58 protein-coding genes (2 of these 58 running past the window's edge) are annotated in these 57,671 nt (G+C 38.9%); 50 read left to right on the top strand and 8 right to left on the bottom strand.

The features are described from left to right. Together FAX86_RS02775 and FAX86_RS02770 are read left to right on the top strand one after the other, a co-directional pair. On the top strand, nucleotides 1-4,158 hold the 3' portion of the coding sequence (locus FAX86_RS02775) for a SpvB/TcaC N-terminal domain-containing protein (RefSeq protein ID WP_144391807.1). 1,893 nt of this gene lie to the left of the window's left edge; only the last 4,158 of its 6,051 coding nucleotides appear in the window; its start codon lies beyond the left edge, outside the window; the stop codon is at nucleotides 4,156-4,158. Between the two features lie 712 nt (nucleotides 4,159-4,870). Beyond that, entirely contained in the window at nucleotides 4,871-5,116 is a 246-nt protein-coding gene (locus FAX86_RS02770) for a hypothetical protein (protein ID WP_144391806.1), read from the top strand. A gap of 330 nt (nucleotides 5,117-5,446) precedes the next feature. On the opposite strand, the gene FAX86_RS02765 is transcribed toward FAX86_RS02770, so the two are convergent. From FAX86_RS02765 to FAX86_RS02755, 3 genes are all read right to left on the bottom strand, one after another. Next, nucleotides 5,447-6,367, bottom strand: a complete 921-nt coding sequence (locus FAX86_RS02765) for a sigma-70 family RNA polymerase sigma factor (protein ID WP_144391805.1) — start codon at nucleotides 6,365-6,367, stop codon at nucleotides 5,447-5,449. A 3-nt stretch (nucleotides 6,368-6,370) separates the two neighbouring features. Beyond that, nucleotides 6,371-7,150: an SDR family NAD(P)-dependent oxidoreductase gene (locus FAX86_RS02760; RefSeq protein WP_144391804.1), complete on the bottom strand. Its 780-nt coding sequence runs from the start codon at nucleotides 7,148-7,150 to the stop codon at nucleotides 6,371-6,373. A 449-nt stretch (nucleotides 7,151-7,599) separates the two neighbouring features. Then, entirely contained in the window at nucleotides 7,600-7,830 is a 231-nt protein-coding gene (locus tag FAX86_RS02755) for a hypothetical protein (protein ID WP_144391803.1), read from the bottom strand. 418 nt (nucleotides 7,831-8,248) lie between these two features. On the opposite strand from FAX86_RS02755, the gene FAX86_RS22130 reads away from it, so the two are divergent. From FAX86_RS22130 to FAX86_RS02730, 7 genes are all read left to right on the top strand, one after another. Beyond that, nucleotides 8,249-8,422: a hypothetical protein gene (locus FAX86_RS22130; protein ID WP_164503435.1), complete on the top strand. Its 174-nt coding sequence runs from the start codon at nucleotides 8,249-8,251 to the stop codon at nucleotides 8,420-8,422. Between the two features lie 28 nt (nucleotides 8,423-8,450). Continuing rightward, nucleotides 8,451-9,002: a hypothetical protein gene (locus FAX86_RS02750; RefSeq protein ID WP_144391802.1), complete on the top strand. Its 552-nt coding sequence runs from the start codon at nucleotides 8,451-8,453 to the stop codon at nucleotides 9,000-9,002. 471 nt (nucleotides 9,003-9,473) lie between these two features. Next, nucleotides 9,474-9,650, top strand: coding sequence for a hypothetical protein (locus FAX86_RS22420; RefSeq protein WP_205859090.1), 177 nt, complete (start codon nucleotides 9,474-9,476; stop codon nucleotides 9,648-9,650). 107 nt (nucleotides 9,651-9,757) lie between these two features. Beyond that, nucleotides 9,758-10,432: a hypothetical protein gene (locus tag FAX86_RS02745; RefSeq protein ID WP_144391801.1), complete on the top strand. Its 675-nt coding sequence runs from the start codon at nucleotides 9,758-9,760 to the stop codon at nucleotides 10,430-10,432. A gap of 446 nt (nucleotides 10,433-10,878) precedes the next feature. Next, the gene (locus FAX86_RS02740) at nucleotides 10,879-11,307 is read left to right on the top strand and encodes a DUF7832 domain-containing protein (protein WP_144391800.1); all 429 of its coding nucleotides are present in this window, start codon (nucleotides 10,879-10,881) and stop codon (nucleotides 11,305-11,307) included. A 716-nt stretch (nucleotides 11,308-12,023) separates the two neighbouring features. Beyond that, the gene (locus tag FAX86_RS02735) at nucleotides 12,024-12,374 is read left to right on the top strand and encodes a hypothetical protein (RefSeq protein ID WP_144391799.1); all 351 of its coding nucleotides are present in this window, start codon (nucleotides 12,024-12,026) and stop codon (nucleotides 12,372-12,374) included. 82 nt (nucleotides 12,375-12,456) lie between these two features. Then, entirely contained in the window at nucleotides 12,457-12,762 is a 306-nt protein-coding gene (locus FAX86_RS02730; protein WP_144391798.1) for a hypothetical protein, read from the top strand. 185 nt (nucleotides 12,763-12,947) lie between these two features. On the opposite strand, the gene FAX86_RS22125 is transcribed toward FAX86_RS02730, so the two are convergent. Next, nucleotides 12,948-13,115 (bottom strand): hypothetical protein, encoded by a 168-nt coding sequence (locus tag FAX86_RS22125; RefSeq protein ID WP_164503434.1) that lies wholly within the window; start codon nucleotides 13,113-13,115, stop codon nucleotides 12,948-12,950. A gap of 141 nt (nucleotides 13,116-13,256) precedes the next feature. On the opposite strand from FAX86_RS22125, the gene FAX86_RS02725 reads away from it, so the two are divergent. The 21 genes from FAX86_RS02725 to FAX86_RS02635 all read left to right on the top strand — a co-directional run bounded on the left by FAX86_RS02725 (nucleotide 13,257) and on the right by FAX86_RS02635 (nucleotide 25,025). Continuing rightward, the gene (locus FAX86_RS02725; RefSeq protein ID WP_144391797.1) at nucleotides 13,257-13,532 is read left to right on the top strand and encodes a hypothetical protein; all 276 of its coding nucleotides are present in this window, start codon (nucleotides 13,257-13,259) and stop codon (nucleotides 13,530-13,532) included. A 417-nt stretch (nucleotides 13,533-13,949) separates the two neighbouring features. Then, a complete protein-coding gene (locus FAX86_RS02720; RefSeq protein ID WP_144391796.1) occupies nucleotides 13,950-14,153 on the top strand; it encodes a hypothetical protein in 204 nt (67 codons plus the stop codon). 92 nt (nucleotides 14,154-14,245) lie between these two features. Further along, nucleotides 14,246-14,536 carry a hypothetical protein gene (locus FAX86_RS02715; RefSeq protein WP_144391795.1) on the top strand — a complete coding sequence of 97 codons (291 nt, stop codon included), beginning with the start codon at nucleotides 14,246-14,248 and terminating at the stop codon, nucleotides 14,534-14,536. Nucleotides 14,537-14,631: 95 nt separating this feature from the next. Beyond that, nucleotides 14,632-14,868, top strand: coding sequence for a DUF7661 family protein (locus tag FAX86_RS22845; protein WP_425467767.1), 237 nt, complete (start codon nucleotides 14,632-14,634; stop codon nucleotides 14,866-14,868). A 20-nt stretch (nucleotides 14,869-14,888) separates the two neighbouring features. Further along, complete coding sequence (locus FAX86_RS02710; RefSeq protein WP_144391794.1) at nucleotides 14,889-15,200, top strand: hypothetical protein; 312 nt, start codon at nucleotides 14,889-14,891, stop codon at nucleotides 15,198-15,200. A gap of 205 nt (nucleotides 15,201-15,405) precedes the next feature. After that, the gene (locus FAX86_RS02705; RefSeq protein WP_144391793.1) at nucleotides 15,406-15,684 is read left to right on the top strand and encodes a hypothetical protein; all 279 of its coding nucleotides are present in this window, start codon (nucleotides 15,406-15,408) and stop codon (nucleotides 15,682-15,684) included. 91 nt (nucleotides 15,685-15,775) lie between these two features. Further along, nucleotides 15,776-16,144: a hypothetical protein gene (locus FAX86_RS02700; RefSeq protein WP_144391792.1), complete on the top strand. Its 369-nt coding sequence runs from the start codon at nucleotides 15,776-15,778 to the stop codon at nucleotides 16,142-16,144. Between the two features lie 306 nt (nucleotides 16,145-16,450). Next, nucleotides 16,451-16,612 carry a hypothetical protein gene (locus FAX86_RS02695; RefSeq protein ID WP_164503432.1) on the top strand — a complete coding sequence of 54 codons (162 nt, stop codon included), beginning with the start codon at nucleotides 16,451-16,453 and terminating at the stop codon, nucleotides 16,610-16,612. Between the two features lie 91 nt (nucleotides 16,613-16,703). Continuing rightward, the gene (locus FAX86_RS02690) at nucleotides 16,704-17,069 is read left to right on the top strand and encodes a hypothetical protein (RefSeq protein ID WP_144391790.1); all 366 of its coding nucleotides are present in this window, start codon (nucleotides 16,704-16,706) and stop codon (nucleotides 17,067-17,069) included. A 125-nt stretch (nucleotides 17,070-17,194) separates the two neighbouring features. Then, the gene (locus FAX86_RS02685) at nucleotides 17,195-17,581 is read left to right on the top strand and encodes a hypothetical protein (protein ID WP_144391789.1); all 387 of its coding nucleotides are present in this window, start codon (nucleotides 17,195-17,197) and stop codon (nucleotides 17,579-17,581) included. Nucleotides 17,582-17,660: 79 nt separating this feature from the next. Next, nucleotides 17,661-17,891 carry a glycine zipper domain-containing protein gene (locus FAX86_RS02680; RefSeq protein WP_144391788.1) on the top strand — a complete coding sequence of 77 codons (231 nt, stop codon included), beginning with the start codon at nucleotides 17,661-17,663 and terminating at the stop codon, nucleotides 17,889-17,891. Nucleotides 17,892-18,109: 218 nt separating this feature from the next. Beyond that, complete coding sequence (locus FAX86_RS02675; RefSeq protein WP_144391787.1) at nucleotides 18,110-18,499, top strand: DUF3806 domain-containing protein; 390 nt, start codon at nucleotides 18,110-18,112, stop codon at nucleotides 18,497-18,499. A 42-nt stretch (nucleotides 18,500-18,541) separates the two neighbouring features. Then, the gene (locus FAX86_RS02670) at nucleotides 18,542-18,874 is read left to right on the top strand and encodes an HU family DNA-binding protein (RefSeq protein WP_144391786.1); all 333 of its coding nucleotides are present in this window, start codon (nucleotides 18,542-18,544) and stop codon (nucleotides 18,872-18,874) included. A gap of 64 nt (nucleotides 18,875-18,938) precedes the next feature. Beyond that, nucleotides 18,939-19,376 (top strand): hypothetical protein, encoded by a 438-nt coding sequence (locus tag FAX86_RS02665; protein ID WP_144391785.1) that lies wholly within the window; start codon nucleotides 18,939-18,941, stop codon nucleotides 19,374-19,376. Nucleotides 19,377-19,545: 169 nt separating this feature from the next. Further along, complete coding sequence (locus FAX86_RS02660) at nucleotides 19,546-19,893, top strand: toxin-antitoxin system YwqK family antitoxin (RefSeq protein ID WP_144391784.1); 348 nt, start codon at nucleotides 19,546-19,548, stop codon at nucleotides 19,891-19,893. 414 nt (nucleotides 19,894-20,307) lie between these two features. Beyond that, on the top strand, nucleotides 20,308-22,365 hold the full coding sequence (locus FAX86_RS02655; RefSeq protein ID WP_246128488.1) for a cation-translocating P-type ATPase: 2,058 nt from the start codon (nucleotides 20,308-20,310) through the stop codon (nucleotides 22,363-22,365). A 54-nt stretch (nucleotides 22,366-22,419) separates the two neighbouring features. Then, nucleotides 22,420-22,998: a cation transporting ATPase C-terminal domain-containing protein gene (locus FAX86_RS22585; RefSeq protein WP_246128487.1), complete on the top strand. Its 579-nt coding sequence runs from the start codon at nucleotides 22,420-22,422 to the stop codon at nucleotides 22,996-22,998. Between the two features lie 386 nt (nucleotides 22,999-23,384). After that, nucleotides 23,385-23,816 carry a hypothetical protein gene (locus FAX86_RS02650; protein WP_144391783.1) on the top strand — a complete coding sequence of 144 codons (432 nt, stop codon included), beginning with the start codon at nucleotides 23,385-23,387 and terminating at the stop codon, nucleotides 23,814-23,816. A gap of 45 nt (nucleotides 23,817-23,861) precedes the next feature. Then, the gene (locus FAX86_RS02645) at nucleotides 23,862-24,242 is read left to right on the top strand and encodes a hypothetical protein (protein WP_144391782.1); all 381 of its coding nucleotides are present in this window, start codon (nucleotides 23,862-23,864) and stop codon (nucleotides 24,240-24,242) included. 94 nt (nucleotides 24,243-24,336) lie between these two features. Then, nucleotides 24,337-24,675, top strand: a complete 339-nt coding sequence (locus FAX86_RS02640) for a hypothetical protein (RefSeq protein ID WP_144391781.1) — start codon at nucleotides 24,337-24,339, stop codon at nucleotides 24,673-24,675. A gap of 104 nt (nucleotides 24,676-24,779) precedes the next feature. Beyond that, nucleotides 24,780-25,025, top strand: a complete 246-nt coding sequence (locus tag FAX86_RS02635) for a hypothetical protein (RefSeq protein WP_144391780.1) — start codon at nucleotides 24,780-24,782, stop codon at nucleotides 25,023-25,025. A 229-nt stretch (nucleotides 25,026-25,254) separates the two neighbouring features. Here FAX86_RS02635 and FAX86_RS02630 read toward each other — a convergent pair whose 3' ends face one another. Together FAX86_RS02630 and FAX86_RS02625 are read right to left on the bottom strand one after the other, a co-directional pair. After that, complete coding sequence (locus FAX86_RS02630; protein ID WP_144391779.1) at nucleotides 25,255-25,782, bottom strand: hypothetical protein; 528 nt, start codon at nucleotides 25,780-25,782, stop codon at nucleotides 25,255-25,257. Nucleotides 25,783-26,037: 255 nt separating this feature from the next. Further along, nucleotides 26,038-28,110, bottom strand: coding sequence for a [FeFe] hydrogenase, group A (locus FAX86_RS02625; protein WP_144391778.1), 2,073 nt, complete (start codon nucleotides 28,108-28,110; stop codon nucleotides 26,038-26,040). Between the two features lie 261 nt (nucleotides 28,111-28,371). Between FAX86_RS02625 and FAX86_RS02620 the strand changes: the two genes are divergently transcribed. The 5 genes from FAX86_RS02620 to FAX86_RS02600 all read left to right on the top strand — a co-directional run bounded on the left by FAX86_RS02620 (nucleotide 28,372) and on the right by FAX86_RS02600 (nucleotide 36,019). Beyond that, nucleotides 28,372-29,730: a hypothetical protein gene (locus FAX86_RS02620; RefSeq protein ID WP_144391777.1), complete on the top strand. Its 1,359-nt coding sequence runs from the start codon at nucleotides 28,372-28,374 to the stop codon at nucleotides 29,728-29,730. 60 nt (nucleotides 29,731-29,790) lie between these two features. Continuing rightward, the gene (locus FAX86_RS02615; RefSeq protein ID WP_144391776.1) at nucleotides 29,791-30,372 is read left to right on the top strand and encodes a hypothetical protein; all 582 of its coding nucleotides are present in this window, start codon (nucleotides 29,791-29,793) and stop codon (nucleotides 30,370-30,372) included. Between the two features lie 355 nt (nucleotides 30,373-30,727). Beyond that, on the top strand, nucleotides 30,728-33,511 hold the full coding sequence (locus FAX86_RS02610) for a fascin domain-containing protein (protein WP_144391775.1): 2,784 nt from the start codon (nucleotides 30,728-30,730) through the stop codon (nucleotides 33,509-33,511). Nucleotides 33,512-33,832: 321 nt separating this feature from the next. After that, nucleotides 33,833-35,038 (top strand): helix-turn-helix domain-containing protein, encoded by a 1,206-nt coding sequence (locus tag FAX86_RS22115; protein ID WP_164503431.1) that lies wholly within the window; start codon nucleotides 33,833-33,835, stop codon nucleotides 35,036-35,038. A gap of 330 nt (nucleotides 35,039-35,368) precedes the next feature. Further along, nucleotides 35,369-36,019 (top strand): response regulator transcription factor, encoded by a 651-nt coding sequence (locus FAX86_RS02600; RefSeq protein ID WP_144391774.1) that lies wholly within the window; start codon nucleotides 35,369-35,371, stop codon nucleotides 36,017-36,019. A 162-nt stretch (nucleotides 36,020-36,181) separates the two neighbouring features. On the opposite strand, the gene FAX86_RS02595 is transcribed toward FAX86_RS02600, so the two are convergent. Beyond that, complete coding sequence (locus tag FAX86_RS02595) at nucleotides 36,182-37,285, bottom strand: hypothetical protein (RefSeq protein WP_144391773.1); 1,104 nt, start codon at nucleotides 37,283-37,285, stop codon at nucleotides 36,182-36,184. A gap of 241 nt (nucleotides 37,286-37,526) precedes the next feature. On the opposite strand from FAX86_RS02595, the gene FAX86_RS02590 reads away from it, so the two are divergent. From FAX86_RS02590 to FAX86_RS02530, 13 genes are all read left to right on the top strand, one after another. Beyond that, nucleotides 37,527-39,143 carry a hypothetical protein gene (locus FAX86_RS02590; protein ID WP_144391772.1) on the top strand — a complete coding sequence of 539 codons (1,617 nt, stop codon included), beginning with the start codon at nucleotides 37,527-37,529 and terminating at the stop codon, nucleotides 39,141-39,143. Between the two features lie 414 nt (nucleotides 39,144-39,557). Then, nucleotides 39,558-40,382, top strand: a complete 825-nt coding sequence (locus FAX86_RS02585; protein ID WP_144391771.1) for an ABC transporter permease — start codon at nucleotides 39,558-39,560, stop codon at nucleotides 40,380-40,382. After that, nucleotides 40,382-41,269, top strand: coding sequence for an ABC transporter ATP-binding protein (locus FAX86_RS02580; RefSeq protein WP_144391770.1), 888 nt, complete (start codon nucleotides 40,382-40,384; stop codon nucleotides 41,267-41,269). The genes FAX86_RS02585 and FAX86_RS02580 overlap by 1 nt, the downstream gene beginning before the upstream one ends. 20 nt (nucleotides 41,270-41,289) lie before the next feature. Further along, a complete protein-coding gene (locus tag FAX86_RS02575; protein WP_144391769.1) occupies nucleotides 41,290-42,993 on the top strand; it encodes an ABC transporter substrate-binding protein in 1,704 nt (567 codons plus the stop codon). 12 nt (nucleotides 42,994-43,005) lie between these two features. Continuing rightward, nucleotides 43,006-43,791 carry a vWA domain-containing protein gene (locus FAX86_RS02570; RefSeq protein WP_144391768.1) on the top strand — a complete coding sequence of 262 codons (786 nt, stop codon included), beginning with the start codon at nucleotides 43,006-43,008 and terminating at the stop codon, nucleotides 43,789-43,791. Nucleotides 43,792-43,801: 10 nt separating this feature from the next. Continuing rightward, the gene (locus tag FAX86_RS02565) at nucleotides 43,802-45,349 is read left to right on the top strand and encodes a phosphate ABC transporter substrate-binding/OmpA family protein (RefSeq protein WP_144391767.1); all 1,548 of its coding nucleotides are present in this window, start codon (nucleotides 43,802-43,804) and stop codon (nucleotides 45,347-45,349) included. A 2-nt stretch (nucleotides 45,350-45,351) separates the two neighbouring features. Continuing rightward, nucleotides 45,352-46,137: a hypothetical protein gene (locus tag FAX86_RS02560; RefSeq protein WP_144391766.1), complete on the top strand. Its 786-nt coding sequence runs from the start codon at nucleotides 45,352-45,354 to the stop codon at nucleotides 46,135-46,137. 12 nt (nucleotides 46,138-46,149) lie between these two features. Continuing rightward, a complete protein-coding gene (locus FAX86_RS02555) occupies nucleotides 46,150-47,367 on the top strand; it encodes a toxic anion resistance protein (RefSeq protein ID WP_144391765.1) in 1,218 nt (405 codons plus the stop codon). Nucleotides 47,368-47,381: 14 nt separating this feature from the next. After that, complete coding sequence (locus FAX86_RS02550) at nucleotides 47,382-48,416, top strand: putative urea ABC transporter substrate-binding protein (protein WP_144391764.1); 1,035 nt, start codon at nucleotides 47,382-47,384, stop codon at nucleotides 48,414-48,416. A 470-nt stretch (nucleotides 48,417-48,886) separates the two neighbouring features. Continuing rightward, entirely contained in the window at nucleotides 48,887-49,912 is a 1,026-nt protein-coding gene (locus tag FAX86_RS02545) for an alpha/beta hydrolase (RefSeq protein WP_144391763.1), read from the top strand. Between the two features lie 425 nt (nucleotides 49,913-50,337). Beyond that, on the top strand, nucleotides 50,338-51,120 hold the full coding sequence (locus tag FAX86_RS02540; protein WP_144391762.1) for a helix-turn-helix domain-containing protein: 783 nt from the start codon (nucleotides 50,338-50,340) through the stop codon (nucleotides 51,118-51,120). 520 nt (nucleotides 51,121-51,640) lie between these two features. Next, complete coding sequence (locus FAX86_RS02535) at nucleotides 51,641-51,898, top strand: hypothetical protein (RefSeq protein WP_144391761.1); 258 nt, start codon at nucleotides 51,641-51,643, stop codon at nucleotides 51,896-51,898. Nucleotides 51,899-52,437: 539 nt separating this feature from the next. Beyond that, nucleotides 52,438-54,000: a hypothetical protein gene (locus FAX86_RS02530; RefSeq protein WP_144391760.1), complete on the top strand. Its 1,563-nt coding sequence runs from the start codon at nucleotides 52,438-52,440 to the stop codon at nucleotides 53,998-54,000. 131 nt (nucleotides 54,001-54,131) lie between these two features. Here FAX86_RS02530 and FAX86_RS02525 read toward each other — a convergent pair whose 3' ends face one another. After that, on the bottom strand, nucleotides 54,132-56,537 hold the full coding sequence (locus tag FAX86_RS02525; RefSeq protein WP_144391759.1) for a tetratricopeptide repeat protein: 2,406 nt from the start codon (nucleotides 56,535-56,537) through the stop codon (nucleotides 54,132-54,134). A 345-nt stretch (nucleotides 56,538-56,882) separates the two neighbouring features. On the opposite strand from FAX86_RS02525, the gene FAX86_RS22725 reads away from it, so the two are divergent. Continuing rightward, the gene (locus FAX86_RS22725; RefSeq protein ID WP_281286379.1) at nucleotides 56,883-57,011 is read left to right on the top strand and encodes a hypothetical protein; all 129 of its coding nucleotides are present in this window, start codon (nucleotides 56,883-56,885) and stop codon (nucleotides 57,009-57,011) included. Nucleotides 57,012-57,280: 269 nt separating this feature from the next. Continuing rightward, nucleotides 57,281-57,671, top strand: partial view of a GapS1 family protein gene (gene gapS1, locus FAX86_RS02520; RefSeq protein ID WP_144391758.1) — the start only. Its footprint extends 1,133 nt past the window's final position; the window shows 391 of its 1,524 coding nt (coding positions 1-391); the start codon lies at nucleotides 57,281-57,283; its stop codon lies beyond the right edge, outside the window.

The raw sequence follows: 57,671 nt of genomic DNA, 5'->3' as shown, positions 1-57,671 counted from the left end.
GCTTTATTTTCAGAGAGGCAACTTATCGTCTCTCCTTTAAATCAACGTTACCCCACCGCCAAACTTGTCGATATTAACGGAAACGGTTCGCAAGATATTGTTTGGTATGAACTTGATCGTTATGGCTCTTCCTTTGCGTTCGCTGATTTATCTCCTGAAACACAACCTTATCAAATTCAAAGTATTAACAACGGTATCGGGAAAACAATTAGTTTTGAATACGCATCCGTTGTAAGTGAAATGTTGCGTGATGCGAATGCCGGTAATGAATGGCAGCATAAAGTACCTTTTGGAATGCAAGTCGTTAAAGCCGTTCAGAGCCATGATGCGATTGGCAATATCACAGAGCGTACAGAGTACCATTATACTAATGGCCTTTATCATGTGGGAGAAAAGACATTTTGGGGGTTTGAGAAAAGCACGGAGCTTTTGATAGGTGATTCTTTAAATGAAACGCAAGTAATTAAATCGAGTTACTTGCTAGGGAAAGAACAGACGTCGCTTAAAGGTAAAGCGATTAGTGTTGAGTTTTTAGATGGGGAAAATCGTCTCTTTAAACGTGTGAAAACGGTGTGGGAGTCAGCTGAGGTTGAAGAGTCAAGTGAGCATGAAGAGAGAACCATTGAACAGGCACAAGCTCGTTCTGTAGAAAGTCAGCATTTTGAAGGAAAAGGTGAAAGTGAACGCTTAACGGTACGTACTGAATACGAATACGATAGTTTTGGAAATATCACAAAGATATTCGAGTTGGGTTGTCTCGAATATTTAAAGAATGAGGCTTGTCATAGCGACCAACGTATAACAGAAACGACCTTCAGTGCTTCGTATCCGGCGGCACGCGATGCTTGGATTTTAGATCGTGTTGTTTCGACGTCGGTCAGTGATGATGAGCAATCTGTTTATAAGAAAGAGCACTATTTTTATGACGATGAGTCTTTTAGTGGAAGTAACTTAGGTGTCTTCAGTTCCGGTAATTTAACAATGATTCATGCTTGGGTTAATCCCAACTCAAGCGATGAGGTAATTGCTGCATCTAGATTCAAGTACGACGACTATGGCAATGTTTCGGATGTTTACGATCCTTTGTGGGGAAAAGAAGCGGGGCATCATACACAGTTAGGTTACGACTCAACGTATCATAGTTTTTTAACATCGCGAACCCTAAATACAGGAGAGCTTTTACTTACCGAAAGCGCTGAAGTCGATCCTTTATGGGGTGCTATCACATGGCATGAAGATTTTAATGGTCAACGACAATCTTTTTTGTACGACGACTTAGGTCGACTATCCTCCATCATCCGAGTCGGAGATTCAGAAGCGCTTCCTTCATCTCGTTACTCCTATCAGTTACAAGCATTACAAAATGATAATGAACTTGTTAATTATATTGAAACAAAGAAGAAGTCGAGTGACGATGGCGACTACATAGTGAGTCGTAGTTACTTCGATGGATTCGGTCGCTTACTGCAAACGCGGTCGGAGGGAGCGAAACCTGAGCAAGTTATTGTTAACGAACATTTTAGGTTTAATCGTCGGGGATTCGTTGATAAAACTTACCTGCCATATTTTAGTCGTGGATTTGAATTTATTAAGGAAAGCGATGCTCCTACAGTGACGCATCGTTACGATTCCTTAGGTCGTTTGATGGCGAACCGGCATCCTTCGACCTCCGATTTACCGGAAGGTGCATTAGAGTCTTTTGAATATTCTCCATTAACCAAGATCATGAAAGACGAAGAGCAAACACGGCAAAGCTCTCCCCATTTTGGCGCTTTTAAACGCGTCGAATATGATGGCTTATCACGTGTAAGAGCTGTTGTCGATGCAGTTAAAGTTGATGCAGAAGGTTACGTTAGTGGTCTTAAAGAGTGGCGCAGTCTTTACACCTTTGATCCCTTAGATAATCTAACTCAGTACGAGGACGTGCAAGGTAATGTTCGTTTTATGCATTACGATGGATTGGCGCGGAATACCTACATCAATGATCCTAACCGAGGCCAAACTTGGTTTGCTTATGATGATGCCGGTAATTTAAAACAAACTCGCGATGCAAGGTGTGTTGAAGTCGCATATCAGTACGATGGATTAAATCGTCTATTAGCTGAGTTTCTAATACCGAGTTGTCCAGAGACTTTCAGTGATAGTGTATCTTGGAGTCCTTCATCAATACCGGAAAACGTAACACCCAAAGTACGCTATCAATATGACGCATCCAGTTCGCTGTTAGAAAATGCAACTGAGTTAAAGGGAAGGCTGGCTTCCATTTGGGATGAAGCGGGCAGTGAAGCTTTCAGCTTTGATGCGAGAGGTCGACTGATTACCAAAGTTAGAAATATTCTAGGGAATGATGGTAACAAACAGTTCGTATCCAAATTTGATTACGATGTTGCTAATAGAATTTCCTATCGACAATATCCGGATAAAACCGAAGTCCATTATTATTACGATAACGCCGGACAATTGGAGTCAATTCCGGGTGTTGTTGAACAGTTAAAATATGGCCCCCAAGGATCATTAACAGAGAGAACCTTAGCCAATGGTGTCGTTTCTCGATTCGACCATGATGAACGCCTACGTTTAAAGACGGTAGATAGTTACCGTGACGAGCTTGAGCTACAGCAGTTTGAGTATCATTACGACGCAGTGTCGAATGTTTTATCCATTGATGATCAACGGAGTGAACAAAGTCTTCTTAATATTGCGCAAGAGCTGAACTTAGATGCCAGCATTCATCGACAACTAAAAGAAAACTTTACCTACACCTACGATGATTTCTATCGCCTAACGCAAGCATCAAAACTGAGTAATTTCGTGGCGTTTAATTACCGTTATGACCCAAGTGGCAACATGTTGGAACAACGCAGTAGTGGCTTGATGCCGAGCACCAGTATTGGTTTACTGCGTTACGGTAATAGTAATAATCAACAAAATAATGGCGCGTGGAATCGGATTGGTAAGTCAATAGGAACTGCCCCGGGACCTAATGCATTGACCGCGACAACTCACGACATAACTTATGATGAAAGTGGTAACCGGATTCAAGAAGGTGACAAGCATTATCGCTGGGATCATAAGCATCGTTTGATACGTTATTTTAATGACGACGTTTCTGCTGAATATCGTTACGACAGCCAAAATATTCGGCGCTATAAAGCGATTGTAAACAATCTAGGACAACGCGAAGAAACTTTTTATGTCGATTCGGATACAGAATTACGCAATGGCGAGTTAATTAAATTCGTCACTGTTTTGGGACACAAGTTGGCGCAAAGTCGTCAGGATGGCGGAGCATTTACTCCAGAACGCTTTTATTTAGCGCAACATTTAGGGAGTACGCAGCTCAGTTTAAATAATGACGGTGAAATTGTCGCCGCATTCACTTACGGACCTTACGGTGAAGTGGATAATGAGTGGGGTGAATCTGCGCTCGAAATTCCTTATCGATTTACTGGAAAAGAAACTGATGTGGAATCGGGCTTAGGCTATTTTGAGCAACGCTATTTGCAGCAAACGCAGGGCCAGTTCTTAACTCCCGATCCATTGTTCATGACCGAGTCAAGGTTGCTGGATCCGCAACAATTAAATCCTTACGCCTATGGTCGAGGAAATCCGGTTAAGTTTGTTGATCCATCCGGGTTAATGACAGAGTTGCCTAGCGATAAGGAGTACTTATTGCCTGAAATAGAAGTGCCAGAATACAAACACAAAGATATGGGCGGATTGAAGTTTGTTAATAATGTTACTTTTAATAAAGACAAGAAAAAAATTGGGAAAACGTCAGTGACAGGATCAACAAAACAAGGTTCGGATGGATTTAAAACTAATTTTGAAATAGAGCTTCTTCTTTTTCAAATAAAGTCAGAAGCCAAGCCTGATGGAAGTAGCAAACTTACAATTAGTAGAAAGATTAAGAATAAACTATTAGATAAGGCGAATTTAGGTGCTTCCGCTGCTGCAGGAGTAAACAGTGACGCTCATTTAGTAGCAGAGGGAAGTTTGTCTTACGGTGTTGGCGAAGCAAAACTTTCAGGTCATTTAGATGTTGCGAATACTGCTGAAAATGCAAAACAGCGCGCGATACAAGGCGCAGTGCACTATAACAATTTCTTTGTTAGGTTTATAAATCAATTACAGGAACGCTATAGATCTCCATTGTAGTTAGCTGTGAAAATTTTAGGCAAACGTTAAAGTCGCTTGTTATTTTACTCTTCGTACCACAGGTGACTTTTGTGCTTTATTCAGTACGTGGTTTATTTTAAAAGCATGAAAGTCTAATACGCGTAAATTTTAATAGACTTTGAAAAGATATTATGGGAAATGAGTTAGTCATTAAAAATCGATTCGACAAAAAATATATGATTTGGGATGCAGTCGCTCCAATTATTAACTTCTATAATCTAAAAAAAATCAAACCTATCGGTTTGATGAGGTTGTAAAGATAAAAGTGGATGCTATTGATTTTGATAATGAAGATATATCACACTACGTAATTCTGCATTCGATTCAGCAAGGTGAGATTTCGCATTTTAGCGAACTTGTTCTTGGAGACCATCAGATAAATGTTTCGGTCATTGGAAGTGGAGGTGTTGAGGCGATTGTTTGCTTGCACATGCGAATCGTGTGAGCAAGTAATAATTGACTAATTGACTAATTGACTAATTGACTAATTGACTAATTGACTAATTGACTAATTGACTAATTGACGTCAACGATGAGTAAAAATTCTGTGAGCACGCTAAATCTCGATAACTATTTGTAATTAATAAGTTGGAAACTAAATGCCGGTAAATGATTCTATTTTTAATTCTTTCTGGATTTGTATTGGCCCATGCTATTTGAAGTGTATCTGATATCCAAGAAGGAGGAGTTATTGACTCCTTTAGTAATTTTAGAGAAGCGTGAGAAACGAAAAATATTGCGCTTTGAAGTAAGCATACAACATGAAGCAATGAAGAATGCTAAGAGGGCTCTTAGTGAAATTGAGAATGAAGTCGATGCCTGGGCTTTAGTTTGTGAAGGACAAATAAAAAGCAATGGCTTATATATCGATGTGATAACTATTGCGGTAAAGTCGAAAGAAATGACGAACTCATTAATATTTATTCAACAGTTTTAACCACTATCATCAAGCTCATTTCGACTTATTGGAGAGCCTGACGTTTTTGCAGGAGGCAATCCGTTTTGGAGCCTTTAAAAGGTGAATTGCTAAAGCAATTAAATAATGGTATTGAAGTTCGCTCTAAGAAAAAAGCTGGGACTAATTGTAGTGATGGTTCGATTGCAAGTCGCTCTAGTTACATCTATATTGGCTCAATTTTACATATTATTTTAATATGATAGTGGAAAGAATATCTGACAATGTTTTTTGCTCACTGCTTGAAAAGGCAATAATCCTTTTCAGAAATAAGCCCCTAAAGTTGAATCCCACTGAAATAAAATATCTGGACTAACCTAAACGTTGCCAGTGAGCATGTTTCATTACGTAGTCGGCATAACGAAAATCGCGGATGAAGCGTAAAGTATCACTTTTAAATTCTAGAAGAATAAAGTACTTAGGAATGCTGTCGTTTGATTTAGGATCAAAAGCCAATACAGCCGGTTTACCTTCAATAAAACCTGGTTCTAAATGCCAGTCATCTTTTTGTGAGTAATTATCAAAGTATCGACAGACCTCTTGCTTTCCATTCATTGTGGTTTTATTCACCATGTCCAATTTAACTTCATCTCTAAGAATGGATTTTATTTCATCAAACTTTCGTTCGTTAAAAAGCTCTATGTAGTGCTTTATGAGTGTTAACGACTCATGTTGATGTTCTGAAAGCGGTTGTTGTTTTACGTTCTGATCGTTAGCTTCTTCATTGTCGAAGTTAGATAGCGATGCCCGTGCTCTGCTAAGTGCCGATTTAATTGCTGCGGGAGTCGTGAGTAACAATTCGGCAATATCATTTGCACTGTAGCCAAACAATTCACGAAATATGATAACACTTCGTTGTAGAGGCGGTAATATCATTAATTGTTTTAGGTTATCGCTTAATAACGGCATTTCTTCATTATCTTCACTTTTATCATTCATCATGATTTCTTCTATCAATAAATTTTGCTTTTGCTGTTCTCTAAACATGTCAATTGAGCAGTTGTGGGCAATTCGGTATAACCAGGCTCTAAAGTTTAAAATTGGCAACGCACGCTCATACGATTGAAACGCTTTAATCAGGGTTGTTTGCAGAATATCCTCTCCGTCAATAACGGAACCACTCATCCGCGCGCAGTAAGCGTGTATTTCAGATCGTAAGCAAGATACGGCTGATTCAAATTGGTCTTTGTTGTTGACTGTAATAGGAGCAGTTTTTTCGGGTTCTTTTTTCATTGTTTAACTCAACCTTTCAAATCCATCTCCGCTGAGCAAATAAGTACAGCCACCAGACTTATCATTGCTCACAATACTTTCTATCTGTTGTGCAACTAATTCCAGAGTGAGTGGTTTCTTCCACTGTGCCATGAATTCATTTTGCGTTATTCCTTTTCTCATAGCATAGACGCTTGAGGCGCTCAAAGCGATATCGGTACCTTCAATCAATTGTTTAGGAGTAATCGATAAAAACGTTATTGGCAGATCGTAGGCATCGGCTTCGATTTGTCCATATTCGGTGATAAATGTTTGCATTCTTTTCGCGCCAGCATAGCCTCCAGATAGCGGTGAGCCATGAAGAGCGGCTCCGCTCGAAATACTGATCATTTTAATCGGAGTAAGATGCTTATTTTCTCGGTAATGGTTGATAACAGCTTTGGTCCATTCGAAAGTTATTTTTGTGTCATTATTCCAAGGCTCGCTAAACTCAGCCCAATCCATTTGGTTAATGGGCGACATTTTGGGGTGAGTTCCTCCTGTAATAACAATTAAGTCAGGCTTATATTTGGAAAGAAAGTGGTCAGCAGACTCGGTTCTTGAGCCGTCGCACTCTATAAATTGCGTATTGGATGTTGGAAAACTCGAGCTATTGAGCTTTTCTAAGTTGCGACCTAATCCGATAACCTGCATTCCAGCTTTAGCAAAACGGTGAGTCAACGCCAGGCCTGTCCCACTCGTAGCTCCAATAATGATTGCCAGTTTGTCCTTTGAGGAACGAATAGTGTTGTTTGATTGAGTCATTTCTTACTCTTAATTAGCGATGTTGAGAGTGTGACGGTGGCGCACTTTAAAAGGATTCGGTCTCAGATAATAAAAGGAAGCAATTCATTTTATATCCGAGAATAGCTTAGATGGGAATTTTTTAACTGTTTGAAATATAAGGGTAAATCAACTTTGGAAGTGCATAAATAAGTGATTTTTCAGATATCGTTATGAAATATAGTGTCTGTAAAATTCATGAAGATACTGATCAAGTCGATAACAAAACCGAATGATTTCTTGTTTGGGCGGAACAGGGGGTGTACGAACGAGTCGACTTGGTACGAACCAGTGTGTCTCTGTCATCGCGGAGCGGATTTAATGGCTGTTTATAAAAGCCCCTTTTGAATTATCGACAGGGCTTAAGCTCAATACTTCTTGCACAATTGGTGCTTTAAAATTGCTGTATTTATCTCATTGGAGCGCAACGGTCAGTCTCTTTTTAGCCGGTAGATAGCGTTATCAATGGCAGCTTCCTGACTGATACTCGGTTTTCTGTTCAGTTCGTAGTCCAAAAGACGCATGGCTTGACGCTCATTTCCGCGACACAATCGGACGAGTTCATTCTTCTTTATTTCTACTGAATGTCGGTTTCCGTTTTTAGACTTAAACGTGTAAAACCAGGCTGTAACAACAATTAGCGCGATAATAACTAAAAACACAAATAATCCCTTTTATGCAATAAGAGCTGGATGATATTTAATCAGCTTTGATTTCTTGGGAAAGCTTATCAATTCTGTCCTAAAAAATCAGTGAACTAATAACATAGAATCTGTTCAAAAACCGTCGGTGCCGATAGCAACTTGTATTTGTGACTTAAACTATTGGGTAACTGAATTGTTTGAAGTGACTCGGTTTGGTATTGAGAATAAAATCAGAGTGGTCTTCGATAATAGCAGTAGAAAATTATTATTTAGCGCTTGGTTTATCGAGAATCGATTAAAAGATGGTCGAATTGATTATTTCTTTGTGAAATAATTGTGTAGCATTTCATGGGATTGGCACGATAAAATAGCAAACTTAGCTATCTGGGATGACGGTTATCGTTTTAGTTTAAGGAAAAGGTAGAGAGAATTTATTGTGGCTATTCTTATTAAGATATTTTTAGTGGTTGGTTTCTTTTTTGTTGTTACCTCATTAAGTGCTTGGCGAATTCAGTCCAAGTCTCACAGTACGGTGATGTCTTTTGAACGGCAAGTCATGTGGTATTTTGGCGGCTTGACACTGTTGGTTTTATCGTTAGTGTTAATTTAACCATTTTATGCTAGGGAGAGGGTGATTCATGTTTTTACGGACAACTTTAGTTTTAACTGTCATATGCTTGATCAATGGATGTGTGTTGATTAATGTCGATCCGAAGCGTTCATTAGCCAATGGTAGAACCTTGGCGATCATGAATTTATCGATTGATTATGACAGAAACACTGCGCCAAATTTATACATCTATCGAGAAGGCGCGAATGGTAGTCGGAAGATATCAATCGATGAACCTAAGCAACAATTGGTCACTATTTTAGAGCCTGGAAAGTATTGTTTTAAAGGAATATCAGCAAGTTCACACCATTTATCATTTTATAATTACAAAGATTGGTGTTTTTTAGTTGAGCCGAAAAAGGTGAATTATATTGGTGATATTGAGATTGTTATGCATTGGGACAAGCGACCTTATCTTGACTCAATAGAGATTAGTGATAGCTTTAGCTCAGTGAAAAGCCGTTTTAGACAAGATAATCCCACGATTTCTGAAAACCTGATTGTTAATCAATATCAGAAGAAACCTAGACAGCTGGCTGTCGATTATTATCCGCCAGATCCAGAAATTATTTTTTATTAATACATCTATCTTGACGGCTTTTGTCAGTCTATACCTGCAAAAGCCGAATAGTGTGGATTGGTAGCAGCTTAATCCCAACATAATACGAGTGTTTTACTAGTCCCAACAACAAGCTTCCGCTCAACAGTATGGTTTGCTAGTATTCTTATTTTGAGAATAAGAATACTAAGTGAATCACCTAACACTCCTCCTGGTAGTTATTAGTTGCGCGACTTTCTCGTTTTGCACCAAAGCTTCTTCTGGTTTTGAAGCTGAATAAAAAACTTGCGTTGCGTTTTCTCAAATATTCTAGCAACTTGCAAAGTCTGCAGCCTCTGACACTCATATACATATCGGATATGATGAGGAAGAAACCCAAGGTCCTGGTTTCAGAATTGAACTAGATGATAGCATGGAACAAAGATTTGAAATGGACTAGGCGAAAAATAAGCCCAACAATTTAATTAATCGTTAAAAGCCAAAGGAGCGAGTGTGACTATTAAGTTTATATTGATGGGAATAGCTTTTACTTTTGTTGTTTTCGCACTACTTGAAACTATTTCGATCATGGAATCGTTTTTCTTCAGTAAGCACAAAAAGCGCTGGATGTTACTGCTTAACTGGTTAGTCCCTATAATAGGGCCTGTACTTGTCTATAAAATGGTTTGAACTCCTTTAATTAAAAGTGGTGTTTTAACAGGTGATAATTATTCTAGTACTTATTATGATACTAGTTCAATTTATTGCTACTCTGATAGCAATGGTGGAGGTGATTAATGGCCGATAACAAGGCAATGGTAAAAACGACGCGAAAATCATACGCATGCTTTTGGTTTTATCCCAAAATCATAAAGCTCTTCGCACTATCTCTGGTCTACCTGATCTGCGTCCCCCTTTTGAAAGCTGATAGCCCCGCGCGGCCCTTTCCATTGGCGTTTACCAGTGAAAATTCATCTGATGTCGTTTTCACTATGGTGCCCAGAAGATATGACCGAGAATATGAGGTTGAAAAGGAGGCGTTTGGAGTTGCCTACAAAGTTCAAGAGGATGGAACCCTCAAGGAGCTTTACCGCACCAAGGGTTGGTATTCGTCTTCGGTTTTTGTTTCCAGAAATGGTAGATACCTAGTAAGGATGGGGCCCTGGAGCGTCGGGATGGAGCCAGCCAAAGAAGACCTGGCCATAGCATTCTACGAGGAGGGAAAGCTACTAGAACAATATTCGACCGCTGATCTCGTCAAGGATAAGAGCAAGGTGGTACCTACAGTTAGCCACTATTTTTGGCAGGCTCCATCACCAATGGATGATGAAGTCACAGAAGCCGAACGCTTAAGGCTTCGCTTGCACCTTGATTACACAAATACATTCGAACTGCATACCATCGACGGATGGACATACACTTTTGATGTTACAACGGGAAAGATTAAGTCCACCAAAAGGACAAAGGGGTAACAAGTCGATGGTATCAACTCCAGAAGCTACGCTTCTTCCGTGATACATCTTGGCGTTAAAATATGGCATTAGTAAACCTGCCGAAAACAAGTGAGAGAATCAGAGGAGTATCTCTCCCGGAAAGTGAATTTTTTACGTTTGCGATTATGATGATGTTTATAAAGTTGTTATTGGTGATGACCCTGAGTGCGAAATCTTAGATGTTGATCCAAATGATTTTAATTCATCTAAAAATATAAATAGCAGGGAAAGAAACTGTAATCGAATTTCAAACACTTTCTGGTGACTGGTTTGTTGCATCATTTTCACCGTGTGGCAATTACATAGTGTTGGCGGAGCCATATGATATTGAATTATATAAGGTGTAGTGGTTCGCCTAACAAGTTAATCAACCTGGCGCCTCGCGGCGCGGGTCATAAAGCGTTAATCTTAAAAAGGAAATAGTAATGAAGTATGATGATGCCTCATGGCACTATGGAGGAGACTTTCCTGAGAATCTTCCCACTGAAGCAGGCGCAACACATATTGGTATGTTTGTAACTTGGTGTCTGCTTAATGATCTCGGTGGTGAATTACACACCGATGAACTTCCTGAAAGTTTAGCAATACTAAGAGAACGTAAAAACACTCCTGGTCAGTGGTTCATCGAAAATTGTGATGAAAAATTTACAGATGAAGATCTAAATGAAATAGGTAATGCTTTCACGCATTTCTTTTATGCATCTGACGAAGCTCCCTATTACTCTGTTTATGAAAATTGCTTGGGTGAGAATATCGAGCATTTATATGAAGTGCCAGATACTTGGGAATCTTATGATAAACTAGCTCCATTCTTAAGCGAGAACTTTCAATCTTGGATTAAAAATCAAGGTTAACAATCAGCTCGAGAAGACCGAAAATTAGTGCTATCGCGCACCTTTTCTTAAATCATTATATTTGATAAGGAGTTCACATTGCGTTTTATATCTATTTTATTAATTGTTTTACTCTGGCGGGCTGTTCTGCTGCTTTGGTTCCGTATACAAGTGATCCCAGTGAAAAAGTGGTGCAAGCTAAGTGGCTTTTTGAGCAGAAATATTGAGCTATTCCAGCTGAAAAACTCCTTGATGAGGCTAGGGCAATATATCTCAAAAAATCTGATAAAGCGGGGCTTGCTGAATTAAATAGAGTATATGGATTATTTCTAAGTTCCTATGCAGTCGATAGGTACAAGGAAAGATTTATAGAAAAAGGTTTTGTTGAGCCTGGTGTTACCTATGAGAACCGACTTGCCAAGTCTATAGAGTATTTTGAAAGAGCTGAGGCTTTCTATATTGAAAACGAAGAACATGATTCTTTAACTAATGTGTATTTACGCATTGGCTTCACTTATTCAATAGCAGGTAATGTGAAGAAAGCTTGTTTGATGCTTGATAAAAGTATTTCTGAAAACGAAATATTTAGTCGAAAGAACCCCGGTGTAACTATTGAGCTAGATGGGTACCCGTCTTATAAGGCATATGTAGCTGACAAAAAAGAAAAGGCAGGGTGTCTGTAGAATGTGAAGTTTTGAAATTAAGTTTTATGTTTACGAAAAATACGAGAAAAATAAATGATAGGAAAAAAAGACAGAGTAAATGAAGATATAAACTCTGAATATTCAGTGGCATACTTTATTTACACATTTGTAATCGGAACTGCATTAATTATTGCATTTTCTGTTCTAGGTTACAAAGAGGTCAATATATTCTATGCCGTATTTATAGGTGCATTATTTCAAACGATCTACCGCGTCTTGAAAAGGTTTTGGCAAAGAAAGCTTACCGGATCCATAGTAGGTGGTGACGACGAAGAAATTGAAAAGAATCATACTTTAACATTAGTGCTAATATATGTAGCAATGTGTGTAGTGACATTAATGTGGTATGGTTTTGGCTTAGGTTTAAACAAGTTAATTAACTAAATTAATCCCCAACACATAACAAGGCTACCAATTCAAGCTCCGCACTACTCTGAGCAGAGCCGAGCTAAACACAGGAGCAGTTATGAGAAACTTGTTCGTACTTTTTCTCGTTTTTACCAGTTTTTATTCAGCCGCGACTGGATTTACATATGGCACTGGAGGGTATTGGAGAGATGTTTGTGTTGGAAAGCATAATGAACTTAGTGAGCAAGGTTCCATTGCAGCCTGTACGACGCTTCTGATTGGTTATCAAGCCGGAGCTGCAGAACAAGCGAGGCAAAGTAAGGTTAAACCATCTCTTTGTCGAACCCACGATCCAAACGAGTTGCCTAAAGCCTTTGTTAAGTTTGTTAACTCAGACAGTAGAGATGAAGAAATGAGCGTATAGGATGTTTTAATTTCATTCACGATGGGTAACAAGTGTAGTGAATAGCCAGGCTTTAAATTTGAAGTGGCAAAAATTACTTTTCAAATTGTGTTAAAATTAGAGGTATTAAATATACGGTTCCTAGTGTCGGTTTGCCTAAATATTATAAGATTAAAAGAGTAACAAATGGAATTTAGAAAGTGTTTTCAATGTAATAGTGAGCTTCCTTTTTCTGCTAGCTCTTCTTCAACAAAGTGTCCATTTTGTGGTGCTGTAAATGAATCTCCATTAAGCCCTAAGATTAATACAAAATCGACTAGAAAGAAGAAAATCCAAAATAAAAGTGATGATTCATCTATTCTCGATTCTATCATTGGTAGCAACCTAAGTGATAGTGGTTCTGGAGATGAAAGTTGTTAAGAACAACTTATACAAGAAGCTTCAGAGGATGACCAAAAGCCAAGTGTTGAGCTAGACGTTTTATGAACTATAAGCGTTCAGACTAGGAGTGTATTTTGTTGAAAGCAAATAAACCTTTAATTACTTATCAAACTGGTGAGAACGAGTCATATTTAATTGGAACCAAAGAACAACTAATTGAATTTGCAAATTCGATAATCGACTCAGTAAAGTCAGCAAAGCCAGAAGAATTCTTTGGAATGAAAGTATTAGTGAGTAACGATATACATGGCAGTCTAGACAGTAAGGCAGAAATTCAATTAGATGCAGTTATAGTAACTGAAAGTGATGAGCAGAAAGATGCTATTTTCTATAACATATACAATTCATAACTACGCAAGGCAAGCAATGCAAAATACGAACGCCTTCTTTTGGCGTTATATGCAAAAGGTGTATATGTGACTAGAGTAAAAAAAATTTTATATGACTTGGGCTTGCTCCATGAAAGTCATTCGAAGTCAGAGCACTGGGCTGGATATGTTACTTATATTAGTTTGATAATATTATTCGTGTTATTAGTGTTGGCTGTGATAGATGAGGTTCTTTTTGAATCAGTTTTTAATCAACACCTAAGACTTGGCATTGGCTTAGGTTTGTTTGGTTTCGCCTTCGGATGCGTACTGATTATCTTATCGTCTAACAAAATTATTTAAGACTATTGTGAAAGTGCTCATTATAATTAGCCATATGAATGGACATCGCAATAAGTGGTTCTAATGTTATGTAATTAAATTGAAGGGTACCCAGAGATGTCTTCAGAGAAAGAGCTAAATAAAGATGAATTCTTACAAATGATTCAACTTCTAAAGCGATATGCTTCTGAAAATATGGATCAATGGGAGTTATGGAAATTTGATACTAAATATTCTGAGGTTTACATAGATATTTCTAGGTATCCATCGAAAGAAGGTACCGAAAGCGCGTACGTCGACTTAAGTCATCTATTAAAATAATATACAAACACAAGAAAAGGAAGCCGAAAAAATAGCCTCTAGTATCGCTTACTTGCCGCTGCTTTAAAACGATATATTGCAAGGAGATTTGATTGTCCATTCTCGCGAAAATAACTTTTCAGAAAATACCTAGACCTCCATATGGTTATAGGTACTATGGAAAAGTTAATTGGGTTAGAGTGTATAGTGAACACTTCGAAAATGTAGCTTGTGTATTTAGCTTCTTCGATGAAAGAGAATATTACGACGAGGAAGTAGCTGAAGTTGAATTAAGGTTCCATGAAGATGAACCTAGTATTTATTATTTAACTTCAGGATATGAATTCTCAATGTTCATATTAGATGTAGAAATAGCTAAAGGGGTTATCGTTCATAGGTCTTGAACAATAACCATATAACAAGCTCATTAATGAACGGACGTTTAAAGCTTGGTTGACGCTCGTTCAATGCTAATTTGGCCAAGCATAATTTGCTCATTATGAGAGCGTTAACTGTAAAGACTATGAAGTTTGATATTTTCGGAAGAAAGATACTTGAAGTAGTACGTACAAAAGACCAGCGGTTGGCGTTCTACTGTGGGAACGGCGGCGTAAAGCGTAAAGCTAATGACATATCGATACCTTCCTCGCTGGAAGAAGATGAGCTTGAAGAGTACATAGCTGATCTTTTCCACGAATGGGCGACAGAAGAGCGAAATGAGATCAAACGGCTATAATTGTCAATGCGTTAGTGAATATGAATAAATACCAAGAGCGTTATGAAGAGTTAAAGGCGAAGCGCCTAACATCAAAACAGCGCTGGCTCTGTATTCCAGTCTTTATATTCGGCTGGACAGCGGGGTTAGTCATTATGGCTATTGGGATTGGAGTTGGATTTCGAGGACTTAGTGAGATTATATCGTTTTTTCATGACGAATCTAGTTTGTATTATATTGCGGCAGGTCTAGCTTTTTTACCATTATCGGTATTTATATTTTATTGTGGAGTTAAGTTATTTAAATTTGGCCTGAAAAACTTCCAAATGGCTGTAAGTGGGATACGACTATAACAATCAAAGTCAGCAGGAAAAATTACTACTTTTTCTACTTCTGAATGATATTGAATACTGAAACATGGAAATTTATTTATTAGATTTTACTGGGAAACAAGTGCTTAATGACGAACAAATACAAGAAGATCACGAAACAAGTTGCTTTAGACAGCGAAAATACTTCGCGATTTTGCGGCTTTTTCTATAGGCGTTAAAATTAACTATGGATATTTTAGTAATTTATATGATTTTAGCTACATTGGTCTTATTCAATGTTTGGGCTAGTGCTCGTCTAATCAAATCTGAGCATGCAGAAAGGGCACAAAAGGTATATCAACTCATATTTATCTGGTTAATTCCTGCCGCTGGAGCAGTCATCTGTATTTATTTACATAAGCCTGATGCTTCGACCAAACCTTTGAAAGGGCCAAATGATACTGCTATCCAAAACAATGATGGAATCGATTTAGCATTGAGTAAAGACAGTCATATAAATGATTGAAATTTCAACTAAATAAAGCTGCGTGATGTCTACTCGCTCATTACATTCGCGTTTGGTCGTTACCGTTTGAAAACGTTAGTTTGGAATAATTATGAAAAGAATAGTCGAAGGAAATACAGAAGACTTTCTAGATAGTGTGTTTCGGTTAGAGGGTGGTAATGTCGAGCGGGTCGATATTCGTCTGAATGAAGATTTTATCCTGATAGAAGCGTATTCCGAGGGAGCTGTTGTAAATTGTACAATCAAGTTGGTTGGTATTCAGGAGTTTAAAATTATTAGTCCCAGTGAAGCTGAATTCTTTGGACTTTCTGGTTTTCGTAATAGTCTTGAAGTGGTTTGGCGAAACTCAAGTGTTTTGGTGGCTATTGGCGCAAATGAGTCTAGTCAAGATTTCGTTACATTAAAGAATTGTAATTTTTATGTGCAGGCTAGAGAGTTATATGCAGATGTTCAGTCTTAACACTCACAAACGCCAGCAATCGGCTCCGTTAATTGATGTGCTCCAGATAGCCTGACCGCTCTCTGAGCTCGCAGAACCTCGTTTTATTCTGACTGTTTTCATTACTGAGATTGCATTAATCCTTAAAGGCTTAATATGACACTGTTGTAAGCCTTTTGTGGCAAAGAGTTAAGCAAAATATGTTAAGCTGAAGGATATTAAATATGCGGTTTTCGGCGGCCGTTAACTCCAATGTTATGTAATTAAATTGAAAGGTACTCAGAGTTGTCTTTAGATAAAGAGCTAAATAAAGATGAATTCTTGCAAATGATTCAACTTCTAAAGCGATATGCTTCTGAAAACATGGATCAATGGGAGTTATGGAAGTTTGAAACTAAAAACTCTGAGGTTTATATAGATATTTCTAGGTATCCATCGAAAGAAGGTACCGAAAGCGCGTATGTCGATTTAAATCATCTATTAAAATGATATACTAAACACAAGAAAAGGAAGCGGAAAAACAGCCTCTAGTATTGCTTATTTACCGCTGCTTTAGAACGCTATGTGGCAAGGAGAAAGCATGAGAATATTAGTTTCAATTATTTTAATACTACTCAGTACTTGTACATGGGCTGAGTATGAAACATACCTCCAAGTTGATAAATCCACTGAGAAGGGTAAGTACTTTATTGTATTTTCCCTAAGTAATACAGATCCTGCTATGAAAGAGGAAGGTAGTATAATTACTGCGGTTATTGCACCTGGCGAAAGTACTTCAGAAACGCATCGTAATAAGTTGTATCCTGAAATGGAGTATGAATTTCACATCAGTGTCGAAGATAAAAGTAAGTTATTTGTTACTGTAGAAGTTTCCGTTAAAAAAGGGAGAACTGTGATTTATAAGAATAAGTATAGAACATATGTCTCGCATAGCAGTGGTTTCTAACTAACATTTGTAGCAGGCTTTTAACTGTCGTTTCACTCAGGTTAAGGCTTGTCATCATCGCTCCCAGTGCTCGCAGAACTTCGTTTCATTCGACTGCTGCTAACGGCAATAGGATTAAACATTAAATGGTCAAGCATCCTGAAAATCCGACTTGCGAAGAAATTGAAGAATGGGCTTATTCTGACGAAGAAGCGCCTCATCAAGAGTGGGAGCTTTTTTTGATATGGAAACAAGAGTTTGAACTCGATCTAAAGTTCGCTTCAGATATTTTATGTCCTAAGGAAGAATTTTTTCTAAATTTACTTTACTATTGGGTTTGGCAGAATATTAAGCACGAATACAAAGACTCAGATCTGGACAACCATAAAGCTTTGTTTAAACAAGCGGCAAAGGTAAATACGCCTTATGTAAAGATATGGTTAAAACGAAGTCTTAAATTAATTGATGATAAAAATAGTTATAGTGAAGAAGAGTGGTGGGCTGATAGAAGGCCTTTCGATGTTAAATCCTAAATAGAAACTGGAAGGAATAAGTCGTTAAGCAATGCGTTAGTTGCTTATTATAAACTAAAAAAACATAAGATAGGTAAATATGAGCTCATTTAAAAATGACGATTCTGGGAAAGTCAAACGTGGTTTATTTTCCATAGAAGATAACAATAAAGGAAATGCAGTAGGGTTTGGAATATCCATCGGTGTCGCTATTGGTTGTGGTATTGGTGTCGCGCTGAATAATTTGGCGTTAGGCATTGGAGTCGGTGTCGCACTTGGTGTTGCTCTAGCCACAACGCAGAATAAGTCAAAGAAACATAATGATGAATAGCTAATAAACAAAGAAACAACTAATAAATACCGGTTGTTGATGTTGCTCCGCTGTGCAACTCCAAACCAATGGCAGGTGTTAGCAATACAAAGAGATAACGAATTAATAGGTTAGTTTTAATGGGTCTGTGAAGTTTTATATCCGGTTTATTTTCCTCGAGTGCGTATAGTGAGCCTCAGATATTAGTGCTCAGTGAAGCTCAAACGAATGAAATCAAGATGATGTCTCAAAAGGGAAGAGAAATTATGGTTAAGTATTTGGGAGAGCAGGATACTTACATAGAAGATGATATTGATCGTGTTGTCATTAGTTGGCGGAAGTCCGAAAAAGCAGATAAGGAAAATTCTGACGAAATTATTGGAAGTCTAGGTGCATATTTAGGCGAATTATTGATAGCAAAACACGATTTAGTTTGGTGCGTTTATAAAGATGCTCGAGGTAGTGACTTATGCATTACACACAAAAAAATTGCAGTACAAACTTTTCCGCATTCGACCGTTTATAAAGCTGCTATTGAAGGTCGAGAATATGCGATAAATGACGTGTCTAAAGCTTTGTTAGAGCAAATTAATGAACATATTGATAACATTGAGATAAAAACGCATTAATATAGTTATCAGTTATTGTTAAATAGTTAGGTGAGTGAAGCCATGGACTTTATCGGAAAAATCAACTTTAAGGAATTAGATGAAGGCACTATTAATAGTTGGTGCAATTTAATTGAATCTAAAGAATACCTGGCTTGGCCTGAAAAACGGATTGGTATTAATCCTTTTAGTGGTGAAGAAACAGAATTTAATCCAAAACCAACCACTGCGAAAGTTATGAGTGATGGAAAAATTCATGGGGATATTTTCGCGGCTGAAAATGGCTCTCCTTTTTTATGGGTAACCTGTTACGACAACTTGGCTTTTGTCGAAGAAAAAGCGAAAGAAATTGCTGCAACGATTGGTGGTGAGTATAAAAGTGAACGGCTCACCTAGCGAGAAATTAAAGTACGATGCGCAATGCGCGCATCTCAATTGGGCGTTAGCTTGACGAATAACCATGTACAAATTATTAGAATCTAGATTATCTTCCGCCATCAACAAAAATGGAGCTTCCTCTGTCGGAGAAGTTTGGGAAGTCTTTAAGGTTGAGTTTTCAAAGCTCAGAGCTGAAGACAACCCTAAAATCGCTGATCTTGGAATACAGACTGAATTATATCAAGGAAGTGAGTACGGTTCTCCTTGTTTCTATTTCGCATTTCACTACCAAGTAGAGATGGAAGAAGAAGGAGAGTCATATTCACACTATGAATTAGTGTTCTGTGAGTTTGATTTGACCCATAACAATACTTTAGATGAGATTAAAAACTCGGCTTTGGATTTATGGCTTGGCAAATATGAAGAGAGATTGATTTTTACAAAAATTGAAGAGTGGAGTGCTTTTAAATCATTGAGAAATGAAGCTCTTAAGCTTAATGTATATGGAACGCAAGTGTAAGCTAGCAAGTCAAAGCCTTAGGTAAATTACTATTTAAAGCTTTATCTCCAAAGATGAGTTGATATATGTGTAATCAGAAGAAATCTAATAATAGAGTAAATCTCGTCTTAGCGCTTGGTGAACCGCATGTTTAACAAGTCCAACTGAGGGCCGCTGCGTCAAGCGTTGTATGCAAAAAAAGGAAAGTCATGAAACACTTTACGTCATTCTTATATCTCTTAATCTATTGGCAGGATGTGGTTCAAAGTCACCTGCAAAAAGCGTTTTAGAGTTCGAAAATATAAATGGGCTAATTCATCTAAAAGGGGACAGTAGTCCATTTACGGGTATCAACGAAAACTTTTATCCTAATGGTCAAATTTGGTTTCGTATTCCAATAAAAAATGGCGTTCCACATGGCGTATCAAAGTTCTGGTATGAAAATGGTTCACCAAAGTCCGAAATTGAATTTGATAACGGAAAACCAACAGACAATAAAAAACAATGGGACGAAAACGGTATCCTTATTAAGGACTAAATTTGACAAAGTAAATCACAATCACTCGCTACTCTCACTAAACGCTTCACGACTGTTTGTTCGGCGTAAGTACTAAAAGAAGTCAAAGAATACTAGACAAGTGATTAAGACTTTACCTTCGTGGTTTTTAGTCTACGACTGAATGAATTAAATTCAAAAATAGCAATTACCAAAATACGAAAAAGAGGCAATAACCAGTAGTATTTATTGGCAAAAAAACTAGGGTGAAAATGTTCATCGGTATGCTACCGAATCTCGATCCGCTTTATGTACTTTCGTTATAAAGTAATTTGGGAGATAAATTCTTGTTCACCATGTGAAACATGGCAGAATAGAGGTATTGTAAAAATCATGATATGCGGTTCTTAGGGTCCGTTAACACCAATGTTAAAACGAAAAGAATCCTTATAAACAATGCATGATATTAAAGACTGGCACAGCCGATCGTCTGATGAAACGCTAGCCGCTATTGAATCATCACTTGAAGGTCTAAGTGAAGATGAAGCAAAGCTGCGGTTACAGACTTTCGGTGCCAACAAACTCCCTGAACCTGCGCAACGAAGTTCATTGCTGCGCTTCTTATCACATTTCCATAATATTCTAATATACGTCCTTATCGCTGCAGCTGTCATTACGGCTCTTTTAGGTCATGTAATCGATACGTCTGTAATTATTGCAGTAGTGATTATCAATGCCGTTGTCGGTTTTTATCAAGAAGGCAAAGCAGAAAAAGCAATGGAAGCGATTCAGCATATGCTAGCCCTGCAAACTTCGATCATACGAGATGGTAAACGCCAGGTCATACCGAGTGAGGAGCTTGTGCCCGGTGATATTGTGTTCCTGGAAACTGGCGACAAAGTGCCCGCTGATTTACGGTTACTCAAATCACATGGTTTAAAGATTCAGGAGTCTATATTGACCGGCGAATCAGTCGCGGTTGAAAAGCAGACGAAAGCTGTTGAGCTTGAAACACCTCTTGGTGATCGTTTCTGTGTTGGATTTAGTGGTACTACCGTCACTAGTGGACAAGGTATCGGGGTAGTGATTGCCACAGGTGCAAACACGGAAATCGGACGTATTGGTGGATTGCTCTCCGACGTGCAGACATTGGAAACACCCCTGGTATCACAAATGGCGGTTTTTGCACGGTGGTTAACCTTGTTCATTCTTGCCATTTCAGTACTCATGTTACTTTTTGGTTATTTCGTACTGCACCACGATTTTACCAGTCTATTCATGGCTGTTGTGGGCATTGCTGTTGCCGCCATCCCTGAAGGACTGCCTGCGGTGTTAACCATCACGTTAGCCGTGGGTGTGAAGGTGATGGCGCATCGAAATGCGATTGTTCGACGTCTTCCCGCGATTGAAACCTTGGGTTCCGTTTCCGTAATCTGTTCCGACAAAACAGGCACTCTTACTCGCAACGAAATGATGGTCGATACGATTGTAACAAGTGATGAGTGTTTTACGATTAAAGGAATTGGTTACGATCCATCGGGTGACATTGAATTAGATAATAACGTAATTACAGTACAGGACTATTCCTCATTGCAAGAATTAGGCAAGGCAGTCGCTCTTTGTAATGATGCGGAGTTAATTCGAAAGAATGACTTTTGGACTGGGTACGGCGATCCAATGGAAATCGCACTATTAGCTCTTGCGTCAAAAACCGGAATGGAAGGCGGTGAGATAAGAAAGCAATGGACACGCACCGATGTTATTCCGTTTGATAGCAAGCACAAATTTATGGCCACGCTTAACCATAACCACGAAAAGCAAGCATTCATATTTATTAAGGGGGCGCCAGAAACCATATTGTCTATGTGCCATGAACAACTTGATAGTGACAATAAAACTCAATCCTTGAATATAGAATACTGGGAAGAGCAAGCCAATGCCATTGCCGCTCGTGGTCGACGCATCCTCGCGTTCGCTGTAAAAGCAGTGAACCCCAAACATACCGTGCTTGAACATGATGATGTGCAAGACTCGCTTATATTTCTGGGTTTGGCGGGATTGATCGATCCGCCGCGCCAAGAAGCAATCGAGTCTATAGCCAAATGTCATGATGCTGGAATCGATGTAAAGATGATTACGGGAGATCATGCGATTACTGCATCCGCAATTGGAACGCAACTTGGTTTATTAAACAGTGACAGGGTACTGACCGGTCAACAAATTGATAAGCTTGATGATGACCAGCTTAAGTCTATAGTCTGTGATACCGGTATCTTCGCACGCACCAGTCCGGAGCATAAATTACGTCTGGTGATGGCGTTACAGGAGAATTCCATGACTGTTGCTATGACGGGAGATGGTGTTAATGATGCACCGGCACTCAAACGCGCCGAGGTTGGTGTGGCAATGGGTAAAACGGGAAGCGAAGCTGCGAAAGAAGCATCTGAAATCGTTCTGGCTGACGACAATTTCTCCAGTATAGTCGATGCTATAAGAGAAGGTCGAACTGTCTAAGATAATATAAAGAAAGTGATTAGCTGGACGTTGCCAACTAACGCTGGCGAGGCTTTGACAATCATCGTTGCCTTACTGTTGGGACTGAGTCTGCCTATCACACCCGTCCAAATCTTATGGATTAATATGATTACGGCCATTACGCTCGGTATTGCGCTGGCGTTTGAGCCGACGGAAGAAAATACCATGCTAAGACCGCCCAGAAAGCGCAATGAATCTCTATTAAGCGGTGGGCTTTTATGGCATATCTTACTTGTCGCAAGTCTGTTTCTTGCTGGTGTGTTTAGTATGTATGAATACGCTATTATGAAGGGATATTCTGAGGTATTAGCGCGAACAATAGCAATGAACACACTGGTTGTATTAGAAATATTCCATCTTTTCTTTATCCGAAATATGTACGGGACATCATTAAACAGAAAATCCGTACTGGGTACCCGCGTTGTCTGGGGCGCTATCATTGTCGTTACTGTAGGACAGTTTGCAATTACTTATTCGCCATGGCTTCAAACTATTTTTCAAACACAGGCAATCGGTTTATTTGATGGGGTGTTGATTGTAACCGTTGGTGTGATAATGTTTTGTATAATTGAAATCGAAAAACAAATACGTTTAAAAGTATTGAAAAAATAAAGTTTTAACAAGTCACTCCAGCCGACGCTAAAAACGTCCAGCTGAGTTTAAACGTTAGTATTACAAAGGAGTATAAGAGGGCGTGGTACTAGACAATGGAATTAATTTTTCTTGCCTTGTTTTATATTTAAACTCGAACGAGTTGAATACGAAATATAATTTGCCAAGATAAGAAATAGAGGCAATAACCTATGGTCTTTATTGGTAATAAATATAGAGTGAAAATTGATCAATGGTATTCTGCCAAAACACTATCCTATTTTTTCCTTCAAAGGTGTAACGTGACATTCTTGTGACAAATGTATTAGCTAAATGTCGTAAGATGAGAAAAATGAAATTTACGGCTCTTAGAGTCCGTTAACCTAGATTTATATTAAAAAGGATTAGTGACGAATAAAGTAATGGTTCTCGTATTTTTATTTATTTCTTTCAGTGCGTATTCATGTACGTGCACAGATAGGTCGGCCTCTGAACTGATTGAAGCCGCAGAAGTAATATATGCCGGGTATGTCGTAAAGACTGAACTTGTTAATTCTGAGTTGGAAATTAAAACTACGTTTAAAGTCATTGAAACTTTTAAAGGGGAGACAAAAGATCAGGAATATGTCTTTACCACCGAAAATGGAGGCTCATGCGGTATTAAATATAGCGTCGCAAATTATTATGTGATACTCACAGACTCACTTGAAAAAAGAGTATCCAGTTGTTCTGGCTGGGATGTGTACTATCCTTATCCAATTAATGTAGGGGATTCCAGTGTTACAGGGATATTGCCGGAGCTCAGAAAGAATAAACCATATAACCGTGCAAACCAGTAGATGAACTACTGCTTGAAGCGTTAACTTTATTATTGAGTTACAGATATGAAATATATTGTCACTCTACTTTTAATTATAGTGCCACTTACATCACTAGGATGTATGGTTGATGTTGAATCTAGACATGCTAAAGCGAGCGTAGTATTTGAGGGTGTCGTTGTTGGTGTTTATTTGGATGGTTTTGAAAGTAAGTTAAAAGCTCCAGATAAAATATATGTTCAACCTGATAGAGAGCTTCCACACACGCTATCTATCTTTATCACTCATATACTTTCGGGAAAATCGGAGTCTTTGAAGAAAGGTAATATGATTCAGGTTAATGCGGGAGGTGCTTGTCTAACTCAAGAAGCTCGATTGAAAGCAAAAGGTAAGTTTTATTTCATTGAAGATAAAAACTATGTTTATGCAGATTATCAAAATGATTAAAGTAGCTAAAGTTAATATTTCTTTGTAATTGGGAAAACGGTTCTTAGTAATTTTTTATTTGTGCTAAGCATTATGCTCAAAGAAGAGAGGATATATGTATTATCAGAAGAAGTTTCGAACTGGATTGAGCTTCGTTTTAATTGTGCTTTCGGGTTTTCTCATGGGGTGCAGTGAAAGTGAGGTTGAAGTCCAAAGCGATGACTTTACGACTGGTGAAAGAATAAAGTCAAAAATTGGGGCGCCACAACATATTGAGAGCTCAACGGATCATGTATTTGGGAAAATGGTTTATGTTTATAAAGGTATTACCACTGAAGCTATTATGATTCGAAGTGCGAATGGCGATATTAAAAGCTATACATTAGGTACTAACGACACTTTAAAATGCGTGCTTTTTGCAAATGATATTATTGAGAAATGCAAACTAAACTAATCGCTAAGCCAATCAATGCCAGTCAATGCCAATCAAGGTCGCACCATTAAGTGGGTGCTAAACTTCTTTGTACTCGGTCATTGTTTGAAGTGTGAGCAGTCAATATGAAAATTTTAATAACGTTACTCTTAGTTCTAGCCTCTTTCGATGCATTATCTTGCAGGCCAAAATATTACTCTGATGAAGAGCGTATTAATAATGCAAAAGATATTTATGTGGGGTATGTAGTCGGAATTAACCTGGTCGGTTTTGAAGAGCAAATGAATAATGAGCCGTTGAACACCGAGGAAGAGAGAGTTGTTATTTCTCAGTCAGAGGAGCTTATAGTTTTGGTTAAAGAAACATCTTAAGGTCAAAATAAAAATAAGATTAAGGTTGAGTGGAATAGTTGTGGCAATGGTGGTGCTGAATTACGGGACAAAGTTATAGTTTTTCGTAACAATGATTATGACTTTATTACGGTATTCAATGAGGAACTCTATGCTAAGCTTCGTTGAAAGATCCTTTTTAAAAAATAAATCTTAATAATTAACAAGTATGGTCAATTATCCGGATTTCATTGTTTTGGTTTAAAATAACTCAATATGGCTTAGATTGTTCTTTTTTTCTGTCAAAAAGTTTTCTAGAACGTTTTAGTAACCACCTTGCTAGAGCAAAAACTGCATCCTTTCTGCTTCCATAGTAGTAATGATATTTTCTACCGTCATCCAGTTCGATGGAAAAAATGTATTTTGAGAGAGCTGTCATTTGCATTTTCCTAACTTTAGGATGGATGGTTCCTCCCAGAAAATACTTTCTTCCTGAACGGAAAAAATCTGCAGTTAAGAAAATATATACATAGATGCGCTGCATTGTTGTTAGAGATTTATCCATCCAAATGCAAGTCCCTTCTACCGTTTCGGATAACGGAGGTATTTTGGGATTATTCGTATGCTCATTTTTTACGAATGGAAAACTAAAGTAGCGGAAGGGTATTGTTGAGTTTAGTGCGTATCCCCCAACAAGTTTGTTATTTTTTTTGAATACACGAACATGAGCTCCCTTCAGATAGGTTATGCTAACCTCAAATTCGGAAAACCTCTGGAAAGAGTCTGCAAACTCTTGCAAATGGATCTCGTTTGTAATGATGTGTGTCTTAAGCACTTTCTCTCACCAAGTCAAAATCAATTAATTTAAGTTAGCGGAAGCTAAACGGCGGGGGATTTTATACGCTCAATGCAAAGAGGTATAGTGTTTTATTTTTTGCTTCGTAAATTTTTGCAAATTTGAGTTTGATTTCTAGAAAGTTGAACAAGCGAAAAGTGAGTATTGAACCAAACTTATAATTTGCTCTAAAACGAATGTCAGATAGAAGCAAGGTGACTACAGCACTTTCCTTACCAGACTTTTTATAACGGGCTTCGTTCGACCGCTTTCACTAACTTCACCAAGTTCGATACTAAATTCACTGTGTTCACCTAAGGGCGTGATGACGGTCAGGTCGTCAATATCTGCTGGCGACTTCATTTTATGCCGAAGAAATTTGGGACCGAATTGACGAGATGGAAGTTTGGTATTGATGAGTTCTTTGATATTTTGCTTTCCTTCAATAACACCGAAGGGTGATGCTGTATTCCAGGTCGATTCCGGATGAAATAAATTAGCAGCGCCTTCGCCATCTCGACGATCGACACAATCGAGAAACTTCATCAACAGGAGTCGTTTTGAATTTCGCGCAGCAAAGTTGGTATGAAGTAGTGCCTTTGCTGAGTTTGGTTTATTCAGTTCGCTAGCATAAAGTTTTTGCACATCTGGATTTTCGTAAGATCGTCTGCGTGGTGCCTTTTTATCGATTTCATAAATAGACTGTGCGCGTTTTTGTAAAATCATTGGGTCGAGTGATTTGGGTTCACCACCACCGCCGAGGCAACCACCGACACAAGCCATTACTTCAATGGCTACGTATTCATCTCTCCAGTTATCGTTTTCTAACAATTGTTGTGCTGAGGCAATACCGTTACAGATGGCGACTTTGCCGACACCGGGAATCTCGGCGCATTTTAACCCTTGGTTAACGCCACGCAATTGTTGCCACTCAAGCGGAAGAGAATCTTCTTTGCCAATTAAGTGCGAAGCGGTGCGGACCATGGCTTCCATAACACCTCCGGTAACACCAAATATTTGTGCGGCACCGGTACTTTCACCTAAAGGATTGTCAAACTCACCATCGTCTTCGAGAGCGCCAAACGCAATATTGCGCGCGCGAATCATTCTTGCTAATTCGCGAGTTGTTAATACAAAATCAACATCACCCGAAACATCCGGTCGTTGCGCTTCGTCTTTCTTTGCGGTGCACGGCATTACGCTAACAACAAAAGGTTCTTGCTTGCCCTCTGAAAAGTCTTCACCTAAAGAACTGGCAAACCGTCCGCGTTTCGCTAAAGCACCATGCATTTGTTGCGGTGACTTTGTCGTGCTTAAGTGCGGTATAAGTTCGGGACGATTGATCTCGATCCAATTTATCCATCCCGGACAACAAGAAGTAAACAGCGGTAAATTTTCATCGCGCTTAAGTCGTTGCACTAACTCACTCGATTCTTCCATGATGGTGAGATCGGCGGCAAAGTTGGTATCGAATACATAATCGAACCCGAGCTGTCGGAGCGCGTTGATCAATCGTCCGGTACTTACGGTGCCGGGTTTCATGCCAAACTCTTCACTGATGGCAATGCGAGTCGCTGGAGCAACTTGTACGACAGAAACGCGCCGGCGACTGTTTAGAGTATCGAGAACTTTATGCCAGTGTGGTGCTTCAATTAATGCTCCGACGGGACAAACAAGCGTACACATGCCGCATGAGATGCAGTTGGTTTCGGCTAATGGTTTATCAAAAACCGTCACCGGTAACCGCTCCGAACCGCGCTCAGCAAATCCGATAACATGTTGTTGTTGTCCAGCGTCGCCACATATTTCAGCGCACAATCCGCACTCAATGCATTTTGATAAATCACGCCAGATACTGGGCGACGTATGATCGGTGAGTGAATGTTCGGGATGTTCTGCGGAGCCGACGGGTATTTCACGCCCGCCTTCTTGCCAGCTTTCTTCCCATTGATTCTCGTAAACTAAATTTTGCAGTTGGCATGAGCCATTCACTTCACAGCGCATGCAATCATTGGGATGACGGGACAATAACCATTGCGCATCGGTTTCTCGAAATTTTCGCAGCTCAATACTATCGGTAACAACATGGTCACCTTGTTGGGCTTTGGTAACGCACGCAGGCTGCGCTTGCCCATCAACGTCAACCAGACACATGCGACAAACGGCATGAGAGGCTACCCGCGGATGATGACACAGCGTCGGTATAAAAATGCCAGCCTTGCGAGCAGCATCAAGCAGGGTTGCTCCTTCTTCAACCTCGACGGGACGTTCGTTGATAGATAGCTTGATCATAAAGAGCGCACCTGTGATAAAGAGACGAAAGAGTACCTTAAAAATAAGGTAGCATTTCTTTGCACACCCATCCTTGTGATAAATCAATAAAAACAAAGTTATGATGGATTGAGTTATTTCGATAAAGCTACAAAAACTGACCCTCTGCATATTTCCTGCACATTTAGCGCATAACCTATTCCCTGTTGATTGATACTGTGAAGGTTTTTGATGCACAGCGGTTATTGCTCAAAATCCAATTATTACCTGGAGGGGTTAGTCATGTTGAAAAAATTCGGAATAAGTTTGGCCACTGGCACATTGGTTTTTTCCTTAATGCATCCACAAAATGCGGAAGCAAATCCGGCAACGGATTTGGGAATGAAGCTGGCTGAAAAGGTGGCTGGACTACTGATTGGTGAGGCGTTCAGCTCGATTTTTGGTGGTGAAGATCCTGCGGCGACCCCAGAGCAAGTTCAAAATATTGTCGATCAAGGGTTCAACACCGCTGCACTCAATGAAGTTCAGGTGGAAATGGGCAGTGTCATGAGCTCGATTGATACCTACAACTACACGCTGGATTACAAATACAACGGGCAAATCATTAACGATATTGTCAGTCAGACCGGGACGGTTCAGACCCGAGTGGGCGTTCACATGAACCATGATAACTTCGTTTCTTTGATTAAAACCTATATGACTGCATCAACGGTGCGTTTGGCCTTTTTATCGGAACGTCGTCGTTATGTAAAAGAAGATGGGCAAGAAGAAATCGATAATTTGAGCTCGGCCGATGCAGCCGCTAAAGGCAAGCAAATGGCGGCTGAGTTAGCAGCAAAAATACAAGGTGAGAACAGTGCTATTGCCGGAGCCGCGCTTGAAAGTGTGACTGACCTGGCGAATTTTTTCTATGAGGATTTTTATGAAAAAGGCCCTGGTACTCAAGGCTGCCTGTATAAATATCCAGAAACACCCTGGTCATTTCCGGATGGACGTTTAGGAGCAAATATGGATATGTCTGGTAAGGATCGGTCAACCGTTACTTGCCGCTCGTATGGTAATATTTTGCCTCAAGGTACTCAGCCTGCAGAATACATGGGCTCGATAGCAACGATTACAGCTGGAAAACATGGTTGGCCTATGAATGTCTTTGGTACGACTCCATGGCAAACTACGGATGTTATGCCTATTCATAAAGACGATCTCTGGGCTTTTTCCATCAAAAAATGGAATAACAATCCTGGCCCGCACATTTATGACTACCACATGTTTGTCGTAAAAGGTGAGGACTTGGCGCGTTACGTAAGAAATTTAAATTCCATTACCAAATATCCAAACTGGTTTGGCGATGTAGAAGGTCAGGCTCTAACCTGGATTGACATTATTGCGTCCAATGGTAATGACAATCAATTAAGTTCGGCGTTGAAAAAAGCGACAGAGCTGGGCGTGTTACACACTAAATTAGTTGACCGATACAAAGCGAAGCATCCGGGCGTTGTTGCGAATTTCGAGCAGTGGTTCGGTACAAAACTCTCAACCTGGGGCTTATCTCCTGAGCATGCTCCGACTCGAATTGAGTTCAATCCAAAAGAATACTACCCGACCGATGCGCCAGCTTGGTTAGCGGATGCAATGAATTAATATTTGATGGAATAGCCATCGGTATGCGCTCGTGCCGATGGCTTGAGAGAAGAGGTTACTATGAAGCACTTTATTATTTTCAGCAGTTTAATGGCGTTGTTGAGTGGTTGTGCATTGATCGAATCGCCTGAACCAACGCAAAGTACACTCTCCAATAATCATATTTTGACAACAACGTCCGGTCAGGGACAAATTTATGTAATGACCCGTGACAATAATCATTATCTTTGTTCTTTGCCGCAGCCCGATTCGGCGTTTGATCAAAAAGACGGTGGTAACGTGGATGTTTCACTAATTAGTACCAGTGGTGACAAAAGCGCAACGACCGATGAAGACTCTGAGGAGGTTGAGCTTGCTGGAAGAACGCCTGCCGTACTAATGACGCGAGAACTCTTTTTTCGAGCCTGTGAATTTTCGTCTAACTATCAGTTAACGAAAGATGAAGCCAAAGCGCTTTATATGAAAACGTTAGACGGTGTTTTATCAAATTGGGCCATCGAGGCTGGACAGACAACGGTGAAAATTGGTGATACCGTCGATAATCAATCGACAACTTCTAATAAAAAGCCTGATGGTAGCTCCTCTTCGATACAATCAACTAGTACGACACCTGCGAAAGACTCAGGCACAAGCAGCTATTAATTTTATATAATATCGATATTACGTCTTATAGTTCCAAATTCAACGATGTGGTTTCTTGAGGATAAAGCCATCTGATTAGCGAGTAAATTCAGGTGGTTATTTTACACATCGTATTCTCCTTTCTTAATAATTCTAAATTAATAGTCGAATACAATTATTTTTTATATTTATCGAATCATTCTTAAGTTGCTCTATAGCTTTTTCGACCGGTAAAAGCATTCTATTGAATACAATTTAAATCTCATTTGAAAATGTTTTTTAAGAAAAAAACGTTTTTAAACTCTTCTGCATTTTCTCTGCACATTGTTTGTTTTTAATGGCATCACCTTAATCAAACACTAAAGGAAAACGAGTTATGTTATCAACTCAATGGAGAAAAACGTTAATTGCAAGCTTAATAGGAGTTGCTGGTGTTGGAACAACATTTGCGGATTCAAACTATCCGCAAAGTTTTAATTCGGTAGCATTGTACGGAGTCAATAGTGATACATTTTTAAGCACTAAAACAGTGAGTGTTGATCATGCGCGCTATGAGCTTGATTGGATTAAAATGCATCAACATCATGTGTTGGGTAACCTAGCATCACCGAGTCAAAAGTTTAATATTTACCTCGAAACCGATGCTGATAATAATCAATGTATTTCATCGGGTGATTCGGTTTCAGTTCAAGATTTGGAGTACGGGTTATATTTGGGTTATCGAGGTAGTAAAAATGTGTATGGTGGAGACCTAAGAACCTATACTTTTGTGAGTGAGGATGCAGGTTGTTTATCTGGACAAGATGGTAAAACCTTTCAATTACAGTCAGGGGATAATTATTTAATCGACTCTTCTGGAGGCCAAAATTTCCAACTGTTTACTGGCATTGAAAATGTTATTGAACAACCTATTACAAACTACCGTTTAACTTACGACTATAACGACAGCGTATCGATTCTTACCTACTTCAGTGCGTTTTTAAGTAGAGACGGTGCGTTTATACCAACAGTTAATAGAGACGGAGAAAAATGGCAGTTCTTTGGAGATACGGATCGGGATGTTCTTAGAAACTACTGTATTCCGGAAGGAACGGTTATTCGAATGAAGAATATGGGGCGTAAACAGTTTGTTCAAAAAAATGACCATGATGACAATATGCATTGGAGTGATTATGGTACACGTTTTGAAATTAAAAACCGCTCATACCCAGGTGAATGTGTTGAAGCGAAAGATCGTTTTTCATTACAAGACGTAAGCACCAATAAATATTTGTCGGTGAGTCACAATCGTTACGATATGTTTTTTAACGGTACTTACGATCATAAGCGAAATAACTTTGTGTTTAGTAGCAATCCTGATATGGATTTTCATCGTAATCGTGCTGATTTAACTATTGCTGTTTCTGAGTTTCATGACTTTCATCGATTACCCGATATGACTTCGTTTCATATTTTAGAGCATGATGGCAATATGTTGGATTTTACGGAAAATACGTATTTATGGGGCGTTGATGCAGATCTAATGAGTCAATACCGCGCTGCAGGTACGGTAATGCAATACAGCTATCATACGACTCGATTTCAGGACGATAGTTTTTTCTATCTAAAACGTGATGGGTCTGGTCAGCATGATCAATTTTTAGGGGCGACAACGACGGATGCAACCAAAATAAAAACGGATCGTCCGTGGGTGCAAAATTGGGAAAGTTTACGTTTTGAGTTTAATGGGCCGGATGATGGTCAAGAATTTGATCGAAACAGTGGTACTACCCAGGGATTTTCTAATCAAATTAGGTTATGGGATCCAGATCTAAACCGTTGGGGTATGATTGATACCAAAGTAACCGGAATTAATGACGGATATATACAAGCCGACACAGACCGTAACATTGGATTGCGTTTTTATTTCTCGGCACCAAAGCAGGACCATATAACCTCGCTTAATGTTACTGCATTAAAAACTCGAAATAACAAATATGTTATGGCTGAAAATAATGGTGGTGGCGAAGTAAATGCTGCTGCGTTAGGCTTCAATGAATGGGAAAATATACAATTTGTTCCCGTTAACCGATCTGCCAGTGGTCGTCGAAGCTGCCTCAAAAATAATGACCAGGTTTATTTGCGAACGAATAATGGTCATTTATACATCGCTTACCCTGACGGAAGAGTTGCTGCAACGAGTACAAACTATTTAGAGTGGGAACGTTTTACTATCATCAATCACAGTAATTCCGGTTGTTTACAGCATGGTGACTCTATCTCGTTACGAACGCATCATGGTAATCTGCTTGAGGCACGAGATAATGATGTCGTTCAAACTCCTTTGCTGACACTCGATACTCGTTTTACCCTGATGCTGGATACGGCTGTGTTTAAAGATACTTTTGAGCCGAAAGACGCATTAAGCAGAGGTGAAGTTCTTGAGAAAGGACAATACTTAATATCAGAGAATAATGAATACATCGCATTCTTAGATCAGTCAGGTAACTTTAAACTGGCGAAAGGAAGCTCTCCACAAAATATAGAGCATGTTATTTGGGAGCGGTTTGGCATGTTCATTGCGCCTCAGTATGTCTCCATAAGCGGATTAGGAAAACTTTCATTTTATGGAATAATGCCTGCTCCGATTCCTTTAGTAGATATAGCTGCTGATAAAATCGTTATTACTAATAATGGTCAATTGGTGTTAACCGATAACGCGCGTCAAAAGACTATTTGGAGTTCTGCAATGGAGACTCTTCCTGAGACTCTAAATGTTTCTCTTCAAATTGCTGATGGGCGTTATGTTAATTTGGCTAATAACCAAAATAAGTTGGAGGCTACCGGTTTGTCTATCGGAAACAATGAAAAGTTTGCTTTGGCTCATAATGATGACCGATGCGTAACAGATGGCGAAGTGTTTGGTATCTTATCGTCCAATTCAAATTATTGGACTGCCTACAGAGAAGGTCAGGCAATGGATAGCGGTCATTCAGGATACGGTGGATTGCAACGATTCAGTATGGTGAATCGCTCAAGTTCGCTTGGGTGTATGATGAGTGGCGATACGATTTCTATCAAAACCATTTTTAATACGTTCGTTCAAGCGAATACACATGAAGGTTCAGTGTTGTACCATAATCATGCAAATCATCGTCAATTTACGGTAACAATTAACTAAGTTATCAAATAAGTAAACGATTATGAGTTTAGTCCGTTCACTTTGATAAGTGAACGGATTTTTTATAAGTAAGGTAATCATTATTTAAGGGATAGTTAGCGACTGGCTATAGCCTTTTTGAATAATAATCAATGTAAGTGTTAAAACTAATCCTGCAGGAATACATTACATGATTGATATTACCTTCAGTAGTGATATATTTTTGATAATCAATCTCACCATTTTTATTTATACAAAATATCTCTCGGCCGTATATTTTGCGTTCGGTGATTTTTTTGAATCGTCGCCGATCATGACGGGATAAGAGTTAAAGGGAAAAAAATGTCTCCATTTTTATATTTGTCAGAAGGGTACTCGAATTATATCGCGGCTAACATTTGGGACGCGGAATCGGCTTTTTACAAAGGATACCAACTTGCATTTGAGCAAAAAGAGATTGAATGGATGGTTATGTGTGCCGCGAGTTGTGTGGGTATGCAACTCATCGGCGGTCGATTAAATGACAGTATTAGAGTGTGTGATGATTTTTCAGAGAAAGCTAAGCATTTAAATATAGAACAAACAAACTTCGGTGGATGGGAGCAGGCAATTTATAGTATTCCTTATCGCGAACAAGGTGACATTGAAAGATCAAAAGATGCTCTGCTGCCACTATTACAGACTTTAGATAAAAGTAAAACCGATTGGCAGATAGTTAGAACATTAGTGCTTCATTACGATAATTTATTTGCCAATCGTGAATATGAACAAGCATTCTCAGTGTTAGAAAAGCTAAAAAGTTATTGTTCGGGAACGCAGTTTCTACATTATGCAGGCTTTAGAAGTTATGAATCGATATTGGCCCATTTAAATACTTATTTAGATGATAAGACGTCAACCGATAAATGGTTCCAGAAGACTAGGCAACTACTTGAGCAACCGGCTTGCTTTCAATCTCTTTATGATCGGAGTGTTTTGCAGTGGGTGGCGATATCGAATCAAGAATATGATTTTTCATTAACGTCGTTAACTGAAGATAGACAGGTTATAAAGGGTAAGTCCTATGCGGTGTATTTAACGGTTAATTATCTTTTAAGTGCTGTTTGTCATTTGAATTTAGGCGACCTTGAAAATGCAAAGCGAGTGTTTTTGAAAGCTATCGAATCGGCAGAAAAAGGTGGGTATTATCAGCAGCTTTTGTGTTTCAATGTTGAGTTAACAAAGCTACTGAGTTTAATATCCGATGAAGAGGCTTCTGATTTTATAACTGGGATAAAATCGAAAAGCTTAATGTTAAACAAAAGAAAAACGAATAAATGCAAGAATCATACGTTAAGTCAAAGTGAAGTTGCTTTAACTAAGAGAGAGTTCGATGTAATTAAGCTTATTGAAGAAGGACTTTCAAACGAGGCAATAGCGAATTCTCTCAATATCAGTAAGGGAACGGTAAAGATTCACTGCAATAATATTTTCAAGAAACTAAATGTTAAGAATCGAGTTGCCGCGGTTATTGAGGCGAAAAAGACACAGACCTATATGCTCCACTAAAACTATAGAGTCGTCACAATTAAAAGCGCCTTTACTTTCAAAAGTTTGGATGTTTATTGTGCTACTCTTTTGTTTGGGTTCAATTTCTAAAGTTTCATATCACTATTTGTTTGTTTTGTTTGTTATTTGAACTGCCTCTAGGTTCTCAATATGGTATATCTGCATTCAAATATATCTTAAGTTATATTCCAATCCTCCATCTCAATTATTAATCTCTAATCATAAACGTTGTGCCTATTATCTGTCGGAGAGTTTGTACTTTGATGAGAGATTTTGGCAACACGCTACCTCTTTAACTCCTTATTAATAATATTACTAGAGAACTACATTATGAGCCCTTTATCGAAAAGTCGACTGTTTGTGACTATTGATAAACTTCTATATCGAGAGGCATTAATGTATCAATTACTGTTGCAGCCCGATATTGAGATTGTTGGTGAGTCGAGCCGAGGAGCAGAAACCATTTCTGAGATTGAAAGCAGCAAAGCTTCGATTTTAGTAATTGAAGAATCGCTAATAGATAATGATGGTCTTACTGTTTCTGAAGCTCTATTAAAATGCCATCCTGCTTTACTGATTATTTTATTGGTTGATAAAGAAATCAGTCAGCGGCGCCTTTTAATCTATCAAGACGCAGGTATAAAGTCGGTTGTATCAAAAAGCCAGTCATTCAAGGATATATTGAATGCCATTTATCGAGTGCAGTCTGGTTTGTTTTTTAATTCTTCCGAAGAATTTCAGAAATACCAAGTTAATATTGAGAAAGACCAATGTAAATTTCAAGAACTATCAAAGCGTGAGCAAGAAGTCGCAAAACTCATCGCACAAAGAGTCGCAGTTAAGGAGATCGCTAGTTTACTTGGCGTCGCTAGCAAAACCGTTCACACCTATAAAGAACGAGTCTTTGCTAAGATGGATATTGAACGGTTGCCAGAGCTAATGTTGTTTATGCATCGCTATTCTAGAAAAATAGCTATGTAAAAACCGTCTATTGAATGAGCTGATTAAAGTGTTAGACCGAAAACATCGGAAGTAGATTTGAGCCATTATACGTTTTCTTAATTTTAGGTTGGGATTTTCTATATTTTTCCTCAGTTGACTCAATGTTATAAATTATAATTCACGACCCGGTAATCAACTATTCTATAGATGTTCAACAAACTCTTCTAAGTCAATATTTAAATAGTTTTTCGCAGCAGTTAATCCAGAGTCCTCATAAGATAAATTATGAACAAAGTCGACAAAGTTATCCCAGTCTTTTACGATAAGTTGAACAAGAATCCGGGCTAGGTCGTAAGCTAACTCAGATTCAGTCCCGCTGGTAGAAAATGATTCTCCGGACCAAAATCGTTTTCCTTTTTCTTTACTCCAGTACCCCAAATGTTTTTGTGCTAAGTTATTTTCTCTGACCGCATTTTGAAAGCCACACTGGATTTCCATATTTTGTGCTAAGCCCTCATCAATCCAAACCGGCAAATGGTATTTATGCAATGAGCTGTGTGTCATTTCGTGAATCAATGTCGGTTCGGAATCCATTAATGATGGGCTTTTAACAATCAAATGGGGAAAAGGAATATTGATAAAGACACCTCCCGATGGGGCATATTCTCCGTCTTCTTTATAGAACTGAGCAACATACGAATAATAAATATCTTCATTATCGAAGATAAAAATAACTGACTTATCAATGGGACAAAATTCCGCGAGGTTAAGGAGTGTTTTCTTAATTATGGACTGATAAAAACGAACGCTTTTTGAAATAGGCACAACTTCTTCACTATTGTGAGCGCTTAAAATGACACTGTAATCATCTTCATAGAGGTTCCAGGTTTTGCCTAACCATTGAGTAACTGATTGTAACCAAATACGTCGTATCTTGTACTTAAGTTCATCGTGTAATGACTCGTCGGTGCATCCGTCAAGAGAGTTTAATAACGCATCTAGATCGAGAGTTAAATGATTTTCTTTACCTTTTACTTTTGGTACGTCAACAATATCACCATTCGATAGTTCAATTTTATCAGGAATATTGATGTCAATCAGTCGGCTATTAAAGTCGTTTTCTTCTTGAGTAATGATTGACTTTTCAAAAACAATAATCGCCAACGCTCCAACAACAGGAAGCACCCAAACTAAGACAAAAAAGCCAATAGGTTTGTCCGCTTTTTTTAAACGTTTGGACGCGACCATACTTAACAAGATGTAGGTTGTTAGCACTAAGCCAACGAAAGGGGCGCTATCTGCCATATTGGATACCGTATTGAATTAATTATTCGTCAAAATCTGAAGATTATAATCGCTTATTTGGGATTAAACACTCCTTAGCTTCTTTTTGAGGGGATGCTCTCACCGACTTTTTCTATTAAAGACTTAGCGATTTTCAAGTAAACGTGATTGAACAGTTTTCTGGATTTACCTATCATTAGTGGCTCAGGTTGAGTTTGAGAATTAGTGGAATTTAAGGCGAGCAGGAAAATTGAAGAATAGCATGGTATCGGAACGAACAATTTTTGAGACGATAATTCCCGAGTTATACGCCGCTGTATCGAGCTCAGAAATGGCGGTTATTCAGCGTTTGTGTGACCTTGTTGAAAAAGGTGAGGCATTTTCGACAAGCGAAACCTTAGCTTTTGAGCAAGATATTTTAGCCTGTTATTCAGGCTACCAGCCTGCGAGCAAATCGTTAAAACCTGCTTTTCAGTCATCAGATTTATCGCCAAACTTTGTTTTGGCGAAAGGGATGTACCTGTCTTCATTTTTGTCGGAGAGTATTGGCCGAGTAAAGTACGATTCGTTACAAAGTGAGCTGTTGTCTCAATTCCCTCAACCATTGGCATACAGCCTTTCAGAACGCACTGAGTTTTTGAATCGGATAAAAGATAAGTTCAGTCTCACAAGCAGCGATGTAAGTCGAATTAAGTCAGAAACAGACTATATTATTTCGAATCTTCATGTAAAAAGAGGCATTGTCGATTTCTTTCAAAAGCGGCTTGCGACTGGATTGAGCCACAACATTTTATTTGAAAGCGTCACAGGGATTAAAGCTCTGAGTCACGACACCATTGATATAACGCTCACTAATGCAACTTTGTTTTTTATTTTTGACTTTTCGGAACATGGCCTCGACTCAAGTCGTCACTTTTCATTAGATGACCATTTAGCGATAGGTGAGTTGTTGAATACTCTTAACCTGGAGTCAAACAGTCAGCGGGCCAATTTTCCTGCCGTGGGTGAGTGGTCTTCGATCAAGGTTAATGACCAATTGATTACAGACATTCAAGGGTTTCTTGCTGCTGAATACAATTTTCAACTGACGGAAGTGGCGATAAGAGATACGTTAATTACGATGGTTTTCTTACTGCCGCGAAAAACAGCTGATGCCTTTTTAGTGCACGACGCCTATGGTCATGCCTGGCAAGAAAACTTGTGCGAGTTCGAGCATTTGTATCGATACTTGGCCGATTTAAAAAAGCCTGCAGATCTGAGTAAGGTTTCACTAGGTCAGGAACAAAGTTCGAACGAGATTGTGTCGGTTCTAACAGAATTTTTCTTTGCTTATTATTCTCGAAAACTAGCGGTTGCCAATAACGCGGTGTTGGCTGAGTTAACGGCCGATGTTATCGAATTTCATTTGCAAAAAGATTTAATGAAGCAAGGTAAGGCTGTACCGACATCTTCAGCGTTGCGTGAGTTAGTCTTATTTCTCGATTTGACCTTATCTGATATTAAAAAACATTTTCACCCCATACAGTTGGCCATTTCAGCTGAGTTGTCATCGCAACAGCTCGATAAAATGCGGCAGTTGTTGACATCTCTGGTAAAGCCGAATGAAGTGGAACCAATTTTAAGTCGGGTTGTTGAAGCGTTGGAATTGATTCATATTAACTTTATACAGGAAGCTGAGATGGGGCTGTCTAAGGCTCAGGTAGCTACATTAAATTCAGTATTATCAATTTATCCTTATCTAAAACATTATGGCGATCAACTTGAGCCGTTCGCGTTACACCAATACATTCTCTCCCTGACAACTTATTTTCAGGAATTTGAAAACCATGGCTTTTTCCGCCTGGCTGAGTTCTCTGAATCCTTTGAGCCAATTCTTTAAATGGACAACATGAACAAATTGATAAGATGACTTCTACTTGGATGTTTTGTGAGCATCTTGTTCTGCTTGGCTATATATTGCCCAATTCATGGGGGCTCCTGGCCTTTAATGCATTCTCATCAATGCTGTTTTAATGGGAGCTGAGCGATATTTTGTAAGATTTTTATCAAAATGAGTACTAACTCTGTAAACCACTCTCGAGTAACATTCGAGCTACGTTTATATTGGATATTGTGGAATGCGCTGCAAATCTCACAGGCAGCGGTGATTGAACGGAACACTCTTTAAATTTTGGTTCTTTCGCCTAATAGAAAGGAAAGGCGGAATTATTGTAATAGCGCTATCTAGGCTATATTCTTATCTGATTTTATAACGCGCGTTAAAAATTAATAATAATGCAGGAAGAGGACACTGATGAGCCGATTTTGGGGAATGCATGCGGATGTATCGGGTTGGAAGTCAAAACTGGTCGGAATAATTCCTTTTGTGATACTGATCGTTGTTTATATCTATGCGTCAGATGCAAGATTGGCCGATAACCCACAGGATAAGCTGTTACCGTCTTTTGGCCAAATGTACGATGCGGTAGAGCGCATGGCATTTACCGAAGACAGGCGCACCGGAGATTATTTATTTTGGAAAGATACTGGAGCAAGCCTGTTTCGACTCGGTGTTGGGGTTGGCTTAGCGTTTATCTTCGCTTTGATGGTCGGATTAAATCAGGGGCTTTATCCAGGTTTTAATGCCGGAATAGGGCCTTTTGTAACCTTCGTATCAATGATTCCGCCATTAGCGATATTACCGATATTATTTATTAGTCTGGGAGTGGGCGAAACGGCCAAAATAGCCCTTATTTTTATTGGAACGGCGCCGATCCTTACGCGAGATGTTTATCTGGCAGTCGACAAGATACCGTCTGAGCAGAAGGTTAAGGCCCTTACGATAGGGGCGACACCGGCTGCTTTGCTTTACCGAATTATATTACCCCAAACTTTGCCCCGGGCATTAGACTCGTTGCGTTTGGTGTTGGGTGGGGCCTGGTTGTTTTTGATTGCTTCTGAAGCGATCGCAGCAACGGAAGGATTGGGTTATCGCATCTTTTTAGTTCGGCGCTATATGGCAATGGATGTCATTATCCCCTACGTACTATGGATAACATTGCTTGGATTCTTATTTGACTGGATATTGAAAAAACTGAATAGCAGCTTATTCGGCTGGTATCGGGAGGCGGCAAAATAATGGAAAAGCTCATCGAAATAAAAGACGTCGATAAGGTCTACGGTGACAAAGTGGTGCTGGACAATATCGATTTGAATGTATCAAAAGGCGAGCTATGCACATTAGTTGGGCCGAGTGGTTGTGGTAAATCAACGTTATTGCGGTTGATTTTGGGAATGGAGCGAGCAACGCGTGGCGAGGTTATTATTGAGGGTAAAAATGCTCCGCGACCCAATAAACAACGCGGTATAGTTTTTCAGAAATACTCTTTGTTCCCAAATTTGTCGGTGTTTGACAACGTGCTTTTAGCAAAGCGCATGTGCCAAAGTCCGTGGGCCTCGTTGCGAAGCGCATCGAGTGACGAAAAAGACGAAGCGATGGAGTACTTAAAACGAGTTCGACTGGAACATGCTCGAGATAAAAAGCCCCATGAGTTGAGTGGCGGTATGCAACAACGTGCGGCTATTGCGCAGGCGTTAATCACTAAGCCGCCAGTGTTGCTAATGGATGAACCCTTTGGTGCGCTTGATCCCAATACTCGAGAAGAGTTGCAGGTATTTTTAACTGAGTTGTGGGAAGAAAATAATTTAACCATATTCTTTGTCACCCACGATTTGGAAGAAGCGGTATTCTTGGGTACGCGTTTACTGGTTTTGTCACAATATTATACCGACGATCGTGGCGATGGTTTTGATGGCCGCGGTGGAAAAATTGTCTTTGATAAAGAGCTGAAATTTAAAGGTGCGAGTACTGAAATTAAAGACACCGATGAATTTAAAAAACTGATTAAGAGCATTAAAGAAATCGGATTTGAACCAAGAATTTTACAACATGTAAAAGATTTTAATTTGACTCATCCTGATAGTTATCAAACATTGACGGAAATTGAGCACCGAAATAGTAAGTGAGTGGATAGAAGGATTAAGGTATGAAAAACTTTTTAATTTGCATTGTTAGTGCACTGAGTATATCCGGGTTTGCACAAAACTATGTTGATAATAAGCCAATGAAGGACGTTGTTTCCGGAAAGGTGGGGCAAGTGTATACCGGTCAGGTAACTGAAGTTCCCATTATTTCCTGGGGCGGAGATATAGCCACTATTCATGCAAACGGCGATGCTGTCATGACAAAGAAGGGCAGTATCTTTAATCAATTGGGATTAAATATTCGGTTAATTCGCCAGGACGTTTTCTCAAAACAGGTTGAAGATTACATGGCGGGAAAAACGCCCTACCTGCGTGGGACCGTTGGTATGATCACTCAAGCCGCCGATGTTTTAAATAGTAACGAGAAAACAAAGCCGGTTGTTATTTATCAAATGACCTGGTCAAACGGAGGTGATGCTTTTGTTGTAAAGGATAACATCAAGTCTGCCAGTGATTTGAAAGGCAAGACCATTGCTATTCAAGCTTATGGTCCCCATACCGATTACCTTATCCGTATTCTTAAAGATTCGGGCTTAAGTTTGAAAGACGTGAATATTAAATGGACTCGCGACTTAACGGGAACCGACCAAACGCCCATGGAAGCTTTTTATGAAAGTAATGTTGATGCGGCTTTTGTCATTATTCCAGATGCATTAGCGTTAACTTCGGGTGGTAATATTGGAACAGGCTCAGAAGCTTCGGTGAAAGGCGCAAAAATATTGATGTCGACAAAAACGGCTAACCGAGTTATTGCTGACATTTATGCTGTTCGTTCTGACTATTTAAAAACAAACCGTGCTGATGTTGAGAAGTTTGTTCGTGGATTAATGTTGGGTCAAGAAGCGCTAGAAAAATTAGTCGCGAATAAAACCAAGAAAAGTCAGGATTACCGCAAGATGATTAAAGGTGCTGCATTGGCGTTACTGGATTCTGAAGCTGCGGTGGCTGATGCAGAAGGCATGTATATCGATGCCGAGTTTGTCGGTTTTGATGGCAATGTGAAATTTTTAAACAATGCTCAGTATCCGCGAAATTTAAATCGCTTAAATACTGAAGCGAAAACTGGCTTAAGTCAGTTAGGCTTAGCGTCAAAGGGAGCTTCGGTCAAAGGCATTGATTGGGATTTTGGTTTCTTAAAAGCGGGACTTTCCAATATAGGAAAGGCTGAGTCGCCTAAATTTGATTCCGATAAAGTTGCGGAAGTTGTCACCAGAAAGCAACAACAAGGTTCTTTGGAAGATGGTGAATTATTCTCATTTGAAGTGTTCTTTCAACCCAATCAAAGTAATTTTTCGGCATCTTTGTATGAAGATTCTTTCAAACGCGTGATTGATTTAGCGAGTACTTATGGTGGTGCGGTAATTACCGTTGAAGGTCATTCTGATCCAATGGGTTATTTAAGAAAGAAAAAAGCGAACGTCCCACAAGTTGTACTAGGACAAACGAAACAAAGTGCGCGTAATTTAAGTTTGAGCAGAGCTCAAGCGGTTCGAGACAGTATCATTGAATTTGCGAAAAAAGATGGTCTGAGTTTGGACCCTTCGCAGTTTGCAACAATTGGACATGGCATTGCGATGCCAAACACGGGTGTCTGTGGAACTGATCCTTGCGCTCCTAAAAATGAATCAGAATGGCGTTCGAATATGCGAGTGGTTTTTCGAATCATTCAAGTTGAAGCCGAAGCTGATGTATTTGCGCCACTATAAGGAGGGATTCAGATGAGTAATGCATTAAAAGGAGCGGTGGTTTTTGCCGGAGTTATTATTGGTGGTTATGTTTTATTTAACAGCAATAATTCATCAACGACAAAACGCTCAGATTCTGTCAGTTCTAATAAAGTCAATGTAGCTGATACCTACGGAAATAAAGGTGCTTTAAACAGTTGGCCAAAACTCGGAGAGCAAACGAACTTAGCCGATAATTTATTGGCAAAAAATTATTACATCGTGTTTGATGGTTCCGGTTCTATGGGCGACTACGCCTGTGAAGGTGCTGGCGCAAAAATTGATATTGCAAAAAAAGCCATCAGCGCTTTTATTGATGAAATTCAACCCAGCGACAATGTGGGGCTTTTGGCATTTGATCGTAAAGGCAACAAAGAGCGAGTGGCGCTTTCGGTACAGAATCGTCCAAGTTTAAAGCAGGCTGTTCAATCCGTAGAAGCTTCTGGGGGAACACCACTGCGCACGTCGATAACCGAAGCTTATGCCGCACTGACCAGTCGGGCAAAACAGCAAATGGGGTATGGCGAATATCATTTGGTGATTGTCACCGATGGTGAAGCATCAAGTGGTGAGCGACCCGATGAAATCGTTTCGAAAATAGTGAAACAATCACCAGTGCAAATTCATACGGTTGGTTTTTGTATTGACCAGACGCACAGTTTAAATCAGAGAGGCATTGTCAATTACCGTTCGGCTAATTCTGCAGAAACTCTGGTGAAAAGTTTGCAGACAGTGTTAGCTGAAGCCGAGTCGTTTGATATTAGCGAGTTTGATGGTTAGGAGATAGTTAATGCCACGTACGGTAAAAATAGCGCTTATTATTTTAGTCCTCGCTTTTCTTGGTATGCTGGGTTTTAAGTATTTAGTACCGGCGTTAGAAGAGCGTGAAACTCGACAAACTTCTGACGCTATTGCTTCTAAAGGCTCCATTAAAATTGGGGTGGATAATTTCATTGGATATTATCCGCTCTGCTCGAAAGAGTTGTCGCGTAGAATGCGGCAAAAAGGGTATCGATTGGAATGTATCGATGATGGTGCCGACTATAAATCACGATACGAGTCTTTGGCCGACCGAAAAATTGATTTGGCCGTCGGCACTATCGACTCTTACGTTTTGAATGGTCAAGATGAAAATTATCCTGGCGCTATTATTGCGGTGATTGATGAGTCGAAAGGTGTTGATGCAATTATGGCCTGGGAAGACTCGGTTAACTCCATTGATCAGCTTAAAGACAAAGAAAATTTAAAAATTGCTTTTACACCAGATTCGCCAAGCCACCAACTTCTTAAAGCCATTAGTGTGCATTTTGATATTGGCCGATTAAAAAACAGTGACGACTGGGCTGTCGAGGCGAATGGTTCTGAAGACGCGCGTGAAAAACTCAAAAAGCGTGAAGTTGATGTTGCGGTTTTATGGGAACCTGATGTGAGTCGTATTAGTAAGGTCTCTGGAATTAAGAAAATTTTAGGAACCGAAACGACCAAACGTTTAATTGTTGATATTCTTGTTGCCGAGCGAAAGTTCATTAAGAACAACGAAGAAGCCATCGCTACGTTATTGAAAGAATATTACAAAACGCTGCAATTTTATCAGCGCGACCAAAGTGCCTTTATCGACGACGTTGAGTCGGATACGGGATTGGACAAAGACACCGTTATCCAAATGTTAGCGGGAATCGAATGGATGTCGCTGCAAGATAATTATCTAGAATGGTTCGGTTTAGAAGCAGTTGATGGCTTGCGTAACGAGGGTGTTATCGATTCGATTGAGTCGACAGTGTCGATCTTAAGAGATTTTGGTAGCGTTTCGTCCAGTCCGTTGCCAAATCGCGATCCTTATACCATTACCAATTCCAGTTTTGTTTCGAAACTGTATGACTCAATGATGAATTCGAATGGCTTTGGCAGTAAGCAAAAAGCCGTTGATATCAGTTTCGACAGTTTGTCTAACAGTCAATGGGAGAAGCTAAGAGAAATTGGAACGTTAAAAGTTCGGCCCATTGTTTTTTCCAGCGGTTCCGATGAACTTACGCTCGAAGGTAAAAAAGAAATCGACTTGGCGGTTGAGTCATTAGAGCATTACCCAGCTTACCGTTTAAAAATTAAAGGGCATACTTCAACTCGAGGTGATGAAAAACAAAATATGTTGTTGTCTCAAGATCGCGCTGAGTCTGTATTGAGGTATTTAACCATCACGCATGGTATCGATGAGAACCGAGTTTTGGCGATTGGCTATGGCGGTACACTTCCGCTTAAAAAACAAGCCGGAGAATCGTTTCGAGCTTATCAATATCGATTGCCCCGCGTTGAGCTGGTCTTGGTCGCAGAGGAAATTTAATCGTGCAGGAATTTTCTAAAAAAGCGATTAAGAAAAAAGTCATCGAAGAGACCGCTAAAGCCCCGGAAACCGTATTTCCGGGCACCGTGGTTGGTATCGGGGTTATGTCGGCGGCGTTCTTTGGTTTGTCGATGATTACCGGCTCTATCTTGGGGGTTGGAATATTAGCTTATGGCTTGGGTTGGGCGTACAAATATTTTATTGGGCGAAGCGATCTGGAGAAAAAGTATCTTGAGCAAATTCGAGAGAAAATACACGAAGCTTCGAGAGAAAAGCTGAACCAATTAAAAGTCGGATTAAAAGATCTCAATGGCGACCGTATTTCGGAACAGCTGAACCTGCTACAAACCAAGTTTTCTAGTTTTAACGATGTTTTAAAACAGCGGTTTGACAAAGGTGAAATGACCTACTTGAGGTATCAAGGCATTGCCGAGCAAGTTTATTTGTCGGCACTCGACAATATTGAAGATATTTATATTGCGCTCAAAGCAGTCAGCACCATTGACGAAGCCCGAATTAGAAAGGACATCGAGTTGAATCAGTCCGAAGGAAATATGGGCAAAGTTGAAGCATTAAAAGCACGCTTAGATTTACTGGAAGAGCAAAAGGCGAGAATTGAAAAGTTAAGTACGGATAATGAAAAAGCCTTAACCGAAATTGATAAAGTATCGGTTAAGTTAGCATTGACACGGACACAAAAAGGAAATGCGGACACAGATTTGGACCAGGCAATGGACGAACTGGCTCGTATGGCCGATAAAGTTGATTTGTATCAAATTAAACACTAGTAGGAGAGCACCATGAGTCAAATTACAACAGAAGAAGCACCCAAGAAGGGATTTTCTTTGGATGTTGATGAAGTAAAGAAGGAGCTAACCGTTGCCGATTCTGAACCTGCGTTGGAAGGGGAGTTGCAGGAAAAAGTCGATGCAACCTTGAATAAGTTTTTGAGTATCGATGCAACCAATCATACATCAAAAATGGAAGGGGTTAAGGCGATTGAACAAATGGGTGCACATCTACAGAAAATGGCATCGCGACGCTCTAATATGTTGAATCAGTCAATCGCAACATTATCTAGAAATAGTGAAGATGGTGGTCCGGTTGCTACGTCATTATTGGCACTGCGAGATAAAGTTGAAGAGCTTGACCCGAATAAGTTTGATTTTTCGGTCACTTTTATTCGTCGATTGTTGAGTGCTTTGCCATTTATCGGTACACCGATTTCAAAGTACTTTGCTCAATATCAAAGTGCAGAAACGGTTATCGCCGATATCGTCAAGAGTTTAGAAAAAGGGCGCGAGCAACTTAAGCACGATAACATTACTTTGGCGGACGATCAGTTACACTTCAAAAACTTGAATGAGCTCTTAAAGACGCAAATTGCTTTTGCCATGGAGCTTGATAAAAAGCTCAGTGAAAAAATTGATTTGGAATTGACGGCTGACGATCCGAAAACGATCTTTTTAAAAGAAGAGGTGTTGTTTCCACTTCGTCAACGCATTCAGGACTTACAACAGCAACGTGCGGTAGCTCAACAAGCGGTACTCACCATTGAAGTGGTTATTCGGAATAACAAAGAGCTTATTCGAGGTGTTAACCGTGCGCTTTCAGTTACCGTAAATGCATTGCAAACAGCTGTAACTTTGGCATTAGCATTGGCTAATCAAAAAATTACTTTGGAAAAAATCGAAGCAATTAACGATACGACGAATAATCTAATTTCTTCGACGGCGGCTAAGTTGAAACAGCAAGGCGCTGAAATACATAAGAAAGCGGCATCGGCTCAATTGGATATGCAAAAACTAAAAGCGGCTTTCCAAGACATTAACGCTGCCTTAGAAGATATTTCTAAATTTCGTCAGGATGCTTTGCCTAAAATGGCCAGCACGATTATTGAAATGAACGAAGTAACGAAAAAAGCAGATGAATCTGTTAAGAAATTTGAAAATGCAGAAGACCTTTCGGACGATGAGTTTGGTCTTGAAATTGTCGATTTAGACGAAAAGAAACTTTAGACTAGGGAGTTACCATGAATATTAAATTCTTTAAGAAAGGCCTGGCAGGTATTTTACTCGCAACTATCTCGATGGTGAGTAGTGCCGAATCATTTAAAGTTTGCTGGTCGCATTACACCGGTTGGGAACCATGGGGCTACGCAGCCGATAAAGGCATTGTTAAAAAGTGGGCCGATAAATACGGTATCGAAATTAAAGTCACTTTAATTAACGATTACATTGAGTCAATCAACTTGTATACAGCCGGTGAGTTTGACGCATGTACCATGACCAATATGGATGCTTTAACCATCCCTGCCGTTGGTGGTATTGATTCTACCGCTTTGATCATTGGTGATTACTCGAATGGTAATGATGGTATCGTTTTAAAGAACGGTAAAAGCGTTAAAGATCTTAAAGGCCGAGAAGTATCGTTAGTTGAGCTTTCGGTGAGTCATTACATGTTAGCTCGTGCTTTAGAGAAAAACGGTATGTCTGAGCGCGACTTAACCGTAATGAACACATCTGATGCAGACATAGCTTCGCTATTCATTGCTAAAGATAACGCTGCAACGGTTACCTGGAATCCACCATTGCAACAAGTTAGAAATGCTAAAGGTGCTAAAATGGTGTTTGACTCGTCAATGATACCTGGTGAAATCCTCGACTTAATGGTTGTTAAAACCGATGCCGATGAGCGCTTGAAGAAAGCATTAGTGGGTGCCTGGTATGAAACAATGTCGTTAATGAATAACAACAAAACGCAAAAAGATGTTGTCGACTATTTAGCGGATCAGTCTGGTGCAACGCCTGCTGAATTTCGCTCTCAGTTGAAAACAACTAAAATGTTTTATAGCCACGACGAAGCCGCAAAAATTGCTCAGTCAGATAGCGTTAAAGAAACCATGGATTACGTTCGTAAATTCAGTTTCGATAAAGGCTTGTTTGGTGACGGCGCTTCTTCACCCGACTTTGTTGGAATCGAGTTTGATGATGGCAGTGTATTAGGCAGTAAGCGCAATGTTAAATTGCGATTCACCTCAAAATATATGAAAGAATTTGAAAAATAAAACATACTTTATGCGGCCTCAGTTTTGAGGCCGTAGTTTTATACAAAAGCATTTCGCACCTTAGTCTTCAACGGATTGTATATTCTTCACTTCAATTTCGCCTGTCCAACCAATGCATCAAATATCAAAGCCATTTTATGCAAGTCTTGTTTTATTTGGTGAGACAGGACTCTGGCATGGCTATATACCCTGGCTGCTAAAATCCATTTATTTGCATCGGATCTAGTTATTGACGCTATTGACATCTTATATAGAACATCTTTCATGTGGTGTGGTCGAAATAATCATCAGTTTTTACAATTTCGAAAATCTATTATCCATTAAACTTCCCTCAACTTTGCTGAAACAGTGAACACATATTTAAGAATCACCTTTTGGCATAAGCAACTTATTGATGTGCGCTGGTATTACTTCATTAATAGAAGTGTCCGCGTACAAAGAAATAACAGGAAAATGAGGGTATTATTACCATGAAAAAATATTTAATAGCGATTTTGCTTAGCTTGGCAACTCTGACATGTGCCTACGCTTCTTCCGACAGAGATTGGAATGTTGATGTACTTGGCAACGGCTTTGAACAAAGTACATTACAACTTGCTGATGATTACGAGGGCAGCGTTGTCGCTACTTTAGTACGTAAGCTAAATCCAGAGCTATCTACTAAAGCAGTACTTTATATTCATGGATATGTCGATTATTTCTTCCAAGAAGAAATGGCACAACGCTTTATAGATGCTGGATATAACTTCTACGCACTTGATTTGAGAAAGTATGGCCGCTCTCTTCGTGAGCATCAACGCCCTAATATGATGAAGGATGTTGCAGAATACGAAGAAGAAATTACGAAAGCTATTGAAATTATCCGTAATGAAGAAGGTAATACGAAACTACTGCTTAGCGCACACTCAACTGGTGGTTTGATCGCCATCACTTATGCTGATAAATTCAAAGAAGATAAGCCATTCGATGCCATTTTTCTAAACAGTCCATTTTTTGATTTAAATGATAGTCTGATACAAGTCAATCAGACATTTATTTCTAACCTTGCTGAAGCCTATGGAGCTAGGTTTCCGTATTCTGAATCGTCAATGGGGTTATCGGATCTTTATGGAAAATCGGTGCATCAATATTACTTTGGTGAGTGGGACTTTAACCTAAACTGGAAACCAGTAGAAGGGTTCCCTTTGTACGCAGGATGGACAGCTGCTGTAATTCGTGCCCAGAAAAATTTGCAAGAAGGTATCGATGTCGGTGTTCCTGTGCTGGTTATGTACTCGAAAGGAAGCATTAAAAAGTCAACGTGGGACGAAGGTTATCTAAGCAATGACGGTGTATTGGATGTAGAAGATATCGACCGTATTTCAGATGTTATTGGCGATCATGTGACTGAAATTCGAATTCAAGGAGGTATGCATGATCTTGTATTATCAAAAGAGCCGGTTCGCAAGAATGTTTACGATAAGTTATTCACTTGGTTGAGTGCTTACATCAAATAAACGATAAAATATTATTTAAAAGTAAAGCCTTCCTAATACTAGGAAGGCTTTATTTGCGTTTAAAAAGAGCTTACGTTTAATTTTCGAATCTTCTAGTGAGTGTCCCCGATAGTCATTGCGTATTGGCATACAATGAATCCCAAAATATACAGTCTCAAATTTTTTATGTCGCGAGCTAAGATTAATATTCGCTGATAGAAATATCGCTGTCGATGGCTTTACCTTTAATGACATCTAATACTTTTTGAGTTTTCCTGACTGTAGTGAGCCCAGAACGGACGAACTCCTCTTTCTGATAACAATACATCTGGATTTCTACAACTCAACCAACTAAAGTACTAATCATAGGTAATGCTTTTCTGCTTGGCGGTATAGGTTAAGAATATCTTTCTGCGACGATAACCAAGCCATTTGGATCTAAAACTTTGAAATCGCATTTGTATCTTTGGGATTCTAGAACCCTATTTATAGGAACTCTTGAAAACTCTATTGAGCTGAGCCAAGGCGCAGCCTCCTTCATTGTATCTCTAGCTGGAAATATTCAGATTACACATTCTCAGGAAAAAGTGAGTCGATCGATAACCTCTACATTAATTCCTCCAGATACAAAAGTTCAAATTGATACTCAAAAACAAGTTTTTGCCTGCCTATATCTCGACCCTCTACTTGTGGACTGGAATCGACTCAAGGAAACTATGAGTGAAGAATTTGGCAACATTTTATTAAACTCTAAACTGGAATTGGACTTTAAGCGTTATTTGCAACAAATCGTACAAAAACAGCTCAATTATTTTCAAGCTTACGAATTGCTCGAGAAGTTGCTTGATACCATCTCTGGCCGCTCTACTTCACATGTACATCCTGACCATCGAGTTGTAAAAGTTATAGACATGATTAAGAAATCCATCAGTGACAATTTGGCTGTTGAGCAATTAGCAAAGGCCGTCAATCTTTCAGTACCAAGACTCACTCAACTTTTTAAAGAAAATACTGGTATATCTATTCGCAAGTACCGAAGATGGCATCGATTGTTTGTCAGTGCAAATCAATTGAGTTCGGGTAAAAGTCTTACGGAAACCGCGCAGGACACAGGCTTTTCTGACAGTGCACACTTTTCAAATACATTCCGATCGATTATGGGACTTAAACCATCCGAAATGCTGTCAAACCCTGAAGTATTAACCATTCATACGTTAGATTTTCCTTAAAATGGCATTAAACTTGACTTTAATTAGGTAAAGGAGATATCGATGTATGGAATTTGAACATAAATTCAATCGGAATTAAGGACTTCTGTTGATTTGAATAATTGCTGCTTTACTTAATATAGTTTTAATTATTGTATTCATTTTACTTATATTTTTTGACGTTAGAGTTAAAGGCATATTTAAATTTTCTTATCTACTTTGGTATTGATAACACCTTTGGTAAATCTATTTGCATTAAAATATTTAAGTCTGTCAAAGATTAAGGGCATCTTATTCAATCGTGTGTTTAAAATACTCTTAATCACATTTCTCTTTATTTTGATTAGCACTACTGCAATGCTAATGACGCAAGGAAGTGACTCTGAATTTTATGTGACAGCATTTTCAAATGTTATTGGAAAAGATGATACATACGGCGGAAAACTAAACCCTAAAAAAGTATATCTTTCAAAAAAATATCTATGCTGACATTTTTAATGAAACAAGTGAAATAATACCGGGAAAAGCAGACAAGAAAATAATGAATTATTGTAACGAAAATGGAATAGAGTTAATACTTTATGATAAGACAACAGATTTAAAACTCAACAAGCTTGGTGAAGTTGAGGGTGGTGGCGTTCGCGTTATATTTGGCGAAATATCTAAGTCATTCCTCATTGCTGAGGTTGATGTCAGTATACACAAAGCTAGTATGGCTTCGGGTGGTACGGTTTATACGCTTTATCGTTGGTTCGGTGGTTGGAAACTTTGGTCGTCGAGAATGGCTTGGATCAGCTGATAGTGCCTAATTAAGATCAATATAGGAATAACTTAATCGTTTAGTAATGAGTATTATGCAGGTGCGAAGGTACTCAGTCATCCCTAGTTACCACTGTTTTTTTGTTTGTTCTGTAAGCTGATATATAATTTAAAAAGCTAGTTCAGGATGTTCTGTTTTTAATCTCCTATGATTTTGATCTGTTCCTCTTTTTGTTTGAATGATTCCAATTTGAATTTTTTAATTGATATTAACAACGTTTATGTATGAAATAAAACAAATACCAGAGTTTTAGTTGTTAATGATAAAAAATTGAATGTAAATATTAAATAGCATAATTAATCTAACACTTTCTAAAATAGAAAGTCTATCTATCATCGAGTCTGTAAAGTTATTCTATGGTTGAATTAATATAGAGCAAACATCTCCTTTGGCATAACAAAATATTCTGGTAAATATTACCGCTTCTCTTTAGAGCAACTTTCGGCTGTAATGAAAAAGCCATCAAAAAAATTAAGTCTAAGAGTGGCAATAATAAAAATAACTATAGGAGTGTCAGTATGAGTAAAATGTTTGCATTAAGTATGTCTTTGCTTTTATTGGGTGCTTGCTCAAAAAGCTCGGATCAAAAGAAACCTCCAGAACCAGAAATACCCAAGCCGGAACTTACAACAAAATGGACTCCTTCTAAAGTTTCTGATTGTTCTGTCGATCAGAATGTTTCTCCATCGCTTTATTACATGGATGAGGTGTTTTCAGATAATGGTCAAAGGCTCACCGAACCTTCCATTATTTATGCCGATGAAACGTTTACGTTTGTTTATTACGATAAGTCGGAGAGTAGTTCCAGAATTAGTCACTGGGTGCCAGTGGATAATCGAATTCGCGCTGTGAATTCGCAGGATAACAGCACTTTGTACGACGATGGTACCCATGGTGATTTAGTCGCTGGCGATAAAATATTTACCCGGTCGTGTTTGTATTTTCCTGAAGAGTTATTAGAAGACAGCGATGTTTTAAAGTTGCACGGCCTTTATGTTCTATCTCCTGAACATCGTAATTCAGAGACAGTTACGGAGGTGACTGATAATGTTCGAGTAACTGAAGGTGGTTTTTTCATTACTATTGGCAAACCTTACTTACTGAGAATAAAAGATAGTTGGCTGTTGCACGCTCCTAATACATGTGTTGTTTGTAAAGAAGCGTGGCAAGTCGCTGGAGATGTCTTCGACTTTTTTACAATTGTAACTCGCGATCATGTTGGTGGAGCAGGTTACGTGAGAGTTCACGATAATATTAATGGCACTGGGTTTAATCCGCCGTGCGATAACCGTTCACATTGTTACCCAATGATTGATGGCAAGGAGCATCAAGAATTCAGTGGTCTGGTATGGCAGCCTAACCCCTCTTACGATGGACTTAACCACGAGTTTGCTCACGGATTACTCGGTATTGAGACCGAAAATTTTCCAGGAGAAGGAGGGTTAGCCTGGAATGAAGGCGATGGTATGCATTTAGATAGTAGCTCCACCTTAACCGGCGATTTGATGGGGCCTTTGTGGGATCCTGCACGAGGCTGGCCACATTCAGTTTTGCTTGAAGATGAATTGGGTAATCGTTCTGAAGTGTATATTAAACAGAAAGAAAACGGAGATTTTTACTTACAGCCAGAAGATCCCGAGCGTTTTATTTGGTCTGATATTTTACTTTACATGATGGGTATTGTACCTGCAGAGGAAGTGACAGAAACTTATTATAAGTTTCCGAATCCTATTCTTAATAATTGCATTAGCACATCATCCAACTTGATCTGTCGTGATGATACCGTTGTTGCTGATGAACTCATTGAATATGGTGTTGAAGATTTAATCGCTCGTTATGGCCCGTGGAGTAATGAAATAGCAGAGTTTGACCCACGTCTAATTCGAGTGGGTGTTTTAAATATTTCGGATCGTCCTCATACCGATGCTGAAATTGCTTGGCTTTCTAAGTCGATGAAAAACTTTAGTCAGGCAAATGATTTAGATTCTCCATGGGGACCCAAAATTCCTTGGACATGGTCAACGAAAGGATTGTCTAAGCTTTACATTAATGCTCAGGAAATGGTGAACAACCACCAGTAGCCTCAAAAATAAAGGTGCCTTAGTTAGGCGCCTTTTTTTAGATTCAAAAGAAAAATTAAAAGAGCCTGCTTTGCTAAGTTACCCAGCGAGTCGGATTAAAGGTTTACCATGCCTTATTAAACTCGGATGGCTTACTGAAATCTGGGGGAGGGTAGCCCTAATTGCTTACTCAACTCGCTTGCTTGTTGCAAAAGGTAATCATTTTGCGGAGCTTGACTCCAAACTCTAAGAACTCTTTTTAAATGCTCACTCGCACGCTCTTTATCACCTTGCATATTGAGTACCTGTGCTAAAAAGAAGTTATCAATTGGAGCATACTGGTTATGTTTAAGATTTAAGTTTATCTTTTCAATCAGTGTTTGGAAGTCTAGTTGCTTTAATAAAGAGGAATAAATGTAATATTTATTAGGTCCGCTAAATATTTTTAAAGCTTTGTTGATTTTAGCCTCTGATTGATACTTATCATATAACTCAACTATTGAATCTGCATCTTCATTAATTACAGCTCGCTTTAAGTTACTTGTAAATTTGTTTACTTTAATTTTAGGAAAGTGTGTCTTAAAGTAACTATTTAACAGGCGTATATTATCATCTAAAGCTCTAACATCCTTTTGTAAAGCTGCTATTTCGGCTCTAAGAACATGGGATAAATAATACTTAGCTTCGGGTAGGTTGCTATTTACTTCTTCTACCAGCTGCGATAGATCGTCAGTTTTATAAGAATATAGGAAGTTTTTGAGATTTGGCCCTAGTATTTGCGAAGCAAAGTTGTCTATCTCACCTCTCTTTTCAAAAAATTGTTTCAAAATTCTTAGTTCGACAAAAGCTTCGTCAAACCTTCGTTGACTAAGCAACATTCTAAACCGTTTCCTATGAATATTATGCTGCTGGTCATTTTCTATCGAATCTAGCGCTAATGAAAGTGTCCCATATGCTTCTGAAATTTGGCCAATAGAAAAATGGAGGTTTGCTAAGTGGATATAAAAAAGACTCTCTTTTGGATTGTTCGCGATTGATGTTTCTAGAATATCAATTGCTTCATCGTATTTATTCTCAGAAACTAATATACTTACAAAATCCGAATTAAGCTCATTGCTCATTGGATACAAGTTCCGGAAGTGATCAATCGTGGCTTTGGCTTGCGTATAATCTTGGTTAATAATAAACACCGTCAAGCTTAGTCTGAGAGCTAGAGGATTCCTATTATCAAACGCTATATAATTGCTGCATAGATCGGCTGCAGTTGAAAACTGGCCATATAGCAGTAACACTTCAATATTTTTTACGAATACAAAGTGATTTTTTTCAAAATCTTGAGACCATTTTTTCGCTAAAAGTAAAGCGTGCTTTTTATTTGCTTCTGTAACATGTAACTGTAGCTGATAATATGGCTTTCTAAAATTGGGTAATTGATAATTGGTAGCAATAATATTATTTAACGTTCGTTTTATATCCTTAATAGGGTATTTTAATTTCGATTGTATTTGATATATTGCTTCTTGACATGGCAAACAGTTAGAATCGATAGTAGCTAGTTCTTGCAGTAGGTATAGCGCATTTTTCTCTTTATTCTCGATATTTGCAATCGCCAAAGCTTCAACGTATTGATTCTCAACCTCTTGGTTTTTTGATATTACATCAGATATCGGATGTTCAATCGTTAAGGCGTTATGGGGCTGATAAACTTTCTCAATTTCATGGATAAGTTTGAGGCTGAGTTCATCCTCATTTTTGCCAGTGATCGTTGCAGTGAGGCTATTTGTAGGATTGATAATGTCTGTCAATTGGTAATCGATCTGATAACCTATGTCGATTCGTTTGAGTGTTCCAGTAATAAAAAAATGTTCAAAGTCTTCAGCCGAGGCTTCTTGCAGTTTAGCGGTAGGAACTTGATGAATGTTATTTACTGTTTGAAGACTAAGTTTGGACGACCGTTTATCACCAACCGATAGAAATGGACTGCCAATTAAGAAGTTTTGATATCGCTTTGAATAGATTGACACGAGAGCAGGTACCAAATTTGAATTGGGTATTTCGTCAGAAGATCCGAGAGTTTCAAATGGGTAAATGTATCCAGAAATATAAGTTTGTTTGCTAGCTGCCTTGGTAATCCGATCAGCATCGTGCTTCCATGTTTGACTGTCTTCACTTAATACATGTGGGTTTGATTCAACCTCACGCGAGATAGTGTTATTTGTCAAACTAGTAAAGATTAGGGTAAAACCTAATACAACTGCCAGATTTGCAGGTACAAGGATTTTTTCCAGAGCCCCCCAACTGTCCTTACCTGGCGCACCATGCGTCCAGCCAATTACCAAGACGGAGGGAGTAAGAATTAGCCCTCCAATGAATATGATATCTACTAATTGTGGTGGGAAGTTATATCGCTCCACAAGAAATGAAGAAATTTCGATAAAACACCAAAGCGCCGCAACATATGAGAAACTAATTACATGTAAGCGGCGGCGTAAAACCTCTGTATAGAACGGTTCAGAAGAGTTGCTCTTATTTTCCACAGGTGTAGGCCTACCTTTCATTCGACTTTATCTAATGCTCAGGACTATTGAATTGTATTACTCACCCGAAGCAATGGAAGGACTGACCTGATGTTCGACTAGAAATTAGCAGCCATTCCTTTTTTTTTTCACAATTTACTTAAAATATTCGCCAGTTTAGCATTTTTCAGCTCATCCCGCAGCGCTATTGATTTTTGCTTCTCATTGAGAATAGTCTTCCGAGAGATCGAGCTTATTTCGATTTTTTGACTCGGTCTATGGAGTAATGAAGTAGCGGAATTTGATCCGTGTTTAATTCGAGTGGGTGTTTTAAATATTTAGGATCGTCCTCATACCGATGCTGAAATTGTTTGGCTTTCAAAGTCGATGAAAAGTTTTAGTCAAGCAAATGATTTTGATTCTCCATGGGGACCCAAAATTCCTTGGACATGGTCAACGAAAGGATTATCTAAGCTTTACATTAATGCTCAGGAAATGGTGAACAATCACCAGTAGTATCAAAAGAAGAAAGGCGCCGTAATAGGCGTCTTTTTCAAATACAAAAGCATAAATAAAAAAGGCCCACCTTTCGGTGAGCCTTATTTTATGTGGTGGAGCCGGCGGGAATTGAACCCGCGTTTATTTTAATGTTTTCAGTCACTTATTAAGAACCATTGCTATTATTACGTTTTTTCGATCTGGTTAGACTTTTTAAAGCAATCTATGATTATTTAAGTGTACTTTAACTAAAAAGACAATGCCATTGTACGCCTAATGTATTTGATATGGAGGTTTATCAGGAAATGAGTTTCTCAGATAAAGAATTTAAGTTATCTGTCAATAAAGTAAAAAGAAGGTTAAGGGCGTTTGGTCATGAGGATTTCCTGATAAATACAATAAATTATCTAAATTATCCTAGTGATAGAAAATATGGCTTTGTCGAACGGCAGCCGTGGCTTTTAATGCTTTTACTAAAATGGAAATTCAAGCTTGAAAGTGGAAAGAAAAAACTAACGTACGAAAAGTTTTATAAATTAATAAACTTTGCCCATAAAAACTTGAGTAATAAAATTAAAATGCCGACTGAGTACACTCATTACAATTTATTCTTTCGAAACGTCGCATATCAACAGTTTTATTATCAAGACGATTTTTCACTTCCTAGACTAATTCGAC

The organism is Pleionea sediminis (genome assembly GCF_007570825.1).
GTDB lineage: Bacteria > Pseudomonadota > Gammaproteobacteria > Enterobacterales > Kangiellaceae > Pleionea > Pleionea sediminis.
This window is presented reverse-complemented; position numbering and strand designations above follow the sequence as displayed.

What these genes read in the sequence shown, in the direction of transcription:
- FAX86_RS02765 (WP_144391805.1), bottom strand. Translation starts at nt 6,367, where the DNA reads ATGAAAAAAGAACCCGAAAAAACTGCTCCTATTACAGTCAACAACAAA.
- FAX86_RS02760 (WP_144391804.1), bottom strand. Translation starts at nt 7,150, where the DNA reads ATGACTCAATCAAACAACACTATTCGTTCCTCAAAGGACAAACTGGCA.
- FAX86_RS02750 (WP_144391802.1), top strand. Translation starts at nt 8,451, where the DNA reads ATGTTTTTACGGACAACTTTAGTTTTAACTGTCATATGCTTGATCAAT.
- FAX86_RS02745 (WP_144391801.1), top strand. Translation starts at nt 9,758, where the DNA reads ATGGCCGATAACAAGGCAATGGTAAAAACGACGCGAAAATCATACGCA.
- FAX86_RS02740 (WP_144391800.1), top strand. Translation starts at nt 10,879, where the DNA reads ATGAAGTATGATGATGCCTCATGGCACTATGGAGGAGACTTTCCTGAG.
- FAX86_RS02735 (WP_144391799.1), top strand. Translation starts at nt 12,024, where the DNA reads ATGATAGGAAAAAAAGACAGAGTAAATGAAGATATAAACTCTGAATAT.
- FAX86_RS02730 (WP_144391798.1), top strand. Translation starts at nt 12,457, where the DNA reads ATGAGAAACTTGTTCGTACTTTTTCTCGTTTTTACCAGTTTTTATTCA.
- FAX86_RS22125 (WP_164503434.1), bottom strand. Translation starts at nt 13,115, where the DNA reads ATGATAGAATCGAGAATAGATGAATCATCACTTTTATTTTGGATTTTC.
- FAX86_RS02720 (WP_144391796.1), top strand. Translation starts at nt 13,950, where the DNA reads ATGTCTTCAGAGAAAGAGCTAAATAAAGATGAATTCTTACAAATGATT.
- FAX86_RS22845 (WP_425467767.1), top strand. Translation starts at nt 14,632, where the DNA reads ATGAGAGCGTTAACTGTAAAGACTATGAAGTTTGATATTTTCGGAAGA.
- FAX86_RS02710 (WP_144391794.1), top strand. Translation starts at nt 14,889, where the DNA reads ATGAATAAATACCAAGAGCGTTATGAAGAGTTAAAGGCGAAGCGCCTA.
- FAX86_RS02705 (WP_144391793.1), top strand. Translation starts at nt 15,406, where the DNA reads ATGGATATTTTAGTAATTTATATGATTTTAGCTACATTGGTCTTATTC.
- FAX86_RS02700 (WP_144391792.1), top strand. Translation starts at nt 15,776, where the DNA reads ATGAAAAGAATAGTCGAAGGAAATACAGAAGACTTTCTAGATAGTGTG.
- FAX86_RS02695 (WP_164503432.1), top strand. Translation starts at nt 16,451, where the DNA reads ATGATTCAACTTCTAAAGCGATATGCTTCTGAAAACATGGATCAATGG.
- FAX86_RS02690 (WP_144391790.1), top strand. Translation starts at nt 16,704, where the DNA reads ATGAGAATATTAGTTTCAATTATTTTAATACTACTCAGTACTTGTACA.
- FAX86_RS02685 (WP_144391789.1), top strand. Translation starts at nt 17,195, where the DNA reads ATGGTCAAGCATCCTGAAAATCCGACTTGCGAAGAAATTGAAGAATGG.
- FAX86_RS02680 (WP_144391788.1), top strand. Translation starts at nt 17,661, where the DNA reads ATGAGCTCATTTAAAAATGACGATTCTGGGAAAGTCAAACGTGGTTTA.
- FAX86_RS02675 (WP_144391787.1), top strand. Translation starts at nt 18,110, where the DNA reads ATGATGTCTCAAAAGGGAAGAGAAATTATGGTTAAGTATTTGGGAGAG.
- FAX86_RS02670 (WP_144391786.1), top strand. Translation starts at nt 18,542, where the DNA reads ATGGACTTTATCGGAAAAATCAACTTTAAGGAATTAGATGAAGGCACT.
- FAX86_RS02665 (WP_144391785.1), top strand. Translation starts at nt 18,939, where the DNA reads ATGTACAAATTATTAGAATCTAGATTATCTTCCGCCATCAACAAAAAT.
- FAX86_RS02660 (WP_144391784.1), top strand. Translation starts at nt 19,546, where the DNA reads ATGCAAAAAAAGGAAAGTCATGAAACACTTTACGTCATTCTTATATCT.
- FAX86_RS02655 (WP_246128488.1), top strand. Translation starts at nt 20,308, where the DNA reads ATGCATGATATTAAAGACTGGCACAGCCGATCGTCTGATGAAACGCTA.
- FAX86_RS02645 (WP_144391782.1), top strand. Translation starts at nt 23,862, where the DNA reads ATGAAATATATTGTCACTCTACTTTTAATTATAGTGCCACTTACATCA.
- FAX86_RS02640 (WP_144391781.1), top strand. Translation starts at nt 24,337, where the DNA reads ATGTATTATCAGAAGAAGTTTCGAACTGGATTGAGCTTCGTTTTAATT.
- FAX86_RS02635 (WP_144391780.1), top strand. Translation starts at nt 24,780, where the DNA reads ATGAAAATTTTAATAACGTTACTCTTAGTTCTAGCCTCTTTCGATGCA.
- FAX86_RS02625 (WP_144391778.1), bottom strand. Translation starts at nt 28,110, where the DNA reads ATGATCAAGCTATCTATCAACGAACGTCCCGTCGAGGTTGAAGAAGGA.
- FAX86_RS02620 (WP_144391777.1), top strand. Translation starts at nt 28,372, where the DNA reads ATGTTGAAAAAATTCGGAATAAGTTTGGCCACTGGCACATTGGTTTTT.
- FAX86_RS02615 (WP_144391776.1), top strand. Translation starts at nt 29,791, where the DNA reads ATGAAGCACTTTATTATTTTCAGCAGTTTAATGGCGTTGTTGAGTGGT.
- FAX86_RS02610 (WP_144391775.1), top strand. Translation starts at nt 30,728, where the DNA reads ATGTTATCAACTCAATGGAGAAAAACGTTAATTGCAAGCTTAATAGGA.
- FAX86_RS22115 (WP_164503431.1), top strand. Translation starts at nt 33,833, where the DNA reads ATGTCTCCATTTTTATATTTGTCAGAAGGGTACTCGAATTATATCGCG.
- FAX86_RS02600 (WP_144391774.1), top strand. Translation starts at nt 35,369, where the DNA reads ATGAGCCCTTTATCGAAAAGTCGACTGTTTGTGACTATTGATAAACTT.
- FAX86_RS02595 (WP_144391773.1), bottom strand. Translation starts at nt 37,285, where the DNA reads ATGGCAGATAGCGCCCCTTTCGTTGGCTTAGTGCTAACAACCTACATC.
- FAX86_RS02590 (WP_144391772.1), top strand. Translation starts at nt 37,527, where the DNA reads ATGGTATCGGAACGAACAATTTTTGAGACGATAATTCCCGAGTTATAC.
- FAX86_RS02585 (WP_144391771.1), top strand. Translation starts at nt 39,558, where the DNA reads ATGAGCCGATTTTGGGGAATGCATGCGGATGTATCGGGTTGGAAGTCA.
- FAX86_RS02580 (WP_144391770.1), top strand. Translation starts at nt 40,382, where the DNA reads ATGGAAAAGCTCATCGAAATAAAAGACGTCGATAAGGTCTACGGTGAC.
- FAX86_RS02575 (WP_144391769.1), top strand. Translation starts at nt 41,290, where the DNA reads ATGAAAAACTTTTTAATTTGCATTGTTAGTGCACTGAGTATATCCGGG.
- FAX86_RS02570 (WP_144391768.1), top strand. Translation starts at nt 43,006, where the DNA reads ATGAGTAATGCATTAAAAGGAGCGGTGGTTTTTGCCGGAGTTATTATT.
- FAX86_RS02565 (WP_144391767.1), top strand. Translation starts at nt 43,802, where the DNA reads ATGCCACGTACGGTAAAAATAGCGCTTATTATTTTAGTCCTCGCTTTT.
- FAX86_RS02555 (WP_144391765.1), top strand. Translation starts at nt 46,150, where the DNA reads ATGAGTCAAATTACAACAGAAGAAGCACCCAAGAAGGGATTTTCTTTG.
- FAX86_RS02550 (WP_144391764.1), top strand. Translation starts at nt 47,382, where the DNA reads ATGAATATTAAATTCTTTAAGAAAGGCCTGGCAGGTATTTTACTCGCA.
- FAX86_RS02545 (WP_144391763.1), top strand. Translation starts at nt 48,887, where the DNA reads ATGAAAAAATATTTAATAGCGATTTTGCTTAGCTTGGCAACTCTGACA.
- FAX86_RS02535 (WP_144391761.1), top strand. Translation starts at nt 51,641, where the DNA reads ATGAATTATTGTAACGAAAATGGAATAGAGTTAATACTTTATGATAAG.
- FAX86_RS02530 (WP_144391760.1), top strand. Translation starts at nt 52,438, where the DNA reads ATGAGTAAAATGTTTGCATTAAGTATGTCTTTGCTTTTATTGGGTGCT.
- FAX86_RS02525 (WP_144391759.1), bottom strand. Translation starts at nt 56,537, where the DNA reads ATGAAAGGTAGGCCTACACCTGTGGAAAATAAGAGCAACTCTTCTGAA.
- FAX86_RS22725 (WP_281286379.1), top strand. Translation starts at nt 56,883, where the DNA reads ATGAAAAGTTTTAGTCAAGCAAATGATTTTGATTCTCCATGGGGACCC.